Origin of the sequence: Amycolatopsis sp. SID8362 (assembly GCF_010550475.1) — a bacterium.
Lineage (GTDB): Bacteria > Actinomycetota > Actinomycetes > Mycobacteriales > Pseudonocardiaceae > Amycolatopsis > Amycolatopsis eburnea.
Window position 1 is genome coordinate 57,672 of sequence record NZ_JAAGNB010000735.1, and the last position, 57,671, is coordinate 115,342.

48 protein-coding genes and 1 pseudogene (2 of these 49 cut by a window edge) are annotated in these 57,671 nt (G+C 67.2%); 32 read left to right on the forward strand and 17 right to left on the reverse strand.

Annotated elements, in window-relative coordinates:
* From G3I65_RS22700 to G3I65_RS22755, 13 genes are all read left to right on the forward strand, one after another.
* Positions 1–996, forward strand: partial view of a phage tail sheath subtilisin-like domain-containing protein gene (locus G3I65_RS22700; RefSeq protein WP_160697888.1) — the 3' portion only. It extends 537 nt beyond the left edge of the window; 996 of the gene's 1,533 nt are visible here — the last part of the coding sequence; the start codon falls outside the window, past its left edge; its stop codon occupies positions 994–996.
* A 27-nt stretch (positions 997–1,023) separates the two neighbouring features.
* Positions 1,024–1,500, forward strand: coding sequence for a phage tail protein (locus G3I65_RS22705; RefSeq protein ID WP_160697889.1), 477 nt, complete (start codon positions 1,024–1,026; stop codon positions 1,498–1,500).
* Positions 1,501–1,514: 14 nt separating this feature from the next.
* Positions 1,515–1,931, forward strand: a complete 417-nt coding sequence (locus G3I65_RS22710) for a phage tail assembly protein (protein WP_160697890.1) — start codon at positions 1,515–1,517, stop codon at positions 1,929–1,931.
* Positions 1,932–1,963: 32 nt separating this feature from the next.
* Entirely contained in the window at positions 1,964–2,083 is a 120-nt protein-coding gene (locus G3I65_RS59065) for a hypothetical protein (RefSeq protein ID WP_375336707.1), read from the forward strand.
* 60 nt (positions 2,084–2,143) lie between these two features.
* Positions 2,144–5,071 carry a DUF4157 domain-containing protein gene (locus G3I65_RS57460; protein WP_239071381.1) on the forward strand — a complete coding sequence of 976 codons (2,928 nt, stop codon included), beginning with the start codon at positions 2,144–2,146 and terminating at the stop codon, positions 5,069–5,071.
* Between the two features lie 9 nt (positions 5,072–5,080).
* On the forward strand, positions 5,081–5,572 hold the full coding sequence (locus G3I65_RS22720; RefSeq protein WP_160697892.1) for a phage tail protein: 492 nt from the start codon (positions 5,081–5,083) through the stop codon (positions 5,570–5,572).
* A 43-nt stretch (positions 5,573–5,615) separates the two neighbouring features.
* The gene (locus G3I65_RS22725) at positions 5,616–6,077 is read left to right on the forward strand and encodes a phage tail protein (protein ID WP_160697893.1); all 462 of its coding nucleotides are present in this window, start codon (positions 5,616–5,618) and stop codon (positions 6,075–6,077) included.
* 10 nt (positions 6,078–6,087) lie between these two features.
* Entirely contained in the window at positions 6,088–6,771 is a 684-nt protein-coding gene (locus G3I65_RS22730) for a LysM peptidoglycan-binding domain-containing protein (protein ID WP_160697894.1), read from the forward strand.
* Positions 6,768–8,663, forward strand: a complete 1,896-nt coding sequence (locus G3I65_RS22735) for a VgrG-related protein (RefSeq protein ID WP_160697895.1) — start codon at positions 6,768–6,770, stop codon at positions 8,661–8,663. The genes G3I65_RS22730 and G3I65_RS22735 overlap by 4 nt, the downstream gene beginning before the upstream one ends.
* 9 nt (positions 8,664–8,672) lie before the next feature.
* Positions 8,673–9,065: a GPW/gp25 family protein gene (locus tag G3I65_RS22740; RefSeq protein WP_160697896.1), complete on the forward strand. Its 393-nt coding sequence runs from the start codon at positions 8,673–8,675 to the stop codon at positions 9,063–9,065.
* Positions 9,066–9,079: 14 nt separating this feature from the next.
* Positions 9,080–11,032: a putative baseplate assembly protein gene (locus G3I65_RS22745; RefSeq protein WP_160697897.1), complete on the forward strand. Its 1,953-nt coding sequence runs from the start codon at positions 9,080–9,082 to the stop codon at positions 11,030–11,032.
* Position 11,033: 1 nt separating this feature from the next.
* Positions 11,034–11,573, forward strand: a complete 540-nt coding sequence (locus G3I65_RS22750; protein WP_160697898.1) for a phage tail protein I — start codon at positions 11,034–11,036, stop codon at positions 11,571–11,573.
* An 869-nt stretch (positions 11,574–12,442) separates the two neighbouring features.
* Positions 12,443–13,432, forward strand: a complete 990-nt coding sequence (locus tag G3I65_RS22755) for a discoidin domain-containing protein (protein ID WP_160697899.1) — start codon at positions 12,443–12,445, stop codon at positions 13,430–13,432.
* Positions 13,433–13,455: 23 nt separating this feature from the next.
* Here G3I65_RS22755 and G3I65_RS22760 read toward each other — a convergent pair whose 3' ends face one another.
* The gene (locus G3I65_RS22760) at positions 13,456–16,176 is read right to left on the reverse strand and encodes an AAA family ATPase (RefSeq protein ID WP_160697900.1); all 2,721 of its coding nucleotides are present in this window, start codon (positions 16,174–16,176) and stop codon (positions 13,456–13,458) included.
* Positions 16,177–16,639: 463 nt separating this feature from the next.
* On the opposite strand from G3I65_RS22760, the gene G3I65_RS22765 reads away from it, so the two are divergent.
* The 5 genes from G3I65_RS22765 to G3I65_RS22785 all read left to right on the forward strand — a co-directional run bounded on the left by G3I65_RS22765 (position 16,640) and on the right by G3I65_RS22785 (position 20,889).
* Complete coding sequence (locus G3I65_RS22765) at positions 16,640–17,914, forward strand: hypothetical protein (RefSeq protein ID WP_160697901.1); 1,275 nt, start codon at positions 16,640–16,642, stop codon at positions 17,912–17,914.
* 18 nt (positions 17,915–17,932) lie between these two features.
* Positions 17,933–18,325 carry a PAAR domain-containing protein gene (locus tag G3I65_RS22770; RefSeq protein WP_160697902.1) on the forward strand — a complete coding sequence of 131 codons (393 nt, stop codon included), beginning with the start codon at positions 17,933–17,935 and terminating at the stop codon, positions 18,323–18,325.
* A gap of 236 nt (positions 18,326–18,561) precedes the next feature.
* The gene (locus G3I65_RS22775; protein WP_160697903.1) at positions 18,562–19,188 is read left to right on the forward strand and encodes a response regulator transcription factor; all 627 of its coding nucleotides are present in this window, start codon (positions 18,562–18,564) and stop codon (positions 19,186–19,188) included.
* Positions 19,189–19,529: 341 nt separating this feature from the next.
* On the forward strand, positions 19,530–20,339 hold the full coding sequence (locus G3I65_RS22780; RefSeq protein WP_160697904.1) for a hypothetical protein: 810 nt from the start codon (positions 19,530–19,532) through the stop codon (positions 20,337–20,339).
* A 196-nt stretch (positions 20,340–20,535) separates the two neighbouring features.
* On the forward strand, positions 20,536–20,889 hold the full coding sequence (locus G3I65_RS22785) for a hypothetical protein (protein ID WP_160697905.1): 354 nt from the start codon (positions 20,536–20,538) through the stop codon (positions 20,887–20,889).
* A 124-nt stretch (positions 20,890–21,013) separates the two neighbouring features.
* Here the strand turns inward: G3I65_RS22785 and G3I65_RS22790 are convergent, their stop codons facing one another.
* From G3I65_RS22790 to G3I65_RS22810, 5 genes are all read right to left on the reverse strand, one after another.
* Positions 21,014–21,964 carry an SDR family NAD(P)-dependent oxidoreductase gene (locus tag G3I65_RS22790; protein WP_160697906.1) on the reverse strand — a complete coding sequence of 317 codons (951 nt, stop codon included), beginning with the start codon at positions 21,962–21,964 and terminating at the stop codon, positions 21,014–21,016.
* A gap of 221 nt (positions 21,965–22,185) precedes the next feature.
* A complete protein-coding gene (locus G3I65_RS22795; RefSeq protein ID WP_160697907.1) occupies positions 22,186–23,433 on the reverse strand; it encodes a phenylacetate--CoA ligase family protein in 1,248 nt (415 codons plus the stop codon).
* Positions 23,430–25,928: an acyl-CoA reductase gene (locus G3I65_RS22800; protein ID WP_160697908.1), complete on the reverse strand. Its 2,499-nt coding sequence runs from the start codon at positions 25,926–25,928 to the stop codon at positions 23,430–23,432. Before G3I65_RS22800 ends, G3I65_RS22795 begins: the two co-directional genes overlap by 4 nt.
* Positions 25,925–26,959, reverse strand: coding sequence for a hypothetical protein (locus G3I65_RS22805; RefSeq protein WP_255481933.1), 1,035 nt, complete (start codon positions 26,957–26,959; stop codon positions 25,925–25,927). The genes G3I65_RS22800 and G3I65_RS22805 overlap by 4 nt, the downstream gene beginning before the upstream one ends.
* Positions 26,960–27,084: 125 nt before the next feature.
* On the reverse strand, positions 27,085–28,212 hold the full coding sequence (locus tag G3I65_RS22810; protein ID WP_160697910.1) for a GNAT family N-acetyltransferase: 1,128 nt from the start codon (positions 28,210–28,212) through the stop codon (positions 27,085–27,087).
* Positions 28,213–28,525: 313 nt separating this feature from the next.
* On the opposite strand from G3I65_RS22810, the gene G3I65_RS22815 reads away from it, so the two are divergent.
* From G3I65_RS22815 to G3I65_RS22835, 5 genes are read left to right on the forward strand one after another with little or no spacing between them, the layout of a single operon-like run.
* Complete coding sequence (locus G3I65_RS22815; RefSeq protein WP_203612468.1) at positions 28,526–29,596, forward strand: 3-oxoacyl-ACP synthase III family protein; 1,071 nt, start codon at positions 28,526–28,528, stop codon at positions 29,594–29,596.
* A gap of 1 nt (position 29,597) precedes the next feature.
* Positions 29,598–30,479 carry a hypothetical protein gene (locus tag G3I65_RS22820; RefSeq protein ID WP_160697911.1) on the forward strand — a complete coding sequence of 294 codons (882 nt, stop codon included), beginning with the start codon at positions 29,598–29,600 and terminating at the stop codon, positions 30,477–30,479.
* Positions 30,476–32,368 carry a fatty acid CoA ligase family protein gene (locus tag G3I65_RS22825; protein ID WP_203612469.1) on the forward strand — a complete coding sequence of 631 codons (1,893 nt, stop codon included), beginning with the start codon at positions 30,476–30,478 and terminating at the stop codon, positions 32,366–32,368. The genes G3I65_RS22820 and G3I65_RS22825 overlap by 4 nt, the downstream gene beginning before the upstream one ends.
* Positions 32,365–33,402 carry an NAD(P)-dependent oxidoreductase gene (locus tag G3I65_RS22830; RefSeq protein ID WP_160697912.1) on the forward strand — a complete coding sequence of 346 codons (1,038 nt, stop codon included), beginning with the start codon at positions 32,365–32,367 and terminating at the stop codon, positions 33,400–33,402. Before G3I65_RS22825 ends, G3I65_RS22830 begins: the two co-directional genes overlap by 4 nt.
* Entirely contained in the window at positions 33,399–34,523 is a 1,125-nt protein-coding gene (locus tag G3I65_RS22835) for a peptide synthetase (protein WP_160697913.1), read from the forward strand. Before G3I65_RS22830 ends, G3I65_RS22835 begins: the two co-directional genes overlap by 4 nt.
* A 340-nt stretch (positions 34,524–34,863) precedes the next feature.
* On the opposite strand, the gene G3I65_RS56510 is transcribed toward G3I65_RS22835, so the two are convergent.
* Together G3I65_RS56510 and G3I65_RS22845 are read right to left on the reverse strand one after the other, a co-directional pair.
* Complete coding sequence (locus G3I65_RS56510) at positions 34,864–35,124, reverse strand: hypothetical protein (RefSeq protein WP_203612470.1); 261 nt, start codon at positions 35,122–35,124, stop codon at positions 34,864–34,866.
* A 646-nt stretch (positions 35,125–35,770) separates the two neighbouring features.
* Complete coding sequence (locus tag G3I65_RS22845; RefSeq protein ID WP_239071388.1) at positions 35,771–38,005, reverse strand: RING-H2 finger protein; 2,235 nt, start codon at positions 38,003–38,005, stop codon at positions 35,771–35,773.
* Between the two features lie 628 nt (positions 38,006–38,633).
* On the opposite strand from G3I65_RS22845, the gene G3I65_RS22850 reads away from it, so the two are divergent.
* The 9 genes and pseudogenes from G3I65_RS22850 (at position 38,634) to G3I65_RS59070 (ending at position 47,514) form a co-directional block, all read left to right on the forward strand.
* Positions 38,634–38,915: a hypothetical protein gene (locus G3I65_RS22850; protein ID WP_160697915.1), complete on the forward strand. Its 282-nt coding sequence runs from the start codon at positions 38,634–38,636 to the stop codon at positions 38,913–38,915.
* A gap of 26 nt (positions 38,916–38,941) precedes the next feature.
* Positions 38,942–39,214 (forward strand): hypothetical protein, encoded by a 273-nt coding sequence (locus G3I65_RS22855; protein ID WP_160697916.1) that lies wholly within the window; start codon positions 38,942–38,944, stop codon positions 39,212–39,214.
* A gap of 1,364 nt (positions 39,215–40,578) precedes the next feature.
* Entirely contained in the window at positions 40,579–41,760 is a 1,182-nt protein-coding gene (locus G3I65_RS22860; protein WP_203612471.1) for a hypothetical protein, read from the forward strand.
* On the forward strand, positions 41,757–43,148 hold the full coding sequence (locus tag G3I65_RS22865) for an acyl-CoA reductase (RefSeq protein ID WP_160697917.1): 1,392 nt from the start codon (positions 41,757–41,759) through the stop codon (positions 43,146–43,148). Before G3I65_RS22860 ends, G3I65_RS22865 begins: the two co-directional genes overlap by 4 nt.
* Positions 43,149–43,752: 604 nt before the next feature.
* Complete coding sequence (locus G3I65_RS22870; RefSeq protein ID WP_160697918.1) at positions 43,753–44,607, forward strand: lytic transglycosylase domain-containing protein; 855 nt, start codon at positions 43,753–43,755, stop codon at positions 44,605–44,607.
* 43 nt (positions 44,608–44,650) lie between these two features.
* A complete protein-coding gene (locus G3I65_RS22875) occupies positions 44,651–45,841 on the forward strand; it encodes a sensor histidine kinase (RefSeq protein ID WP_160697919.1) in 1,191 nt (396 codons plus the stop codon).
* Between the two features lie 126 nt (positions 45,842–45,967).
* The gene (locus G3I65_RS22880; RefSeq protein WP_309235637.1) at positions 45,968–46,588 is read left to right on the forward strand and encodes a response regulator transcription factor; all 621 of its coding nucleotides are present in this window, start codon (positions 45,968–45,970) and stop codon (positions 46,586–46,588) included.
* A gap of 107 nt (positions 46,589–46,695) precedes the next feature.
* Positions 46,696–47,109: pseudogene (locus tag G3I65_RS22885) on the forward strand (DDE-type integrase/transposase/recombinase); the annotation flags it as partial.
* A 15-nt stretch (positions 47,110–47,124) separates the two neighbouring features.
* Entirely contained in the window at positions 47,125–47,514 is a 390-nt protein-coding gene (locus G3I65_RS59070) for a transposase (RefSeq protein ID WP_203612472.1), read from the forward strand.
* Here G3I65_RS59070 and G3I65_RS22895 read toward each other — a convergent pair.
* The 9 genes from G3I65_RS22895 to G3I65_RS22935 form a co-directional block, all read right to left on the reverse strand.
* Positions 47,496–47,963 carry a nuclear transport factor 2 family protein gene (locus tag G3I65_RS22895; protein WP_160697922.1) on the reverse strand — a complete coding sequence of 156 codons (468 nt, stop codon included), beginning with the start codon at positions 47,961–47,963 and terminating at the stop codon, positions 47,496–47,498. The genes G3I65_RS59070 and G3I65_RS22895 overlap by 19 nt on opposite strands.
* Positions 47,964–48,645: 682 nt before the next feature.
* Positions 48,646–49,470, reverse strand: a complete 825-nt coding sequence (locus G3I65_RS22900) for a carbon-nitrogen hydrolase family protein (protein ID WP_375336708.1) — start codon at positions 49,468–49,470, stop codon at positions 48,646–48,648.
* 33 nt (positions 49,471–49,503) lie between these two features.
* Complete coding sequence (locus tag G3I65_RS22905) at positions 49,504–49,863, reverse strand: hypothetical protein (protein WP_160697924.1); 360 nt, start codon at positions 49,861–49,863, stop codon at positions 49,504–49,506.
* Between the two features lie 381 nt (positions 49,864–50,244).
* Positions 50,245–50,553, reverse strand: a complete 309-nt coding sequence (locus G3I65_RS22910; protein WP_166640447.1) for an MSMEG_0570 family nitrogen starvation response protein — start codon at positions 50,551–50,553, stop codon at positions 50,245–50,247.
* Entirely contained in the window at positions 50,550–51,287 is a 738-nt protein-coding gene (locus G3I65_RS57480; RefSeq protein WP_239071382.1) for a hypothetical protein, read from the reverse strand. The genes G3I65_RS22910 and G3I65_RS57480 overlap by 4 nt, the downstream gene beginning before the upstream one ends.
* Positions 51,288–51,358: 71 nt before the next feature.
* Positions 51,359–51,871: an AmiS/UreI family transporter gene (locus G3I65_RS22920; RefSeq protein WP_160697926.1), complete on the reverse strand. Its 513-nt coding sequence runs from the start codon at positions 51,869–51,871 to the stop codon at positions 51,359–51,361.
* A gap of 619 nt (positions 51,872–52,490) precedes the next feature.
* Positions 52,491–53,120, reverse strand: coding sequence for an alpha/beta fold hydrolase (locus G3I65_RS22925; protein WP_160697927.1), 630 nt, complete (start codon positions 53,118–53,120; stop codon positions 52,491–52,493).
* A 379-nt stretch (positions 53,121–53,499) separates the two neighbouring features.
* Positions 53,500–53,736: a hypothetical protein gene (locus G3I65_RS22930; RefSeq protein ID WP_160697928.1), complete on the reverse strand. Its 237-nt coding sequence runs from the start codon at positions 53,734–53,736 to the stop codon at positions 53,500–53,502.
* A gap of 1,452 nt (positions 53,737–55,188) precedes the next feature.
* Positions 55,189–57,671 carry the 3' portion of a hypothetical protein gene (locus G3I65_RS22935; protein WP_160697929.1) on the reverse strand. 1,654 nt of this gene lie beyond the right edge of the window, so only the last 2,483 of its 4,137 coding nucleotides appear in the window; its start codon lies off the right edge, out of view; the stop codon is at positions 55,189–55,191.

Genomic DNA, 57,671 nt, shown 5'->3' on the forward strand with positions numbered 1-57,671 from the left:
CTGGTCGAGACCAAAGGCGAGCGGCTGTCGGCGCCCAAACCCGGGAGCCAGATCCAGCTGGCCGGGGGGAACCTGCCCGCACGGCGGTCACTGGGCAGCAAGGCCTACATCGGGGACACCGCCGATCGCACGGGCTTCAGCGGGCTCGAGATGATCGAGGACATCACGATGCTGTGCGTGCCCGACCTCATGTCCGCCTACCAGCGCGGGCTGGTGGACGAAGACGGGGTCAAAGCTGTCCAGCTCGCCATGATCGCTCACTGCGAGCTGATGGCTGACCGGGTAGCGGTACTCGATCCTCCGCCGAGCCTGGGGGCGCAGCAAGTCGCCGAGTGGCGCACGGAGCTGGCCGGGTACGACTCGAAATACGCGGCTCTGTACTGGCCGTGGCTACGGGTCATGGACCCGGAGAGTGGCGCACCGCTCAGTGTGCCGCCCAGTGGGCACGTCGCCGGCGTGTGGGCGCGCAGCGATGACAGCAGGGGAGTGCACAAGGCGCCGGCGAACGAGGTGACCCGTGGTGTGATCGCGCCCGAAACGAAGATCACCAAGGGGGAACAGGACCTGCTCAACCCGATCGGGGTGAACTGCATCAGGTCGTTCCCGGGGCAGGGGATCCGGGTGTGGGGCGCGCGCACCCTGGCCAGTGACCCGTTGTGGCGGTACGTGAACGTGCGCCGCCTGTTCAACTTTGTCGAGAAGTCGATCCTCATGGGCACCAACTGGGTGGTCTTCGAACCCAATGACGAGTACCTGTGGGAATCCGTCACGCGAACGATCACGATGTTCCTGCGGCAGGTCTGGCGGAGTGGGGCCTTGATCGGGCGTACGCCGGAAGAAGCTTTCTTTGTCAAATGTGACGGGGAGAACAACCCGCCGGAGAGTCGTGATACCGGAATGCTGTACGTCGAAATCGGCATCGCCCCGGTGAAGCCGGCGGAGTTCGTCGTGTTCAGGATTTCACAGTTCGCCCAGGGTGCGGCGCTCGAAGAATAAATAGGTAATCGTTGAAAAGGTGATGGCATGACGAGTATGAACGGTAACAGCGCGCACGCGGCGATCAGCGCCGCCCGGTTCGTGATCAGTGTGACGGGCCTTGCTGGTGACAGCACCAATATCGCGTTCTCCGAGCTCAGTGGGATCAAAATGGAGGTGGAGGAGGCTGAATACGTATCTGCGACAAAGTCGGGGATATCGCTGGCCAAGCTTTATGGAAAGACGAAGCCTTGCGAGGTCAGCCTGAAGCGAGGTCTTGACCAGGATTCCAGTCTGTGGATGTGGCACCAGCTCGTGCAGGAGAAAAGCCCGTCGGCGCGGAAGTCGTGCTCCCTCTTGTTGCAGGACTCGGCAGGAAACACCAAGGCCACGTATCACCTGGAGAACGCTTGGCCGTCCAAGCTCGATGTGGATGGGCTGAAGGCCGGATCGAGTGAGACGGTGAAGATGTCGGTCGTCCTGAAGTGCGACAGCATCCACTTCTCGCCCGGCGTCCGCGTGTGACCGCGGAGCGCGTGATGACGACTGCGGCGGCCTTGCCGGGTACGGGTGGTTCGGATGCCGTTATCCGCACGGAGTATCCGTTCGTGCTGCCGCGCGGATACGTCGACGAGCAGGGCGCGTTGCACCGTACCGGTGCGATGCGGCTGGCCACCGCCAAGGATGAACTTTCCGCGCAGCAGCAGCCGAAGGTGCAGCAGAATTCCGCGTACCTGTCGGTCTACTTGCTCGCCTCGACGGTGACGTCGCTCGGTTCGGTTTCGCCGGTGGATCCGTTCGTCATCGAGAACCTGTTCGCGTCCGACATGGCGTTTCTGCAGGATCTGTACCGGCGGATCAACCAGGCGGGAAACACGGAAGTGGATGTGCGGTGCCCGTCGTGCAGTCACGAGTTCGTGATCGACGTGGCGGGTGATGCGCCGGGGGAATCCTGACCTGTCGCGCGGAACGTCTGTGGGAGGAGATCGTGTATCTCGGCTACTACTTGCATTGGTCATTCGCCGAGATCGCCGGGCTCGACCACCGTTCGCGACGGCAGGTCATCGACGAAGTCGGAAAGATCAACACGGAGCTCGGCGGCGAATGACGGAGACACCGGCCAGACGTCGACCGGCAAGTCCCGTCCTGAACTGTCGGAGGTAGTTCGATGCGGTGGCCTTTTCGTCGCAGGGGAAGCGCCACGGCCGAGGCGGTTCGTCAGGAGGCACCTGGGGGGTCGCCTGGCGAACGGGTCCGGAGCCGGGCCTGGACGCGGGTGCCCCCGCTCCCGCAGACGTTGCTGGCCCCGCCGACAACTGTTGACGACTCGTGGGACGCGCTGGCCGCGGGGCCGGAAGCCGGTCTTCTCCGACATGTCCCTGCGCGCTTCGACGCCGCCGAGCGGCCACGCGGGCAAGTCACAGGCTTGACCTCGACGGTGCGGGGGATCGCCCCCGACGTCGAAGACGAGGTGAGCGCGGGCGCGGTGAACGAGCTGCCGCACGTGGAACGGCGGCGTGTTGCGGTGGTCCGCGAACCGGACCGGGGCCGGGCCGCCGGCTTCAATCGGGCGGTCGAGCCGTTCGTGTTCGCGGCGCGCGTAGCGGCGAGGCCGTACCGGCCGGACCCGTGGCTGCGCCAGTTGACTTTGAGGCGGGACGAGGAACTGGGCGTCGATTGGTCTGCCCGGCCGCATTGGCAGACCCCTGAGCGTGAGCCCGAGGTGCCTGCCTCGCCGCCCCCGGCAGCTCCGGTCGCGGCCCCCCTGACCGTGGAGGCTGAGCCGCAGCTTCGACGGCGGGCGAACCTGGCGGAGAGCCGGCGGCTCGGATATGGGTTGCGGGGTCGTCGCATCGGCGACGAAGGAGCTGCGTCAGCTGACGCAGGGACCGTACCTGAGCAGCCGGCGGAAGGCGCCGGAGAGCCAGAGGGCGCGCAGGCCCACCTCGCGGTGGAGCGGGCTTCTCGTGATGTGGTGGTGGCTCCGGAGGGTGATCCGCTCACCCAAGTGCAAGAGGTTGCCGACAGTGGGCCACCGGATGTCACGACGGAACCCTCAACCGTGCGCCACCCGGTGCCGGCTCGCAGCAGAATAGACGAAAGTGTCGGCCAGGTTTCCCGCCCGGACGCTGTGAGCATCCCAGTGGAGCCGTCACTGCCGGCCGAAATCCCGAGGCCGCCGGCGCCTGCACCCGGGACCGCCGTGGCGCGGGCCGAGGGATTGCCGTCGGGGCGTTCGCCATCAGACGGCGTGCTCGACCGTGAGCCGCACCATTCCGGTTCCGTCCCTGGTGAGGCAGGGCACTCTCCGCGGCCTGAGGTGCCATCCACGGTGGACCTGGGAACGGCTCCCTTGATTCGGCGAGCTTCCCGGGCGTCGGTGGCGAGCTCGCACGAGTCGGAGGAGCAGGCGGACGTCGAGTCAAGCCGGCCGGAGACTGGCACGCTGCCCATTGTCGCGGCGGAGCGGGCTTCTCGTGATGTGGTGGTGGCTGCGGAGGGTGATCCGCTCACCCAAGTGCAAGAGGTTGCCGACGCTGGGCCAGCGGGTGTCACGACGGAGCCTCCAGCTGGGCACGGCCCGGTGCCGGCTCGCAGCGGAAAAGACGACAGTGGCGGCCGGGTTTCGCGCCCGGCCGCCGTGAGCGTCCCGCCGGAGCCGGCGGTGCCGGCCGAAATCGCTAGGCCGCAGGCGCCTGCACCCGAGACCGGCGTGGTGCGGGCCGAGGGGTTGCCGTCGGGGCGTTCGCCATCAGGCGGCGTGCTCGATCGTGACTTCGCCATTGGCGAACCGAGTCGGCGGCAGGAGGAGACGCCCCTCCTCCTGCCGCCGCACCATTCCGGTTCCGTCCCCAGTGAGGCAGGGCACTCTCCGCGGCCTGAGGTGCCATCCACGGTGGACCCGGGAACGGCTCCCCTGATTCGGCGAGCGTCCCGGGCGTCGGTGGCGAACTCGCACGAGCCGGAGCAGGCGGACGTCGTGGAGGATCTCGGTGCGACCGAGCCAAGTCGGCCGGAGACCGGCAGGGTGCCCGTCGACTTCGCTGAGCAGGGGAGCAGCCACCGCCTGGCGGCATCCTTGCGGGAGACCGCCTCGACAGCGCGGCCTGGCGACGGCCCGCTGCGCTGGCATGGCCGGTCGTCGGAGGATCCGGGTGCTGTTGTGGGACAACTGGCCGAGGATCGCGGTGCGCGATCGGGGGAAAGTCGGGTTGTTCCACAAACGGCTGGTGGGCCAGGAAGCGCGAAGGGCCGAGTCGAACCGGTGGGCAGGTATCACCAACCGGCGCCGCGTCCAGTGCTCGACCGGTTCCGTCAGCTGAGCCGGGTGGACGTCGGCGACATCCGGGTGTGGCGTGGTCCCGAGGTCACCGCACAGGCTCGCCGGCTCGGTGCCCGCGGGTACACCGAAAAAGGCGAGGTGTACATCCCGGACGAGGCAGGCGCGCTGGAGGGATCTGCGGCGCCGCTCCTGGCGCACGAACTCGCCCACGTGGTGCATCAACGTACCTATGGGGCGGCGTTGCCCGCCGAGGGCACCACGGCGGGAAGGCTGATCGAGGACGAAGCGATCGCCGTCGAGCAATCGTTCGGCGGTTCGGCGCCCTTGGTACACCGTCACCGGCAGCTTGCCGAGGTGCCGGAGCTGGTCGCGGCCGGAGGGGTGGCGGCCGGGCTGCAACGGGCCGTGGAATTCGGAGATGTGGCGGATACCGCGGTGCGACTCTCGACCACGCCGGAACCGATCAGCGCCGACTTTTCTTCGACGTTCGTCGCACAGCCCGGGGTTTCTCAAAATTCAGAGCGGCTGGCCGAAGCACTGCGCTCCCTCACGCTGAGGGAAACCGCCGTTCCGGAAGCTGGCGGTGCGTCGTCGCCGGCGGTCGGACCGATACCGGCAGCCGAGGAGCCGGTGCACTGGGAGGCGCTTGTCGGAAGGCTGGCTGAAAAGCCTCCGCGGCGATGGGTCGACCTGGATTCCTACGACGACCTCGAGGAGATCGCCGACCGGCTTTACGAGCGGCTCCACCGCCGCTTTCGGCTGGGGCTCCTGATAGACCGGGAACGGTCAGGCACCTTGACGGACTTTCGGTGAGGAGAGCACATGTCCAGTACGACGGCGGCGACTCCGCACGCATCCAGCCTCGCCCACCACTTCGTCGTGAAAATCGAACACGGCAATTACGACCTGGGCAGCTGGGCGTCGGCCAGTGGCCTGTCGGTGACGTGGTCGCCATGCGAATACCGAGCCGGCGACACCGGGAACGCGGTGTGGATCCATCCGGGGAACACCAAGTACGAACACATCAAACTCAGCCGTGCGGCATGCGCGGATTCTTCGACTGTGCAAAAATGGCTGGTCAGCACGTCGCGGGGCGAGCAGCCGCTCAGCGGCGCCGTCCAGTTGGTCGACTGGCAGAACAAGCCGGTCGTGACGTGGACGCTCAAGCAGTTCTTTCCCATCGGATGGTCGATCACGGAGCTCAACGCCGGCGGGCAGTCCCGGGTCGCGATGGAGACGCTGCAACTGGCTCACTCCGGGTTCCTGGACGACGAAACCAGCGCGGGTGGAGGCGCGGGCAGCAGTGGGGCCTGATCGCGGAATTCGCTCCTCGGATCACTCAAGGAGGTGGCACTGAATGACGACAGCGCTGACCAACAAGCGCCTCGGGCTCGCCATGCGCTTCGTCGTCGAGATCGACGGCCTCAACCTGGGGCAGTGGGCTTCATGCAAGGGGCTGGCCGTCAAGTGCAAACCGTTCATGCTGCGTGAGCGGGGTAATGCCTTCTACGACGAAGTGTTGCCTGGTGAGATCTCCTTCACGCCGATCACGCTGGAACGAGCGATGGACGCCACAAGTTCCAAAACCGTGCAGGAGTGGCTGCGGTCGACCTTCGAGAACTGGCTCGACAACACCTCGGCTGAGCCGTATCGAGGCGGAACAGCGAGGATCACGTTGCTGGACGGCGCCGGCCAGACAGTGATGACGTGGTCGCTGATCGGCGTGTACCCGACGGCCTGGACCGGTCCCACACTGTCGGCGAAGGACAACAACGTGGCGATCGAGACGCTTGAGTTGACCCACGAGGGATTCTTCTGAGGAGGTGGCCATGGCCATTCAGTCGTCGGCGCCGGTCATGCGCGCCAAACTGAAGCAGCTCGTGGGCGGTAGCGAGACAGTTCAGTTCCAGTTCAATCCCGAAACCGTGCGGATCACTCAGGCGAACTTCAACTCTACCGGAGGGGTTCAGGGGGCAAGCTTTCAGGAGGCATTGACGCGAGCTTCGCAACTCGACATCACTCTCGACAAGGTGATTTTTGCCGGTAGTGATGCAAAAAAAATGACCGACCAGTTACTTGTCTGGCTCAGGCCGCTGGATGACAAGTCGAGTGGTTCCACTGTCAGGACCTTTATGTTGCCGGTGTTGGAGCTTTCCTGGGGTAGTTCCAAGGGCTTGCATTACAAAGTTCTTCTGTCTTCGCTCACGTTGAATTATGAACGATTTCTGGCTGGTGGGCAGCCGGTGCAAATTTCCGCGAACATGACGTTGAAGGAATACCTGGACGAGCTTCCGCCGATGAACCCGACTTCCGGCGGCCTTCCCGGCCGGGCGCAGCACACCGTGGTCGCCGAGGACAACCTGCCGCGCATCGCGCAAACCACCTACGGCAGTCCGCGGAACTGGCGCGCCATCGCCGAAGCCAACGGGGTCGACGATCCGCTGCGGCTGAGCTCGGGCCGACGGCTGTTGCTGCCCGGCCCGGACGAACTGCGAGAGAAGAGCGCGCCATGACCGAAACGCAGACGCCGCTGGGTATGACCCCACCCACCGTCCGGGCGAAGATCGTGGTCGGGGCCGGCGGTTCGGCGCTGCCCGCGCGGGTCAGTTCGCGGGTCGTGCGGACCGTCGTCGACCTCGACGCGCAGCTTCCGGGCATGTTCGAGATCACCCTCGACGACCGCGACGGCGAAACGCTGTCGCGAGCCGGGATCTCCATGGGCACCACCATCGAGGTTTGGGGCAGCTCGGTGGCGGAGTCCGAGCCGCGGATGCTGATCACCGGTGAGGTCACCTCGATCGAGGGCCTGCTGTACGGCTTGTCGATCACCACCGTCGTCCGCGGCTACACGAAGACGCACCGGCTGCAACGGGCTCGCCGTACCCGGACGTTCGTCAACATGACCGATGCCGACGTGGCCCGTGAGATCGCCGTGGAAGCGGGCCTCGAGCCCGGCCTGATCCCTCCGACCACCACGACGTTCGAGTACCTCGCTCAGGTCAACCAGACCGACTGGGATTTCCTGACCGACCGCGCGAACGAGATCGGGTACGAATTCGGCATCGCGACAACTGGAACCTTCTACTTCCGGCCGGCTTCGACGGTGAAGGAGCCGGCTCATCCGGAGCCGGTCGAGGCGACGTTCCCCCATGACCTGCTGGCGTTCCGGCCCCGGATGACCGCCGGGAACCTGCCTGCCGGCGTCGAGGTCCGGGCCTGGGACCCGCTGGCCGCGCGGGCCGTCGCCGTTCCGGGAAAGTTCCCGGAACCGGAGTCGTCGCTGGGCGCGCCTACCGCGTCATCCACCGGAAGCAAGTTCACGCCCACCGAGTTGGACGTCTCGGTGGAGACGGACATGGCCCCGGGACAGTATCTCGGGCCCAAGCCCAGCACGACCGCGTTCGTCGTGTCCGATCGCCCGCTGGCGAATGGCACAGCCATCCAGTCCGCTGTGGACGCTGCCGCCCAAGGGCTCGCGAAACAGGTGGGCAGTACTTTCACCGAAGCCGAAGGGGATGCCATCGGCAACCCCGCGATTCAACCCGGGGTGGCGCTGGAAGTGACCGGCGTGCAGCGGGAGTTCGCGTGCCGATGGCTGATCACCCACGCCCGGCACGTGTTCGACGACAGCGAGCACGGGTATCGGACGGCGTTCGCCGCGAACGGCCTGCAGGACCGGTCTCTGCTCGGGCTGACGAGCCGGGCCACCACCCGCACGCGGTCGCGGATCGACGGCGTCGTGTGCGGAATCGTCAGCAACTGCACCGATACCCTCGGCAAGGGACGGGTGAAGGCCGTGTTGCCGTGGCTCTCCCCGACGTTCGAGACGGACTGGGCCCCGGTCGTCCAGTTCGGTGCGGGCCAGCGGACGGGTTCCTGCTTCCTCCCGGAGGTCGGGGACGAGGTGCTGCTCGCGTTCGAACAAGGCGATCCGTGCCGTCCCTACGTGTTCGGCGGGTTGCTGAACAACCACAGCCGTTGGGACCTGGGCGGTCCGCCGGTCGAGGGAGCCGGGCCGGTCGGCGACGTGGTCCGGCGAGGCTTCGTCTCCAGTTCGGGCAACGGGCTGATCTTCCACGACGAACTGCCGCCACCGCCGGACAGCGAGCCAGTCGCGGCTTCCGGAGTCCATCTGGGGTCGAAGGGCGGTGAACTCGCTCTCGCCTTCGACCAGGTGGAGTGCACGGCGAAGCTGACGTGCGACCCGGTGCCCGGTACCAGCGCGTCGCCGGCCGGGCGCCTGTCGATCGGCGCGACCGATGGGGTGGTGTCCGTTTCGGCCGGCCCGGAGGGCGAGGTGACAGTGGACGGCGGGGCCCGCCTCACTTTGAAAGCCACGACTTCGATCTCCATCGAAAGCATGGGGGTCGTGACCATCAAGGGCACCGAGATCAGGTTGAACTAGGGAGGTGGCATGGAAGGCGACTTCGTCGGCTCGGGCTGGTCCTTCCCTGTCGGGGTGAGCGCGAGCGGAGGCATCGCTGTCGCGCGGGGCGAGGCGAAAGTCGAGCAGGCGATGACGATCGTCCTGTCGACCTACCCCGGGGAACGCCCGTTCCGCCCGGAGTTCGGCTGCCGGCTGCGTGACTACGTCTTCGCCGGCGCGAGCCCGGACGTCCTCGGTGCGATCGCGCGCGAGGTCCGGCTGGCGTTGCGCCGGTGGGAACCGCGCGCCACCGTCAGCGAGGTCGTGGTCGAGCCGAGCCCGGACGACGAATCGCTGCTGCTGATCGACATCGGGTATTCCCTGCGCGGGGACAACGATCCCCGTAACCTGGTGTTCCCGTTCTATTCCATTCCGGAGTGAGAGGAGCGACTGCCATGCCGTTGCCCGCGCCGTCGCTCGACGACAGGATGTTCCAGGAGCTGGTGGACGAGGCCAAGAGGTTCGTCATGCGCCGGTGTCCGGAGTGGACTGACCACAACATTTCCGACCCGGGTGTCACCTTGATCGAGACGTTCGCGTTCATGGTCGAGCAACTGTCCTACCGGCTCAACCGGGTTCCCGATCGGCTCTATGTCAAGTTCCTGGAACTGCTCGGACTGAAACTGCTTCCGCCGACACCGGCGCGTGCCCAGGTGACCTTCTGGCTGACCACCCGCGCGAATGGCCCGATGGTCGTCCGGGCGGGCACCAAGGCCTCGACGGTGCGGACCGACCGGGAAGGAAGCGTGGTTTTCTCCACGCTGCGCGACCTGACCGTCGTCCCGACGGCGCTGGTCGCGGCGGTGAGCCGGTACGCTGTGGACGAGAAGGCGGCCGATCACACCGAGAAGGTCGAGCTCGGCTTGGAATTCCCGGTCTTCGGGGACCGGCCCGCGGTGGGCGACAAATTTCTGATCGGCCTGCGCGATCCCGCACCGAGCTGCGTGGTGCGGATCGACTACGTCGGGGAGACCCGCGGGATCGGGGTGAACCCGAAGCACCCGCCGCTGGCCTGGGAGGCGTGGGACGGCTCGGAGTGGGTTGCCTGCCCGGTGACGACCGATGAGACCGGGGGGTTGAACAAGCCCGGCCAGCTTGTCGTGCACCTCCCCGAAGGTCACGAGGCGAGTGTTGTCGAGGGACGGCGCGCGGGGTGGCTGCGGGTCCGGGTGACCGACCCGCTACCAGGGCAAACCGGGTACAGCGAGTCTCCGGTTGTCCGCAAGCTGAGCGTGTCGACCGTGGGCGGGACGGCCTTGGCCATCAACGCCGAAATCATCGAATCCGAGGTGCTCGGGGAAGCTGAGGGGGTGCCGGGACAACGGCTGAGCGTGCGCCGCAAGCCGGTGCTGGGGGGCGTCGAGCCCGTGAAGCTCGACGTGAGCACAGCGGACGGCTGGCAGGAATGGACCCAGGTCGAGCACTTCGCCGCGAGCGGTCCGGATGATCGGCACTTCATCCTCGATGCCGTCGGGGGTGAGGTCGAGCTGGGGCCGGTCATCCGGCTTCCGGACGGCGGCGTTCGCCAATGCGGTGCGGTGCCGCCGCGAGGCGCGACGATCCGGGTCCGGCGTTACCTGTGCGGCGGTGGTGCCGCGGGGAACGTGGCCGCCGGAATGATCGCGACCATGAAGTCGTCGATCCCGTTCGTGGCGGCGGTGGAGAACCTCCATCCCGCGCAGGGGGGAACGGATGGCGAGACCCTCGACGAAGCGAAGGCTCGCGGACCGATCATGCTGCGGACCCGGAGCCGTGCGGTGACCGCCGAGGACTACGAGGCGATCGCGACGGAGGCCGCTCCCGAGGTGAAACGCATCCACTGCCTCACGGCCGGTGAGGGCGATGTCGAACAGGGAGCGGTGAAGGTCCTGGTGGTTCCGGCGGTGACGGCCGATCACGGGCGTATCAATTTCGAAGATCTGGTGCCGGCGCCGGAAACCCTGGAGCGGATTTCCGCCGCGCTGGAAGAGGTTCGCCTGGTCGGTACCAAGGTGATCGTGGAACCGCCGAAATACCGGGGCGTCACCGTGGTGGCTCGTCTGGTGGCCCGCCCGCGGGTCAATGTGGAAGCCGTCACCGAACAGGCGGAGAACGCGCTCTACGAGTTCCTGAACCCGATCACCGGTGGGGAAGACGGACGCGGCTGGCCCTTCGGCCGGAAGATCCTGCGCGCCGAGATTTTCGGCGTTCTGCAGCGGGTCCGGGGCGTCGACGTGGTCGAGGACGTGCGGATGTTCGGGGCCAATCCGGTGACCCGGCGCCGGGGTGAAGAGACCGGCAAGCTCCTGGTGGGCAAGGGCGGGCTGGTGTTCTCCTTCGAACATCAGGTCCGGGTGGAGGAGTCCTGAGATGCGTGCTGCCATCCCGGGGGTCCAGTCCCCGTACCCGCTGATGACGCTTCTCCCCGCGGTGCTGCGTGAGGACCAGTTCCTGGAACGCTGGACCGCCGGCCTCGACGAGGTGCTGGTGCCCATCATCAGCACCATCGACTGCCTGCCGGCATATTTCGATCCGCGCTTGGCCCCCGACGACTTCGTCCGGTGGCTTGCCGGCTGGTTCGGCGTGGTGTTGGACGAGAGCTGGCCGGTCTCGAGCCAGCGTTCGGTGATCGCCGAAGCCGTGGAACTGTATCGGATGCGTGGCACCGTGACCGGACTGCGCCGGCATCTGGACGTGGTCGTGGACGGGCGGATCGAAATCGAGGAGAGCGGTGGCACGGCCTGGTCTCAGCGCCCGACGCCCCCGGCCGCCGATGACCTCCGGCGATGGGTGACGGTGCGAGTTACGCCGAACGACCCGGCCACGTTTTCCCGGGACGCCGTCGAAGCCGTCGTCCGTGCGGCCAAGCCGGTTGATGTCGTGCACAGGTTGGTGGTGATGGCGAAGTGATCGTCTGCCGGAGTTGCGGGTACAACAACGGTGATGCCGACGCGTTCTGCGGCGACTGCGGGAAGTTCCTCGAGTGGGCGGGCGAGAGGGTCGCTACCGAGGTGCCGCCGGAGGTCATCCAGGAAATCCAGGAGGCGGAGCCCGAAGAACAGTCTCGGGGCTGGTGGCAACGGACCCAGGACGCGGCGCGGATGTACCTTCCGGGGCACGCCGGCGGAGCGAGTGTCGACGTCTCGGCGAAGCCAGGGGGCGCGGGTCCCGGCGGTGCCATGGCCGCGCCAGGATCGAAGCCGCCGGGACCGCCTGGACTGCCCAGGCCGCCTGGGGCACCGAAGCCACCTGCCCCACCGGGTCCGCCGCCACCGCCGCCGCCGTCTGCCGGAATGAAGATGCCGCTGCCACCTCCGCCTCCTCCGCCTGGCGGAGCGCTGAAGCCGCCTCCGCCGGCGGGGGTGAAGGTGCCGCCACCGCCTCCGCCTGGCGGCGCGGTGAAGCCGCCATCGCCGGCGGGGGTGAAGGTGCCGCCACCGCCTCCTCCGCTTGGGGGAGCGGTGAAGCCGCCTCCGCTGGCGGGGGTGAAGGTGCCGCCGCCTCCTCCGCCTGGCGGCGCGGTGAAGCCGCCACCGCTGGCTGGGGTGACGATGCCGCCGCCTCCTACGTCAGAGGAAGCAGTGAAGCCGCCGCCTCCTCCGCCTCCGCCGGCGGGGGTGAAGGTGCCGCCGCCACCCCTGCCAGGGGAAGGGGTGGCGGCAGTGTCAACGCCGCCGCCGCCGGCCGCGGGCGTGGGGAAGCTGCCTCCGCCGCCGGGGCAAGCGGTGAAGCCACCGCCGCCTCCGCCGATTCGGCCTGGCGATCTTCAGCCACCGTCCGTGTCGCCGGCGGCCGTGCCGTCGGCTGATGCGGTGCCGGTGCCGCACGCCGGTCGACCGGAAGCCGACGAGCGCCGGGACCTCGCGGCCACCCTGATCGAACCGGTCGAGGGGCATGCGACGTCGAGCGCGGAGGAGCTGCCGGAGGTCGCCCCTCAGCCGGTCCAGCGCCAGGTACGGACGATTCACAAGACCAAGCCCACCAGGCGACTGGCCCCTGGCGACTTGATCTGCGGCATCTGCGGTGAGGGGAACGTCCCGACGCGGAAGTTCTGCAGCCGGTGTGGCGAGTCGCTGGACCATGCCGAAGAGGTCGACCCGACGTGGTTGCAGCGAGTTGTGCGGTTCTTCCGGAACCGGCGGAAGCACCCAGCTGGAACGCGACCGGGGCAAAAGGGGACCGCGAGGCACCGGAAATGGCGGATGTCGGTCGGGGTTCGCCGGCTTCGCACGGCGATGGGAATCATCGTGATTTTGCTGACTTTGGTGTACCTGGCGTTTCCGCCGGTGCGGAGGTCGGTGAATTCCGCCGTTCAGGAGATATTCCAGGAAGTGCGTCCTTCGCTGAAGCCGGTGCGGCCGACCAGCATTACGGCCAACGACCCTTCGTTCACGACACCGCAGCACCCGATCGAGAACATCACCGACCAGTTCTCGAACACCTATTGGGTGTCGCCCACGACGCAGAGCAAGCTCCCGTCGTTCACGGTCACCTTCGGCGGCGACTACATCATCAGTGATCTCATCCTGCACTCGGGTGCCAGTGACGACTACGTCAATCACGGACGCCCGCAGATTCTGAAACTGACGTTCTCGGACAGTCAAACGGTGTTGCTCAACCCGACGGACACTCCCGACGGTCAAACGCTGAAGACGAACAAGGCGGACTTGGTGCGTTCGGTTGTGATAGAAGTGGAAGACATCTATTTGCCGCAGAACCATACGCAGGACGTGGCGATATCCGAGATCGAGTTCTTCGCGCTGGAGTGAGCCTGCCGAGGCAGGAGCCCCGGTCAGGTCGAGATGAGGTCCATGTACTGCTGGCGGGCGCGAAGCGCGGCAGCTTCGTTGCCAGTGCGTGTGTGTGCCTCGGCCAGCAGACGCCACAAGCCGTAGTGGTATTGGTCGATGCGCAGGCCGAGCAGGCAGGTTTCGATGGCCAGGTTCGGGTTGATGGTCTGTTGCAGTCGGGCGAGTGCGGCGGCGGCATTCGCCGCCTCGGTGCGCAATCGCTCACGCTCGGGCAGGACCCATTCCGCCTGACCGGACTCGACCAGCAACTCTCCGCGGTACGCCGTCAAAGCCTGGTCCAGCAAGGTGCTTTGTTCCGCGACGGCCATCGTGTTTTGTCGGGAGCGCCACGAGCGCAGGCAGGTTTCGAACGTCAGGAGATCGACCTTGCTGCTCGGCGGGAGCTTGAGAAGGTAGGAACGGCCATCTCGGACCAGAATGCTGGGGGTGTGCTCCAGATAGGGGTCGATCGCACGCCGGATGCTGGAGACCGCGACGTGGAGGCGGTGCTTCGCCTCGCGGAAGGTCACATTCGGCCAGAGGACGTTGGTGATCTCCTCTTGGTGGAGGGGTTTGCCGACGTGGATCGACAGCAGCCACAGCAGCGTTCGCGGCTGTTGCCGGAGTTTGCCGAGGTCGCGGACCTGACCGGCGACGAGGAGTTCGTACTTGCCGAAGCAACGGAGTTCGACGACATCCACGGGCGCCACACTCGGTGAGTGCTGGGCAGTGGTTGTGCCGCGCGAGTCGGAGCTCTCGTCGTCGATGTGCATCACCGTGATGAGTTCACCGGTCAGCACCGGTGCCTTCGACGTCTGGACATCGGCGATGTGTTGCTGGATGTGGACGAGTTCGGAGAGCGCGCCGGGGTCGTTGTGGGCCGTGAGCTGCGCGGTGAGAAGCAGACGCAGCCAGGTTTCCAGGGTGACCGTGCTGAGCCGGTGGGCCTGATCGATGGTTTCCCGCAGGATGCGGTCGACGTCGGCACCCGTGCGGTAGGCGGCCATGCAGATCGCGACGCCGGCGAGCAAGCTGCCCCACTCGTCACCGAGTTGCTGGCACTCGGCGCGGATGGCGATCGCGTCATCGAGGTAGCGGATGTCCGCGAGGGCCGTCGCGGCGTGCGCGAGACGGGCGAGCCAGAGCCACCCCGCGGCCTCCGCCTCGACGGCCAACCTGGCGAGGTCGGCTGTGGACGCGGCAGGCTCGACGCTGGTTGAGTCGATGACCGCGACGGTGATCCGGCTGGCGATGGAGACGAAGGGGTCCTGGTTGGCGCAGAGGGGACGGAGCAGGCTGTGCGCGTGGGCGACCCGGCCGTCGAGGGCGGCCGCGATCCCTTGGACGAGTGGCCAGTACGGGTCGCCGACGGCCGTCGTGTCCGCGTGCGCCTGAGCTGGGCGTTTTCCAATGGCGAGGCGGAGGTAACGAGACTGGTTGTCGGCCTTGTGATCGGCCGACTCCAGGCCCTCCGTATCGGCCGGCGCGACCCAGCGGGTCAGCGAGACGCGCTCGACAGTCGTCCGCCACCGCGCCGGTGAATCCGTGAACCGGGCTTCAGCCTCGCGGTAGGCGTCGCACGCGTCGCGGAATTGGCCGTTGCCGCGCAGCCGCCGCGCGTCGGCGAGGTGGACCCATGGGTCTTCGGTGAACCACGCCACCGGTAGGAGGGCGGAGTCGTGGAGAGCAGGCCAGGTTCGCCTCGAGGCGTACAGAGTTTCGGCCGCCGAGACCCAAGCCTCGGCGTGAGCGAATGCCCGGAATGCCTCAGCCCAGTGGCCTCGCGTGACGAGTTCGGTTCCGGCTCGCCGATGAAGGTGCCTGACATCGTCGGGCAGGAACTGTGCTGTGAGGAGCTGCTCACAGTAGTGCTGTAACAGCGAATGGTAGCGAAACCGTGTTCCGGACCCGTCGCACGGGAAAATCAGCCGGTGGTTGTCGCGGAACTGCCGCAGAGTCGCCGCTCCGTGATCGGTGCCGAGCACCGCGTCGCACAGCTGCCCATCCAGCAAACCTGTGCAACTGGAGCGGATGAGGAATTTCTGCTGGGGTGGCGAGAGGTCGTCGATGAATTTCTCGTGAACATACTGCTGGAGACGGGGGGAGCCATTCCACGTGGTGTGCGCCGCCGCTTCGCGTGCGATCTCGTCCAGCTGCTGGGTGTCCGCGTCGAACATGCGCAAGGCGACGGCCCAGCCCTCGGTGCGTTCGCAGAGGCGCTCGGCGGCCTCCGGAGTCAGCCTGCGCCCCGAAGGCCGGGCGAGCAGCTCGGCGGTTTCGGCAGGGGTGAACCGTAGTTCGTCGTAGCCGAGCCGTGTGACCGCGATGTTACGGCTGGCAACCAGTTCCTGGATTTTTTCGGTGCGGGACGCCAGCACGACGACCAGGTTCGGTGTTGCTGAGGTGACGAGGCTCAGGAGGTCGTCCTCCGACGCGAGCTGGTCGGCGTCGTCGATGAACAGCGCGAACCGCTTTGATGCCGCTGAGGCGACCGTGGCCAGTACGGCATCCACCGACGGCGGGGTTGGTTCGCCCTGGTGCGTTTGCCACTGCTCGGCCATCGCCGCAGGCAAGGCGCATGGCGGATCGGCTGTGGAGGCGGAAAACCGTGCCGGCACCACGCCGACGTCCAGGGTTCCGGCCAGTTGCCCCAGCAGCGTCGTCTTCCCGCTGCCCGGGGGTGCGATGATGGCGCCGATCCGGGTGGTGCCGGCCAGATCCATACTGCGAAGCAGACGCTCACGGGGCAGGGCGGGGGCCTGTTGTGGGGGTATGAAGCCGATCGGGGCGTTGGCCGGCTTCTCGTGACTGCCCTTCTGTGCACCACTGTGTGGCGATATCGTGACCATGTCGACGTCTCCGCTCTAATCGGGTGCTGGTCGTCGAGTGACGATCAGGCAGCCCGCCCCCTATGAATAGGTTGACCAGTCGCGAGAGTTGCCGGCACCGACGCACGGACCGTCAGTCAGGCGGGGACAACTTGGGCCACAAGGTTAGCCCGTTTGTGCTAGTAACGCCATTTGCGGGCGATGTTGCGGCGAGATCAGGTGGGGAATTACAAGCGTGTTTCGTCCGCTGAACGTAGCTCGGCGCGCACAGCGAGTGCCCGTCTGGGCATCCGATCGTGTCCGGGACACGGACTGACTGAGCATGGAGGCATGAGTTCCCACTCGGCAGACTGGGGCCATGGCCGTGAGCGTGGTGGTGTCCGCGACGGCGACGTCGGCAAGCCCGGGTCGCGACACCCACTGTCGCGTTCGCGTGCGGAACACCGGTCCGGTGGTCGACCAGTTCGGGATCGTGGTGATCGGTGAGCCGGCCGGGTGGACGCGGGTGGAGCCATCGTCGGTCAACCTGCTGCCGGACACCGAACAGCTGGTCGATCTCGTTTTCACCCCGCCGCGTTCACCCGAGGTGCCGGCTGGAGAGGTCCCTTTCGCGGTCCAGGTGATTTCCCGGGAAGACCCGGAGGGGTCGGTCGTCGAAGAGGGCACGGTGACGGTCGAGCCGTTCACGTCGCTCGTCACCGAACTGGTGCCGCGGTCGTCACGTGGGCGGCGGGCCGGGGAACACACCGCTGTCGTCGACAACCTGGGCAACCAACCGCTCTGGCTGAACGTCCTCGCCGCTGATCCCGACGACAAACTCGACATCCGGATCACCCCGGACGCAGTCATCGCGGAACCGGGGACCGCGACCTTCGTCAAACTGAAGGTCCGGCCCAAGAAAACATTCTTGAAGGGTAATGACCAAACGCTGGCCTTTCAGGCGACAGTTTTACCGGAGGGCGAGGACCCCATCCCGCTCAACGGCATCATGGTCCAGCGCCAGTTGCTGCCCCGCGGTTTGCTGCTGGCTCTCGCGATGCTGGTCGGCCTCCTGCTCGCCGCGGTCGTCATGCTCAACACGGTGCTGGCCAGCACGCCGATCTCGACCGCGCGCTCAGCCCTGCCGAGTACCCCGTCGTCGGCGCCGCCCGTGAGCTTGCTGACGAGTAGCTCCGCGCCGTCCAGCGTGCCGTCGTCCGGAGTGCCCGGAAGCGATGGGCAGAGCGTGCCGAATTCCAGCGGTGGGGTTCCGGGCTCATCCGGAGCGCAACCGACCAGCGGAGGGCAAGGCGGCACGACGGTGACGCGCACGATCCGGGTCCTGACCAGCGCCAGGCCGACCTCGGGTGGAGACCCGCAGTTGTTCTCGTACCCGGTCCCGTCCGGGACCACGCTGACCGCGGCCACCGTGCGCCTGCAGAATCCGGCACGGGACACCGGGACGATCGTGATCCGGCGAAATGGTGAACTGCTGCTTTCGCTCGCCTTGGAGAGCTTCAGCGATCGAACCGTCCAGCCGAACTGGGTCTTCTCCGGGGGGCAGGACCTGGTGGTCGCTGTCACCTGCCGCAATACCCAGGTGGCCTGCACACCGTCGGTGACCGTCGTCGGCCCGGTCACCAGCTCGGGCTGACCCCATGAGGAGCGTGTGATGACATTTCCCGCCGCCAAGCTAGGCGACCGGGTCGTGGCCGTGGACACCCACATCATCCTGGTCCCGAGCCCGGCCGGGCCGACGCCTGTTCCCACCCCGTTGCCGTTCGACGGCGCGATCAGCGTGGACTGCAGTCCTGACGTTCTCGTCAACGGGCGACCGGCGGCGGTGGTCGGGAGCGTGGCGATCAACGAGCCGCCCCACCTGCCACCGGATGGAACCTTCTCCGAGCCACCCACCAACGAAGCGTCGATCGTCACGGGAAGTCCCACGGTCTTCATCAACGGCGTGCCCGCGGCGCGGGCGGGTGACGTCGCGGAAACCTGCAACGACCCGGTCCCGCTGCCCATCGGCAAGGTGATCGCGGTCGGAACCGTCTTGTTCGGCTGACCCACCGCGACCCGACCTCCGGCAACGGCCATTCCATCACCCGGGTGAGGGAATTAGGCCAATCGGCCCCTAGTCAATGACGGTGCGTACTTGCCCAGCTGGACGGGGTCGAGTTCACCTGCCGAGCACTCTTTGCTTACCTGCCAACCGCTCAACGCGGTGTCTCGTGTTGAGCGGTTGCTGAGCGGCCCTCTGATACTCCGAGTAAATGATCACTCAGAGTTGCGGAGGGTGGTATGCGGGAACGAATCTCAGCTCAAGTCGTAGGTTTGGATCCGATTTCTGAACTCGGGGTGAAGGCCCAGCTCAGGTCCCGGCCCGAGTTGCGACTGGTCGAGCCGGCCGAGCAGAACGTGTCGCCGGTCGTGCTGCTCGTGGCGGACACGGCCGGGGAAGCCGCACTGCAGCTGATCCGGGAGCTGCGCGCGCAGCGGTCTCGCCAGGTCGTGCTCGTGGTTACCGTCATCGACGACACGGCCCTGCTCAACGCGATCGAGGTCGGCGTCTCCGGTGTCGTGCTGAGGCAGGACGCCACGCCCGAACGGCTCGTCGGCGCGGTCACGCAGGCGGCGGAGAACAACGGTGTGTTGTCTCCGCAACTGCTTGGCCGGCTGCTCGACCAGGTGTCCAGGTTGCAGCGGCAAGTGCTGGAGCCGCGCGGACTGCAGTTGTCCGGAATGTCCGATCGGGAGATTGATGTCTTGCGGCTCATCTCGGAGGGGCTGGAGATCAAGGAAATCGCGGACAAGCTCGCTTACTCCGAGCGAACGATCAAGAACGCCCTGCACGCGGTGATCGCCCGGTTCCAGCTCCGTAACCGCGCGCACGCCGTGGCGTTCGCGATGCGGGAAGGGCTGATCTGACGCGCCGGCATGCCGGCAAGGCGGCCCGAGTGTCGTGGCCCGAACGGGCACGTCGCCGGGTGGGCAGAACTGCCCGTCGGCGAGCTGCGCCGGGTAAGCGAGTCGCGAAATCGGCACTACCAGCTGGCTTGGTCCTCATGGGAGTGAGTAGCTGATGGAAGGCGTTCTCGTGATGATTTCCGAGAGCGTGGGCGGAAGCGGGCGAGGTGGCCCGCGGTGAAGAATCTTCGGTCAGTGCTCACGGCAGTGGTGCTCGATCGGTGGTTGGCGGGTTGGCAGGTGGCTGCGTTCGACACTCTGGTCGCGAGCCGGCGGCCCCTCGACGCTGTCAGGAGATCGAAATGGTCGAGGTCGGCCTTTGGGGCGCTGCGGACGAACTACTCGGAAGCTGCCCAAAATTTGCTGCGATCCCAGAGGATCGTCGCCAAAAACTTGTGGATGAAGTTCTCTGGGAAATTTCCTGGCCGGACCAGGTCGGGAGCGGTGGAGATGTGGCGTCCTGGGTCCAGGACCGGCGGAGCTTCATCATGGACGCACCACTGTGTGCTGGACTCGGGTCCCACCTCGGCTACGACGTCTTCATCAAGCGATTCGTCGCCAACCTCAAGGGACTGGGCTTCCGGTATACGCAGAGAAGCGTCGGTCCGGAGAGGCTGCTCAACGGCGAGTACAGCGGTGACTGCAGCGCCGTTTCGCGTGCCGCCGCGATGGTGTGCAATGTGTTCTACGAGCAAAAGCCGGCGAGTGTCCAGAGCAGGCCGACGGGCATCTTCGTCGTGGGTGGCGGGGAAGCGGTCGACGGGCAGTTCGGCAATGTCGACGGGGCGCATTGGGTCTTCGAGAACCGCCACTGGGTCAAGCTCGGCAGCCGGCTGGTCGATGTGCTGTTGTGTGGAACGGATCTCGACACGGGCAGCTGGATCGAGCGGGACACGGCATTCGACCCGGACAGCGATGGCCGGTTCAAAGAGTACGAACAGTGTCAAAAATTCGGCGAGTTGTACGTTTACCGGCGAAGTTATCAGGGTGACAGCAGCGGGCGATACACCCTCGACCGCAGGGCGGCGCTGGTCAAGGACCTGGCGCGACTCCAACTCGACCTCGAGCAGGATTTCAAGGAGCGCCTTCGCGAACGCTGCCGGCTCCTGTAGTCCTGGTCTGTCCTGTTGTGCCGTGCTGGGAGGGGGAATGAGTGGACGATGTCGACACCGTACTCTGCGTGCGGATACTCTGCCCTGGTTGGCGAAGCCCGCCAAAACCTTGGCTGCGGAATTGCTGTTGCTGCTCGTGTCGGTCCTGGCGGCCATGTGATCAGTCGAAAGACGCCGCAGAGGTGCTGGAGGAATCATGAACAACCCTCAGTCGAGCTTGTTCGGGGATGCCTTGGGGCGCGTATTCGGAGACCTGTCGAGCGGGGATCTTCGCGCGACGCAGCAAAACGCAGGCGGGTTCTATAATCAGAATGTGACACCCATCTCTCTACCGTCTCTGCGGGAGATTCAAGCACAGGGGCAATCGGGCACGCAGGCGATGCGCTTTCCTGAAAGGCGTGATATGACCATTTTCAGGATGTACGTGCTCTCGCCGGCTTACTGGAGAAGGAGTTGGGTGGACTTTCGGCTGATCATGGCAAGAGAATTCGCGAAGCTATTCTTCAGGACCGGCGCAGATGCGGCGCTCGTCGATCAGGCGGAGAGCTGATCGCCGCAGGACGACCTGGAAGCCGCTTCCGTGAAAGGTCGGTGAGCGGCAGGCGCCCCGGCTGTCCTGGTTCCCCGGGGCGCCGCCGCTGATCAGCTACAACATCGCTGTAGACAATGAACGCTCACCGAGACGTCAGTCCGACTTCGGTCAGCTGTGCGGACAGGGCCCACAGCCGCCCGGCTTCTTCGGGGTCGACCGCATACGGCCGCACACCGGGCGCGTCGTCCTCGACGATCGGAGCGATGTCGCAGTCCTGCAGGTAGACGCCGCCGGCATCGGCCAGTTTCGGGGAAGTGGCTGCCCAGACCTGGGTAGCGGCACCCTGTGCGGGGGTCTTGAAGCTCGAGGCGGTGTTGCCTTGGTCGTCGACCCAGCCGACGGCCCTCATCTCTTCCTGCGACATGTGTCGCTGGAGCGAGGTCATGATGCCGCCGGGGTGGACGGCGAACGCGCGCACATTGTGCTCACGGCCGAGAGTGTCGAGATGGACCGCGAACAACGCGTTCGCCGTCTTGGCTTGCCCGTAGGCGAGGATCTTGTCGTATCCGGCCTTGAACATGACGTCGTCCCAGCGCATCGCGGAGTAGCGATGCCCGAATGAGCTGAGCGAGACCACGCGAGCGCCTCGGCCGCTGGTAAGCGCCGGCCAGAGCCGGTTCGTGAGCGTGTAGTGGCCCAGGTGGTTGGTGGCGAACTGCGCTTCCCAGCCGGGGCCGACGCGGGTTTCGGGCAGGAGCATCACGCCGGCATTGTTGATGAGCATGTCGAGTTCCCGGCCGCTCGCCAGGAACTCGTCCGCGAAGGCATGCACGCTCGCCTGGTCAGCCAGGTCCAGCGGGCGAATTTCGACCCGATCGGCTTGCGCGAAGGCCTGGGCGGCCGTTTCCGGCCGGCGGACCGCGGCGATGACGGTCGCGCCGGCGTCGCCGAGCGCGTGGGCTGTTGCCAAGCCCAACCCGGAGCTCGCGCCGGTGACGACGGCGAGCTTTCCGGTGAGGTCGACATCGGCCAGGACGTCGGTCGTGGTGGTGTCGGCTCCGTAGCCGGAGCCGATGGGCTGCTGCGCGGTCATGCCTGCCTGCCTTGTGTCGTTGATGAGGTCGGTCTGCGGTGGTGGTGTCACTCTTCGTCACGCGGTGTGAGCATGGGTGCGGGGGTCAGAGGGGTGTTTCGGGGCCGCGCTACGCGGCAGGACCGCTCGCCGGTGTCCTGCAAGGTTGCGGGAACCGTCACGGGTCATTCAAAGGGGTTCTCTTTCGGGTGGCGCCAGGGAAACTGGCAATGTGATCGAACTCAGATGGGGCGCTCGTCGATCAGGCGGAGCGCCTTGCCCGTGCGCGGGTTCGTGACGATCGACGTCGGGGCGACCCATTCGACCGCCATTGGCGCGATGGCGCCTTTGGCCACCTGGTCGGCGAACCGCGGGAACATCGAGCTGATCTTGGCCCGTACGGTCCTGGTCGCGCGGTCGCGGTCCGGGACGTCGGCGGCGATGCGAAGGATGAGCTGGTCGCCGGTGGCTGACCGCCGCACGACGACCTGGAATCCGTCGATCGGGGCGTCGGTCGCCTCGGCGGCGGCTGTGCGCAGTGGGGCGAGGTTCAGGCTGACCAGGCCGATCCGGGCGCTTTCATCGGCGCGGCCGAGCAGGCGGTAGGTGCCTTCGCCGTAGTCGACCCACTCGCCGAGATCACCGAGCGGATACCGGATCATCGGCATCAGCCTCCGTGAAAGGTCGGTGAGCAGCAAGCGCCCCGGCTGTCCTGGTTCCTCGATCGGCCGGCCCGTTTCGACGTCGACGACCTCGATGATCCGAGTGGGCCGGAAGGCGCGGAACACCCGCACGTCGTCGCTCTCGGCGACCGGCGCGCCCAGTGCGCCACCGTCCACACTGCCATAACCGATCGACTTGATCGTCGCGTGCGGGAAAGCCTCGGCGAGGGTACCGCGCTGGTCGTCGTAGAACGGCTCCCCGCTGAACAGGAGCAGCCGGACAGCCGGCAAGGTGCCGATTGTTTCGCGAACCCGCTGTGCCAGTTCCACAAGGGAAGTCGGGAAACCGGCGACGACCGTGGCGGCGAAATCCTGGAGCGCGGGGACGGTGAACGACAGCGGCGAATTGCCCGCTATCGGCAGTTGAAGCACGTCGAACGGGGCTTCCTGAAGGACATTGTGGGTGAAGATGAAACTTGCGTACAGCTCGCCGACGTAGTAGAGATTCGCCACCCGGTCGCCCGGTCGGACCCCGGCCGGCGCCAGCCCCGTGGCGAACGTCCGGCACATGTCCTTCCACTCGTCCGCAGTGTACCAGGACATGCGCGGTTTCCCGGTCGTGCCGCCCGTTTTGAAGATCACCCCGTCGCCGGGGGTGCCCGTCAGCAACCGGTTGTCGTGCAGGGTGTTCGCGGCCCAGAACTCAGCCTGGTCGATTATCGGCAAGTCGGCGAGGCGAACCGGGCTGGTGGCGGCGGCATACAGGTGGCGGTAGAAGGGGGAGTTCGCTTGGGTGAATTCGACGAGTTCGGTGAGACTATCGGTCATTTCGCGCTCCGGAAGCGGTTGTCGACGACGGCGATGACCTTGCCGCTGGTCGGGGTGCGGCTGAAGGTACTGGGTTCGGTGATCTCGGCCGCCAGGTGCAGGCCACCGACGATCACGGCTTCGGCCAGCTGGCCGGATCGGGCGATGAACTCGCGGACGATCTCGTCCGGCTCGCCGGAAGCCATCCTGAGGGTCATGCGGTCGCCGTTGTCCAGCACGATCTGGAAGGCACCCGAGTAGCCGAACGCTTCCTCCGCGATCCGTTGGAGCTTCCGGTAGTTTAACGTCTGGAACCCGATGCGGAACACGTCACCCATCCGGCCCGCCAATTCGACCCGCGGGGTCCGCCGTCCGCACGGGCACGGCTCACCGACCAGGCGACCGAGATCGCCGATCTCGTAGCGCTCGATCCGCTGCCCCCGCCGGGTGTGCGCGGTGATGACCAGCCTGCCGATCGAGCCGGCCGGCGCGGGTTTGTCCAGCTGCTGGTCGAGCACCTCGACGGTGTACAGGTTGCTGAAGAGGTGATGCACCCCGGCAGGCGAGTCCTGGCACTGGAAGCCGAGCGGTCCGGCGTCGACCGTGCCGTACGCCGCGGAGTGGATCGTTTCGATCCCGAACTGCTCGCGTAGCCAGGCGATCTGGTGTTCGCTGAACAGCTCGCCGGCGTAGAAGATCTTCCGCACCCCACGGTAGCGGCGCAGCAGCTCGGCTTGCTCGGTGAACAGCAGCACGGCGAAGCTCGGCAAAGTGACCAGAGTGTCCACATTGTTGTCGACGATCGACGCCGCGATCTCCTCGAGCCGGGCGGGGTCGGCGCTCATCGGGAACTGGACCGCGCCCATTCGCTCGAGGCTGGAGAAGAAGCTGATGAACCCGGCGTACATGCGCCCACCGAAGAACAGGTTCATCACCCGGTCCGTGCGGGGGTCCAGGCCGCCGGCGAGCATGGCTTCCGCGCCGATCCGCATGTGCTCGGCGTAATCGGCCCAGGTGAACGACGAGAGCTGGGGTGCGCCGGAGCTGCCGCCGGACAGGAAGAACACTTCGCCGTCGCCGGACTGCAGCGTCCAGAACTTGGACTTGGGGGTGACCCGGACCGCCGGCACCGGCAACTCGCCGGCCTCGACAAGATCGTCCAGTGCGGTGTCGGTGTCGAACCGATCGTCGAGCTGGACGTCGACCCGCCGGCTGTACCGCTGGAGGGCATAGACGCCGTCGTGTGGTTCACCCGCGTATCCGGCGAGCATCTTCCCCGGTGTACTCACCCGCTGGACGCCGGTGCTCAGAAAAGCGCGCGCGAGCACAGCGGTGTCGTGACGGGACGCGGCGAGGCCGACAGTCTGCAGGTAGCGGCGCATCGGCCGGAGGGTGGCAGCGATCTTGGTACGCGGGAGCGGCTTCACCCACACCGAGCGGTAGAGCGGTGATGCGCGTAGCGCGGGACGACGGTCGGCCAGGACCCGCCACGATCCGTCACCGGCCGTGAGCACCTTCGTGAGACCGAGGTGCTGTTCCAGCTCGGCGACCACGGTCGTGTTGTTGATCTCCGCCCACTCCTGGTCGTCAGGCGTCCGTGGTTGCCCGCCCTGGACGACGGCCGCCAGCACACGGGCGAATCGCTGCGCGAACGCGACCACCTCGAAGTCGTCTTCGGCATCGAGGTAGATCACCTGCGGGCTGGAGCAGGCCTGCTGGTCGAGGCGGCAGATGTCGGCTGCGATGCCGTGGAGGACGTCGTTGGCCGACCAGGTGTCGCGGGTCAGGTAGGCGAAGGAGAGCTTCGGTCCCCAGTCGATCATGCGGGTGCCGGGTCGCACCAGCTCGGCGATGCCGGCCAAGGCTTCCTCGCCACCCCAGACCGCGACCGCGTCCGCTGGCTTGATCACGCGCTCGAGCCAGTCCTTGCGCGTGGAGGGGAAGCGCAGCACGATCAGCCGTCCGGCGATCAGGCCGGTGGGATCCTGCTCGGCCAGCGCCGCGAGGAGCTCCGCGGTGAACGACGAGTCGGTGCCGCTGATCTTGATGACGTTCAGATTGCCCGTCAGCAGCCCCTCGACGGCGCTGAGTACGCCGACTGTGGGGGCGTTGCTCGCGGCGATGTGTGTCAGGAGGCCGACCGGGACCCACGCCTCGAAGACCGGGACCCGGAAATCGAACCGGGTCAGCCTCGCCGACTCCAGGCCGCCCAGTTCACGGTTGACCTTGCGTTCCAGTTCGTTCCGGCTCAGTGCCGTCGCCAGCGCCGCGAAGGTGCTGTCGATCTCGTCGGACGGCAGTCCGTGGTCGGCCAGCATGCCGGCGAGGGACACGCGCAGGTGATCGTCGGATCGGGACAGCTTCGCGGCCAGCGTTTCGGCGGCGCGCATGACGGTGAGGGGAGTCAGCCGGTCGCCGCACAGCACGTGCTGCGCGCTCTCTTCCAGCGATTCGAGCAGATCAGCGGCCTTCTCGTCACAGACCCAGCGCCCCTGCCAGTAATGGTCGTTGCTCACGCTTTGTCCTTCAAGAGTTCAGCGGCGGCGATGGCGCAGCTGCGGTTGCGGGAGATCCCGGCGCGGCCGTGGACCTCGAACCACGGCGTCGCTGTTCCGCACCCGCATTCCTCCGGTGTGTGCAAGGAAGCGAGGTCGCCCATCAGCACGCTCTGCGCTGGAACCGAGGTGATGTACGGGGAGACGAACTGCAGGTATCCGCGTTCGCCGAACGGCAGGGGCGCCAAAGTGCGAACCGACCGGGTCAGGACCCGCGCCCAGGTCGGTACGTGCAGATGATGGCGGGCGCACTCGATGTAGGGGATGCTGTGCTCGACGGAGCCGAACCCGTCACGAATCCGTTCGTCGGGAATGCCGAGCTGCTTGCTGATCCGCGGGTAAAGCTCGCGCTTCGCGAGCTGTTTGTCCGCGTTTCCCTTCCAGCCACCACCGAACAGGACCAGCGAGCGTTCGTTGAGCCGGAGCGGCGGAATGCCCATGGCCGCCATCCGGTCGAGGGTGAAGCTCAGGAAGGCGGGGAAGCCGAAGATCCGCACCGGCCCGCCGTCTTCGGCGAAGCGTTGCAGCGCGCGGATGGCGCCGAACGCGTCGAACTCGTGGCCGCTTCCGGTGTGCGCGAGACCGTAGCTGAGCGAGGCGATCGGCGCGAAGTCGGTCAGGAACTGGCCGGTCCGGCTGCTGCCGAGACGCAGGCCCGGTTGCGGTTCGTTCGTGTAGAGCAGGTAGTGCACGGGCTCTCGCTTGTCGATCCAGCTGTAGTGATCGAAGATCCGCGCTACCATCTGCTGGCCGGACCGCACTGTCCAATCGTCCCAGAACATCTGCGATTTTTGCCCGGTGGTCCCGGACGAAGTGGCGTGCGCGGCGATGTCTTCGCGAGGTACCGACAGCACTTCGTGCATCTTGAAGAAGTTGGCGTGCACGTACGGCTGGCGGTGGATGTCCGCGATTGACGCCCACGGCTCGAGTCCGGCGGAGAGACTCCGGTAGAAGGGCGACCGGCCCGCGTGCCAGTCGTTCGATTCGTTCATCGCCGTGACGAACAGGTCATCGGTCAGCGCGTCGTGGCGGTACGGGTCGATGACGTCGCACAAGCGCTGGACACCGGCCAGGCTGACGGGGTCCGGCACGGTCGCCGGGTCGGTCAGGTGACGGTTCACCGGAATACTCCACTGGTGTCGAGGTGGCGCTGCGTCCACAGGTCGATGTACTGCTCGACGTAGGGGCGGAAGGCTTTGTCGATCGCGAGGCCGCGGAAGTCGAGTGGCTCCATGGTGCGGGTCATCACGACGTAGTCGTGGAAAACCCGGTCTTCCCGGCGCATGGCGGGGTACATCGCGGCGGGCAGGAAACCATGGGCCAGCAGCGCGCTCAGTTCTTCGAACGCGTGCAGCGGGACGATCGTCTCCAAGTAGAGTGCCCCGGACGCGTTCAGCAGTGTGATCAACGGTTCCAGGTGGGGCGCGAGCGCGAGGCCGCTCGGGGTGGCTCCCACGATCGTGCAATAGCCGTCGCGACGGGACATGTGCGCGTAGAGATCGAACGCGCCACTTTCTTCGGTGAGCAGGACGTTCGGCTGGTGGAACGGGTAGAACCTGCGGTAGGGGTCACGGACCTGCAGGTCGAAGGTGCGCCGGACGAAGCTCGGTGCGTCGACGAGTTCGATCTTCGCGTCGGACGCGAATTCGGCGTACTCGTTGGCGGGCACGAACTCCGGGAGTTTCGGCAACCCGATGGTCCGTTCGACCGCCAGCACGATCCGGCGCAGCGCGGCCGGCACTCGGTCCACGGGTGATCGCAGCTCGAGTACGCCTTCCCGGTGCCGGAGCAGCAGGGCCATCGTCTCGTGCCGTCCTGCCTTGCGGATGTTGGGGAGAATGCCCAGTCCGTGAAAACCGTTGGCCAGCATGATCCGTTGCGGAGCCGTGCCGATGGTGCGCGCGGTGCCGTACGCCGAATCGATGCCGTCGTCGGCAAGGAGGTCCTCGCTCAGGGCGCCGACCGCACTGCGGGCAAGGCTGTTCCCACGCGCCTCGGGGTGGACGACCAGGCCCTGCATTTTCGCCATGCGGTCCTGGGGTGCCACCTGCGCCAGGACGGTAGCGACGATCCGGCCGCGCGCACGGTGCACCAGCCAGGTGGTCGTGTCAGCGGCGATTTCCGCCGCCATCACGTCCTTGTCGGTGCCGTACGGCATCGCGTAGTTGCCGCCGTACACCGTGTGGAACAGGGAGTGCAGTTCTTCCACGTCGTCCGTGCGAGCAGGCTCGAACTCGGCCGTCACCAATTCTCCTCACGGAATGGTATTGCGATCGCAAGTGATGTACACGCGAGGATACTCGGTTCGCGCCGGAAAAAGCGAGGTCGGTGACTGCTCTCACGAGGGGCGTTGCCCCAATGTCGTCGAAGTGAAAATAGGGGAAGGTCTGGACTGATCGGCATCGTCTGATCGGATGAGACGGCGGATGAATCACCAGGGTGGATCGAGTCTTCTCATTTGCCGCCGCCCTACTTTCTGTGTGATGAGTGTCGCATGGTGTGGTTTGTTTGCCGTTTGCGCTTGAACTATCCGAATTGTTCTGTTTGTCTCGCTGCTTATGGACTTCAAAGCGCCGCTCGCCGACGCGGCACACAGCCGGTTCGAGGCCCTCGGCAGATACCTGCCGGCCACCGTCATGTCGACCGATGAAGTCATCGAGGGGATGGCCACCGAGCCACAGTTCGATCTGCACCGGATCACCGGCGTGCGTGAGCGCCGGGTCCACGACCGGCGGCCGGGTCACTTCGAGGACTCGTTCACCGTCGCAGCCATGGCCGCCAGGGACTGTCTGAGCCGGTCACGCTACCGCGCCGCGGATCTGGACATCGTGATCTCGGCGTCGATCACCCGCTTCGCCGAGGGGGACAAGCTCTACTTCGAGCCCTCATTCGCACTGTTGCTCGCCAAGGAACTGGGTGCGACGCCAGCGATCCACTTCGACGTCTCCAACGCTTGTGCCGGCATGATGACCGGAGTCCAGATCCTGGACCGGATGATCAAGGCCGGCATCGTCCGCAACGGCATGGTGGTCAGCGGCGAGCGCATCACCACGATCTCCGAGACCGCGATGCGGGAGATCAGAGAGCCCTACGACCTGCAGTTCGCCTCACTGTCGGTGGGCGACTCGGCCGCTGCCGTGATCATGGACCGTGCGGTGGACGACGCCGACCGGATCCACTACGTCGAGTTGATGACCTGCGCGGAGTACTCGGAGCTCTGCCTGGGCATGCCCAGCGACCGGAGCCAGGGCGTCGCCCTGTACACGGACAACCGGCGGATGCACAACGAGGACCGGTTCCGGCTTCCACCCGCGTTCCTCGGTGACTTCCTGGCCAAGCGAGGCACCACCTTCGCCGACGAGAAGTTCGACTACATCGTCCAGCACCAGATCGGTGCGAAGGCGGTGGAGTTGTTCAACCACGTCAACGAGGTCGTGCTCGGCGTGCCGATGCCGGAGACGCTCAACGTGCTCGAACGGCTGGGCAACACCGCGAGCACCTCTCATTTTCTCGTGCTGGCCGAGCACCTGAACTCCTTGCCCGGAACCAAGAAGTTCCTGTTGGTCCCGGCTGCTTCCGGGGTCGTGACCGGCTTCCTGTCCGCCACCATCACATCACTGGAGGTGTGAGTTGAGCGCCGTGATCAAGGCGACCGCCGTCAGCGCCGACCCCGTCGTGCGCAGCTCCGTCGAGCACGCCGCCATCGCTGCCGCCGAATGCCTTCACCGGGTCGGCGTCAACCACGACCAGGTCGACATCCTGATCAACACCGGGGTGTACCGGGACGCCAACATGGTCGAGCCCGCCATGGCGGCGATCATCCAGAAGGAAGTCGGGATGAGCCTCGACTACGCGTCCGGCCCGACGGCCCGGCCCGGGTTCTCCTTCGACCTGATGAACGGCGCTTGCGGCCTGCTCAACGCCGTCCAGATCGCGCAGGCGTCGTTCGCCACCGGCACCGCGGAACACGTCCTCGTGGTTTCCGGTGACGTTCATCCGTCCACCAAGGACGTCGAGGGATTCCCGTACGCCACGCTCGGTGCCGCCATGTTGCTGGCGCGTGCGGTGGACCGGGAAAGCGGCTTCGGTCCAGTGCGGACCGCTTCCGCGCCGGGGGCGGCCGGTGTCCGAGGCTACCTGGACACCGCGGTGATGGGCACCAGCGGCCGCGAACAGATCACCGTCGAGCAGGACGAGGACTACGTTCCACGCCTTGTCGAGCTGGCCGCCGGACTTGTCGCGGACTGTGCTCGGGAGGAGGACGTGGACCTGGCCGAGGCCACGCTGGTCTGCTCTCGGCCCAGCCACGACTTCGGCACGCTGCTCGCCGACCGGGTCGGTGTGGCCAAAGCAGCTGTGGTCACCGCCGACGGGGTGGCGGGTGACCCGCATTCCTCCGCGCTGACCCTCGCCTACCAGCAGCTGGACCACGCGGACTGTGCCCCCCTGCTGTTCCTCGCCGCCGGCGCCGGGCTGTCCGCGGCGTGCTCGGTTTACCGGAGCCTGAAATGAGCACGCCGTCCGCTGCGGACATGAAGTCGGGCGGTGTGGCGCGGCTGCTTCGGGCCAACGCCGCGGCCTTTCGGGACAAGGACGCGGTGGTCTTCCCGGTACGAGCGGGTTTCGAGCGGTTGAGCTACCGCGAGCTCGACGCGCGGTCCGACCGCTACGCCGCCGGGCTGCGCCGGATCGGCATCGATCGCGGAGTCAAGACCGTGCTCATGGTCAAGCCGGGGCCGGAGCTGTTCGTGCTGGCCTTCGCGCTGTTCAAAGTCGGCGCTGTGCCGGTGATCGTCGATCCCGGCATGGGGCTCAGGCGCATGATGCACTGCTACCGCGAGGTCGGGGCGGAGGCGTTCATCGGTGTTCCGGCCGCGCACGCCATGCGGGTGCTCAACCCCGGTGTGTTCGGCGCGCTGAAGGCGCGCGTCACCGTGGGCCGGCGCTGGTTCTGGGGCGGGCACACGCTGGCCGATCTCGACACCGGTGAACCCGGCCAGGTCACGACCGAGATCGGCGAGGACGACCTGCTGGTCATCAACTTCACCACCGGAAGCACTGGACCGGCGAAGGGCGTGGAGTACACCCACCGCACGCTGGTGGCCATGGCACAGGAGGTCGAGCGGACGCAGGGGCACTGCGCGGAGGACGTCTCGCTGGCCACGGTACCGCTGTTCGGGCTGCTCGACCTGCTGATCGGCGCCACCACGGTGCTGGCTCCGCTCGATCCGGCCCGGGTGGCGGACGCCGACCCGGCCACTCTGGCGGACGTCATGGCACGGTTCGAAGTGACCACCATGTTCGCCTCGCCTGCCCTGCTGCGCCCGCTCACCGAGCACCTGGCCCAGACCGGTCGGACATTGCCGGCGCTACGCCGTGTCATCGCCGGTGGCGCGCCGGTCACCGATTCCGTCGTGGACGGCGCGCGCACCGCGCTCGGTCCGGACGTGCTGCTGATGACCACCTACGGCGCCACCGAAGCGCTGCCGATCTCCTCGATCAGCGCCGCGGAGATCCTTGACGGGACCAGGAAGCTCACCCAAGCCGGGTACGGTACGTGCGTGGGACGACCGGTGCCGGGCATCGAGGTGCGCACCGTGCGAATCACCGACAAGCCGTTGACACAGTGGTCGGATGACCTGCTCACGGCGCCTGGCGAAGTCGGCGAGCTGGTGGTCGCCGGTGACCACGTGAGCAACCGCTATCACGGGTCTCCCGTGAACGACATCCGCGCGAAGATCCATGACGGCGCCCGGCGCTGGCACCGCACCGGTGACCTCGCCCGCATCGACGCAGCGGGGCGGATCTGGTTCTGCGGCAGGAAAACCCACCGCGTGGACAGTGCGGACGGCACGTTGTTCTCGGTGTGCTGTGAAGGGGTCTTCAACGCCCACCCCGATGTGCTCAGGACCGCGCTGGTCGAAGTGGGCGGGCGACCGGTGATGTGCTTCGAGCCCGTAGCGGGAACACCCCGGCGCGAGCTCCCCAGGATCACAGCCGAACTTCGCGAGCTGGGTGGCAGGCAGCAAGTCACCGAGCACATCAGGGACTTCCGGCCCCATCCCGGGTTCCCGGTGGACATCCGGCACAACGCCAAGATCGGCCGCGAGCTGCTCGCCGAGTGGGCCGCGGCACCACGAGTGCGGCCGAACGCACTCTGGCTGGTGCCGCTGGCCGGCTGGGCGTATCTGCTGTACGGGCTGGTCTGGCCGCTGGAAAATCCGGCGCTCCAGGCGCTGTTCTGGATAGACGTCCTGCTCAGTGTGGTGGTGCACGGGCTGCAGATTCCCGTCGCTCTCTCCCGGGCCCGCCCGGCGGGCCGCCGGCCGCGCACGACCGTCTTCCTGACGATGTTGCTCGGCGCGACCTGGTGGAAACGGCTTCCCGGAGGAAGGCGATGAAGGCATTGGTAACCGGCGCGTCCGGTTTCCTCGGCGGTCACCTCGTCGAGGGGTGCCTGGCCGCCGGTGACAAGGTGACCGCCCTGGTAAGGCAGAGCAGCGACCTGCGGCATCTGCGCACGCTGCCCGAGGTCGAGCTGGCCACGGCCGAACTGTGCGATGTGGACGGTCTGCTCGAGGCGACCCGGGGGGTGGACGTCATCTACCATTCCGCCGCGCGTGTCGCCGGCCACGGCAGCCGCGCCCAGTTCTGGGCGGAGAACGTGCTGGGCACACAGCGGCTGTTGGCTGCCGCCCGGCGCAATGGAGTGTCGCGGTTCGTCTTCGTGAGCAGTCCGAGCGCACTGATGGACACGCGGGCAGGCGATCTAGTCGACATCGATGAGAGCCAGCCCTACCCGCGGCGGTACTACAACCGCTATTCCGAGACCAAGGCCGCCGCCGAGCAGCGGGTGCTGGCCGCGAACTCCAGCACGCTGGTCACCTGCGCGCTGCGTCCGCGCGCGATCTGGGGCCCGCGGGACCGTCGGGGCTTCATGCCGAAGCTGGTCGGCAAGATGCGAGCCGGGCGGCTGCCGGACCTGTCCGGCGGCCGGACCACGTTCGCCTCGATGTGCCACTGCGACAACGCGGTGCACGCGTGTTTGCTGGCGGCCAGGTCCGACCGGGTCGGCGGCAAGGCATACTTCGTCACCGACGCCGAGCGCACCGACGTGTGGGGTCTGCTCCGACGCTTGGCGGAGATGTTCGGCGGGCGGCCACCGAGCCGGTCCATCCCACCTCGAGCAGTCGACGTCCTGGCGGGCGCCGTTGAGCTGGTGTGGCGGATTCCGTTACTGGGCAACAAGTATCCGCCGCCGCTGACCAGGTACGAGCTGACGTTGCTGACCAGGTCGTCGACCTATGCCATCGACGCGGCCGAACGTGATTTCGGCTATCGACCCCGGGTGGACCAGGAAACCGGCCTGATCCGGCTCGCCGAGTGGATCCAGCGGGCCGGCGGCGTCGAAGCGTATGCCGGAGGGACGTGGTGAACCGATTCACCCGGCCCATCTCGCCGACCGAGTGGTTCTACCTGGCAGCGGGGTCTCTGGTGATCCAGCTCGTGGTGCGGGGAGAGGGAACGATCGACGGCGCCGCGCTGCGCCGCGCCGTCGCCGCGGCCGGGGACGCCTGTCCCGGGTCCCGTCTGGTCCGGCGCGACCGCCGTTGGGTGGACAGTGGACTGGCGCCGCCGGTACGTGAGATCCGATCGATTGACGAGGACCGGTTCGAGTCGGCGGCGCTGCGGCGGCCGCTGTCCGCCGACGGACCGACCTGCGAGGTGCTGGCTCTGCCGGACGGTGTGGTGTTCCGGACGAACCACGCTGCCATGGATGGGCGAGGTGCGCTCCGCTGGGCGCATGAGGTGTTCCGCGCGTTGCGTGCCGAACCACCGGTTCCCGCGCTGTCCGAGGCCACCGACTTCGAACTCGTGGACCGCTTCGGTGGCGGAACTTCGGACCGTCCGCTGCGCAGCCGATCTCCGTTCAGCGGGCGGGGCCGGGGTTTCCTGGTTCGGCGACGCACCATTGCCGGAATCCACCCCGGACTGGTCGCCAAGCTCGCCGCCGCGACAACCGGCTTCTCCGGCCACGGGCACGCCAGCTACCTGGTGCCGGTCGACCTGCGGCGGCACGATGCCACGATCGACTCGACCGCAAACCTGGCACTGCCGATCTTCCTGGATGCCCGGCCTGGGCAGGACTGGCGCGAACTTGACAAGCAGCTGCTCGGCGCATTGTTTCGACGGCTGGACTTGACGAGTGGTACCGAACGGCTGGCTACGCGGCTGCCGATCGGGCTACTGGGCCGGACACTCCGCGTGCTGGGTCCGGTCAGCGCCCGGCTGGACCGCAACCTGGCGACCGCGATCATCTCCCACCTCGGCAAGATCGACCTGGCGGCGCTGTCCACCGAGGGATTCACCGCGTCGACCGCCTATGCGCTACCTGTTGACGCGCCGTTTACGCCGCTGTCCTTGGTCGTCACCGAATGCGACGGCCGCACCGAGATGACACTGGGCTGCGCCGGCGGCGCGGGTCTCGCGAGCCAGGCTGAAGCTCTGCTGGACCAGATCGAGGAGCTGTTGTCACCCAGCGCTATCCGCGGGTGACCGGGCAGAACGCTGGACCCCACGGCGGAGTTGTGGGTGTTCGTCATGGGAGAGTCCCCGGACTTCGCACCGTTCCGGTTCCGGCTGTCCCACTACGGGATGGGGATGGACGACAGCGTGGCCGATGCGGCAACGCAAGCGCTGGCCGACCTACTGTTCGAAATGGAGCTGCGCGGATATCGAGGAGCTGGCAGACAGGATCACCACAGCGTGCGTCGCGCTATCCCGGAGGTGTTCGGCCTGCAGAGCAGAGAACCCCTTCGCCCTATGGGGCGGAGGGGTTCTCTGTCGTGGGAGGGCTGGTGGGTGCACGACATGGCGCACCGCCGGTAGCCGACGATCACGTGCCCTGTCCCTGCTGCTGTGCCAGCGTCAGGACGCCGATGTGCGGACCGGGGTTGGCGTGCGGTGTGTCGTCGGTCAGCCCGCTGAAATCCAGCTGGCACGCGTCGACCGACAGCGTGCCGTTGGACGTCGTGGCCTGCCCGGGGAGGGACAGGCTGTTCACGTAGTCGCCCCGTGCGGTGACCTCGCCTGCCATCACGCGGAGCGCCGCTGGGCAGTCCGGCACGTGCCAGGCGTCGGCGAATTGCCGTTGCACATCGGGGGGGCGAACACCGAACACGCCTGCCGGTCATCCGGGTTGAACCGGGCAATGTGCTCAGCGAGGAAGTTGACCATGCTCGCCGGGGTGTGGGGGAGGGTTCGTGCGATCGCTTCATCCGTGGGCTTGATCGAGTTCCTGCTGTGCCTGGCGTTCCTGCCGGGCCGCGTCCACCGTCAGCATCACCGACCCCGCAGCGACCAGTACCACCCCCAAGTGCGAGCGCCCCCGCCGTCTGCCAGCGCCGCACCCGCGGCCGCACCAGCGCAGCCACCCCGGCGCCCGTGACCGCGACGCCCGTCAGCAGCACCCACTACCAGGGGGCCACACAGGTCAGCAGCCACACCCCGACCATCACCGGCGGCACGCGACGCGCCACCACCAGCACCGCCACGAGACCGCCGGCTCCGCCGAACAAGCACGGCCACATCTCCCAACCTGACAGCCACCAGCGCCAGGATCGCCGAACCGATCAGCGCGGGAACGCGTACGGCACGCTCAATCGCCGCTCGTCGCCGATTCCGGTCCTGATCTCAGGCCGCTTTCCGTTCCCCTGCTGCCCCCTGGACCAGCGGCGACGACGCCGTCACCTGCTGCAAGAAGCTTGCCGGGTGAGACATTCTCTGAGCGTGCCGGGCCGTGGTTATGGGAGTGTTCCGGGGTCGAATTCGATCCAGGCGATGGCTGTGGTGGGGTCTGTGCACAGTCGAGCCGGGACGGTGGCGGTTCGGTTCTCGACTGTTAGGCCGCGGATCTCCAGTTGCCAGATCCACTCGCCGGAGCGGCCGGTGGGGTCGCCGTGGGTCTGGAGAGTTTGGTTGTCGAGCCAGCCGTCGTCGTCGGCCGCCAGGGTGATGGTCACCCCACTGATGGGGCCTGGGTCGCCGGACCAGCGGAACAGGTTGCGGCGCTCGTCGGAGTCCTCGACGGTGTCGTGGTAGGTGTGTGTCACGTAGTGGAGGGCCGCGTCGGCGCTGACCGGCGCCGCCTGCTGCTCGGGCGTGTCACCCGCGGTGATGTCCGTGGGGTGCTGCTGCGGTTCGGGGGGCTGGGGGATCGGCTGCCATTGGGTGCCGTCCCACCAGTAGTTGCCGTCCTCGGACCGCAGGCCGATCTGCGTGGTGGCGTCTTCAGGGGTGGCGGCGGTCTCGGGTGTGGTGGTTTGGGTGATGGCGGTGATCTTCAGCGGTGTCCGCTCGGGGGTTTCGCCGGGGCGGCTGCGCAGGAGCTGCCTGCAGGTGGGGCAGGTGGGCACGATGTTCGGGTTGTCTTGTAGGAGTGCTGTTTGCGGGTAGGCCCAGGCTGCGAGGCAGGCCCAGTGGAAGTAGTGCGGGCAGCCTCCTGCCGGCTGCGCGATCTCGGAGTTCTCGGTGAAGTTGTCTTGGCAGATGATGCACGTGTCGACCAGGGCTTGATCGGCGGTCTTGACCGCGCCGCCGGAGGTGAGGGTCACCGTGTCCCCGGCAGGCAACGCGTCGTAGTCGGGTGCCTGGCCCAGCGGGTACTCCCGAGAACCCCGCGCCCGCGCCGCTGCTCGATCGCGCTCCAGGATGGCGCGGTAGGCGGTGGCGGTGATCCAGGTCAGGCCCGTGGCATTGGGATTTTCGGGTCGATCGACACTGTGGAGGTACCAGTCCTGGTCCGTGTTCCCGTTGATCGCGCGCCACCAGCCCGGGGCTTCGCGCTGCACGCGGGAGAAGCAGCCCCTGATGGCGATGTACTCGGTCCTGGTGATCCAGTTCAGGCCTTCGGCGTTGGGGTCAGCGGGCTCGACATCACTCTGGAGATACCAGTCCCGGGAGATATTGTCATCGGTCGCGCGCCACCATCCCGGGCCCAGGCCCTCGAGGTTGCCGAAGCGCCCTCGGGCGTCGATTGCCCACTCACGCTCTAGGCTGGCGCTCCAGGCATAACGGGTGATCCAGTTCAGGCCTTCGGCATTGGGGTTTTCGGGCCGATCGTCACTGTGGAGGTACCAGTCCTGGTCCGTGTTCCTATCGATCGTGCGCCACCAGCCATCGCCCGCGCGCTTCACGCGGGAGAAGCGGCCCCTGGTGGCGATGTACTCGGTCCTGGTGATCCAGTTCAGGCCTTCGGCGTTGGGGTCAGCCGGCTCGACATCACTGTGGATATACCAGTAGTCGAAGATATTGTCATCGGCCGCCCGCCACCATCCCGAACCCAGGTCCGTGAGGTGGCCGAAGCGGCCCCGGATGGCGATGCACTCGGTCCTGGTGATCCAGTTCAGGCCTTCGGCATTGGGATTCGCGGGCTTGACATCACTGTGGAGATACCACTTCTCCTTGGTGTTCTCATCGGTCGCAGACCACCAGCCCCGGCCCGCGCTCTCCACGTCTCGGGAGAAGTGGCCTCGGATGGCGCGGTAGGCGGTGGCGATGATCCAGTTCAGGCCTTCGGCATTAGGATTCGCGGGCGTAACATCACTGTGGAGATACCACGGCTCGTCGGTGTTCTCATCGATCGCACGCCACCAGCCCTCGCCCACGTTTTTGGGGCTGCCGAAGCGGCCCCGGATGGCGCGGTAGGCGGCGGCGGTGATCCAGTTCAGGCCTTCGGCATTGGGATTCGCGGGCTCAACATCACTCTGGAGATACCACGACTCGCCGGTGTTCTCATCGAGCACACACCACCAGCCCTGGCCCACCTCATCCGGGCTGTCGAAGCGGCCTCGGATGGCGAGGTACTCGGTCTTGGTGATCCAGTTCAGGCCTGCGACATTGGGGTCAGCGGGCTCAACATCACTCTGGAGAAAGCAGCGCTCGTAGCTGTTGTCATCTACCGCGCTCCACCAGCCGAGGCCCTCGTCAAAGGGGCTGTCGAAGTGCCTTGTTGTTGGCATGCTGTCCGAACCTTCCATCACCTGGGCCGCGCTGGATGCTGACCCTGCCCATGACGCCACCGGCCAGGCTGCAAGACAGCCAAATCGGTCAGCACCGAGCCTAATGAGATCGGACAACATGCTCGACCGGCGCTGGGCAATCACGAGTGCACGAAACGACGGCCAACCGGGCAACTCAGCGCACGGTCCGACGGTCCCGGCGAACACAGCGCCAATCCCGGCCGCCTCCCCACATCCGTATCAACGGACCCGGGATGCTTGGCGCAGAGAGGTGCCGCGTTCACGAGATGCCCAGCTTCGTTATCGCCTGGTCAGGGGCGTGTCCTTCGTGTCAGGCGTCGTCCGCAACCATCGCCGGGATCCCGGCCAGCAGCAGCGGGATTGGCCAGCCGAGCAATGTCAGGGTGTCCGCGCCCGTGCTGGCGAGTGAGTCGGTGTCGTCGGACACGGTGGGGCCTCCGGTGCCGCCGTTGGTCTGGCTTGGTGGGGCCCGGCGATCCCGTTGCCGGTTTCCTTCAGTGGGTTGTTCGTGATCGGAACGCAGCCGTTCTTGTTAAACACGGTCTTCGCTAGAATGTGCCGGATTTGACGACGAAACGCATTGTTGTGACGGTGACCCAAAATTGATGGGAGCAGGCATTGGTAGTTGCGGATCGGCCACCTGTTGCTGTTGCGGCTGGGCAGGCTGTGGTCCTCCGTACAGTTCTTGGATGTACGCGATGGCATCCAATATGGTGGTGTCGTCGTAGGCGTGCTGGCAGTGGTTGAGTATCTTGACGAAGTCGTCGCTGGCCTCAGTGACCGCGTAGTGGCGCGGCCGGCGTTTGAGGATCTCGATGTTGTTCTCGTTGAAGGCGGTTTTCTTCCTGGGTCGTTGTGCAAGACGACTCGGATTGTCGTGGATCTGCTGGAACTGTTTCTGAGGTAAGCTGGATAACGCCTGCTGGAAAAAGTTTGCTTTCCCGGCTCGGTCATGTGGTCATCATCGATGATTTCGTTGAGGACGGCCGGGTCGGTCGACGCGGCATCGATTCCGTCAGCAGGAAGCGCTTGGGCGAGCTCGGCGGCCGCTTCCTGCCCTATCGGCGCGGCCGGAGCACCTCCGCCGGGACAGCCTCCACCGTCAGCATCTCGGACGAAGCCGGAATGGCCGCGTCCGCAGCGGCACCGACGAAATCGGCTCGGTACGTCGGCCAGCCCGCCGCAGTACCGTCCCAGCCGACCTGATTACCGCGAAGAACCGCTTGTCGAGGTTCAAGCTCTTCCGGGCCGGCCTCAGCGGCAGCATTGCCCGCCACCGCATCTGAGCCAGCGCCAGTCTGCCGCGGAAACAAGAGACCGGACCAAGGTCGCCGACGGTCCTCATGGTCTCGGCGGGCATGGCGAACACCCTCGACCAAGCCGGCCGGATCGCCCTCGCCCTCCTTGACTTGCGCCCGGTAAGCTTCACGCAGGAACCCTCCTCCATCACTCCTCCTCGCAGTACTCAACAGGTTAGGCGTCACCCATACCCGCCTGGTGTCCGAGAAGGCGTGCCGGGCGGGAACCGTTTCCTGCACGTCCGCACCCGGGGGAACCTCGACGCCGACCGCAGCAGCTGTCCCCGGACAGGGCCGGGCGGCCCCTCCATTCGGGCAGCGACGGTGCGTGTGGGCGGAATGCCTGGTCGCAAGGTGGTCAACACGTAAGGTGTCGCCGGTGCACCGGCCGGCGCCGACGCCCACGACGGCCGGTCCAATCGGGACACCTACCGGTCGATGACGTAGAACCTGCGCAGCTCAGCCACCGGGGCAGACGACAATTCAGGCGGATGGCGCGGTATTGCACTTCGCGGCCGCTGCGATGGACCGGTCCGCGGGATCGGCGCCAGATCGCCGTCTGCGGGGAGTCCAGAGCGAGATCGATCCAGAGGCTGGAAGCGACCTGCCGGTCGACGATCAGGCAGGCGAACACGTCGAGGATGAACGCGACGTAGACCCAGCCGCCGGCAGTGCGGACGTAGGTCAGGTCCGAGACCGACGACTGGTTCGGGCGAGTGGTGGTGAAGTCGCGTTCGACCGGATCGCCAGGCCGCCCGGTCTCGGCGGCCGGCCTGGTGGTGCGCGGGAACTTGTCGCGCCCGGGGCGGGACAGAGACCTGGGTGACCTTGCTCTTGTGCCGGGGCCCTGACCGGGCGGTGCGGGCCGGGCGCCAAGGACGCGTTCAGCTGATCTGCGGAGTCGTCCAAACAGTCGATGGGCCGGGTGATCCGCGCTGGACCGCCAGTCAGCAGTTCGGACGATGTCCTCTCCCGGCGGCGCGGTGCTTCGATCGGGCTTCCCAAGTGGATGACCCCGCTGGAACTCGAGAAAGGACGCTGATTCGTGTCGTATCGTCCGTCGTTTCCAGGCCCCGCTGCCGACCCGATCGATCGGGGGGCGACCGGTCGTCAGGCGGAGTGGTTCCCGGTCGGCGGGGCCTCACCGGCCGATGCGGCGTGTCCGGCGGGAGACGCTGACCCCCAAGCCGCCGCCCCGCTCGGCCCGTCGCTGTTGCCCCGTTCGGCTGGCTACCGGAAGACCCGGTCGTCAGTGAGCCTGGATCCGGCGACGTGTTGAGCGGGAAGGCGGGCAGCGACTACTTCGCGACCGGCGGGGTGCCCGACCGCCGGCTGGCGTCGGTGGAAAAGCTGTGTGAGCTTGCAGAACCTTATGCGCACAGCCCACAGCACGACGGACTGTTCCGAGACGCGATGGACGAGGTGAACCAGTGGCACGCGGAAAACTCGGCCTTCTTCAAAGGTCTGCTCCGGCGGAAAGGATCCCCCAGCCTCGCCGACGGCCTTGACCTTGCCGCGTTGCCGTTCGTCCACGCGGACGTCTTCAAGAGCTATCAACTGCTGTCGGTGTCGCGGCAATCGATCGTGCTGGAGCTGACTTCGTCCGGCACGACTGGGCGGAAGTCGCGGATGTTCTTCGACGACTGGTCGATCCGCTCGGCGCAGCGGATGGTCGCGAGGATCTTCGACCACCTCGGCTGGCTGAGCGCGTCGGACGAGGCCAACTACTTGCTCTACGGCTACGAGCCGAGCCAAGCGGCGTCGAGGGGTAGTTCGTTCACCGGCAACTACCTGTGTGATTTCGCACCGCGTCGCTCGGTCGAGTACGCGCTCCGGGACGACGGCACCGGGCACTCGTTCGACTTCTTCGGCTGCGTCCGCGCGCTCCAGCGGTTTGCCGAGGACGGCGTGCCGGCCCGGATCTTCGGGTTTCCCACGTTCCTCCACGCGACGATCCGTCGGATGCGGGCGCTCGGCCTGCCTGCTCTGCAGCTCCCGGCCGGCTCACTGGTGTTCCTCGGCGGTGGGTGGCCAGAGCGGGGCCCCGAACAGATTCGGAAGGCGGTGCTGTACCGGGAGATTTCCGAGTATCTGGGTATCCCGGCCGAACGTGTCCGGGACTGCTACGGCGCCGTCGAGCACTGGGTTCCCTATGTGGAATGCCGCAACCACCAGCTTCATGTCCCGGTGTGGGCTCGCGTGCTCATACGTTCGGTCGCGACGCTGGAGCCACTCCCGGCCAGGGAAGTCGGCTACCTGCAGCTGATTTCACCCTACGTCACCTCGGTCCCGGCGCAGAGCGTGCTGATGACCGACCTCGCTGCAGTGTTCCCGGCTGCCGACTGCGGATGTGAGTGGAACACGCCGTGGTTCGTCGTGTACGGCCGCGCGGGCGTCGGGCCCGGCCGTAGCTTCCCCGTGGTGACAACGGAATTTCCGGGAGACAAGGAATGACCAGAGGAGCACATTTCTGGCGTGGGAAATGGATCACCGAGAACGCGGCTGAGCGGCGCCTCCGTTCCCTGGCCGGCGAAGCCTCGGACGTCCTTGGTGAACCGTTCCCCGTCTCGCTCGTCGTCGACGCGTGCGCTCACCTGTCAGCTGACCTCGCGAACTCCTCCGGGCCGGTCAGAAAGCGGCTGTCGCCGTACCTGGGCACCATGACGACGGAAGCCGCAGGTGAAGCCCTTGCCGAGTTGTCCCGTGAACTGACGCGGGAAGCGTTGTACGAGAAGTTGGAACGGGAACTGGGTGGCCCGGCATCGGGACGCTTCGTGCGGGTCAGTGCCCGGGCCAACCCGTTCGAGAGCTGGGAGCCGGTCGGGCTGCTGGTGCACATCCTTCCGAACAACGCGCCGGCCATCGGGGTGCTGAGCGTCGTCGAAGGTCTGCTGACCGGAAATTTCAATGTCGCGAAGGCGGGTAGCCGGGACACCGCGTTCACTTTCGCCGTACTGGCCGAACTCGCGGCGAAAGACCCGACCGGGCGGCTTGCGCAGCGGATCGTGGGGCTGCGATTCCCGGCTGACCGGAGTGACTGGCTGGAACTGCTGTGTGCGGACGCGGACGCCGTCGCGGTCTGGGGCGGTGACCGTGCGCTCGCCGGAATCCGGGGGTTCGTGACGCCGGGGTGCCGTCTGATCGATTGGGGGGCGAAGATCTCGGTGGGCTATGCCACTGAGAGCCACTTGCACGACGAGGAAACACTCGACGCGTTCGCTCGGATGGCTTGTGCGCCGGTGCGGCACGCGTGCTCGAGCCCGCAGGTGATCTACGCCGGGACAACCGATCACCGGGAACTGATGGCGTTCGGCGAGCGGTTCACCAAGGTGCTGCAAACGGTTCCGCCGGCCGCGTCCGAAGACTGGTTGAGCCTTCAAGAGCAGGCGGAGATCAGCAACACCATCCTGGTTGCCGACCACGAGGAACTCCTCAGCCTGACGCAGGTGCAGGGCGAGGCGGGGGACCGCCGGCGGGTGATCGTCGACATCCGGCCGGACCTGCGCGCTTCGCCATTGCACCGGATAGTGTGGGTGAAGCCGCTGCCGCGGGACCAGATCACCGCAACGCTCCGGCCGTATCGCCGATACTTGCAGACTGCCGGGCTGGCGGCGACGCGGAGCGAGGCTCCCGCTCTGGTACGCCGGCTGATCTCGGCGGGCGTCGACCGGATAACGCGTCCCGGCGAAATGCTGTCGGGCTACCCGGGCGAGCCACGCGACGGCGTCTACGCGTTGCAGCGATACAGCAGGCGGGTGGGCGTGCGGCACGGCGGACCTTTCGGCGAGGGCCGTGACCTGCCCGACGTCGGCAACCGGGGCCGGCTGGCCGGGGACTTGTGATCGATCGGCTATTCGGTGCCGACGTGTGGCGGTGCTCGGAAAGGAAGAGCGACGTGCCCTTTGTGATGCACTGCCGGGCAAGGTGAGGGTGGATATCGGTCCGGCGGCAGGCAGTCACCGAAATTCCCTTTCCTCGACTGCTCGTGGAACGCGCCGACGATGCCCGTTGGCGCGCTCGGACAGGTAGTGGGACGTGCCCTTCGAGACATTGTCGAGTTCAGCCGGAATGACCGGCTCGCTGCGATGCTTTACTGGGAACCACAGGCAGCGGTAGCAAGCTACGACGCGCGTTCTTCGGTTGTCGTGCGGTGGAAAGGTGTCCATGATGCCGGCAAAGGTGGGCGGGTACCCGGTGGGGCCGCCGCCCGCGCGCGGCCCGGGCGAGCATCGGCAGACGGGCGGTCGGACACTCCGGGGAGCGGCCAGGCACCACCAGCCGTCCGGTCCGGGCCGACGGACAACCTACCGGATCACCGCCGTTGGCCTCGGGCTCCTGGTCGGCGCGGCCGTCCAGACCGGTCCGACGGTACAGCTCTTGGCTGACGCCGAAACGGATCAGTCGCCGGTGGTACGGACTCAGGGTGGCTACACGGCGGAGTCTCTCGTGGAACGGACGCCGATCCCCGACGGGGCATTGCCGACCAGTGTCGATCCGGCCACGTTGCCCGCCCCGGACCTGGACGGCGAGACAACTCGAGTGGTCCTGACGACGCGGGGCATTCCGGTTGTCGTGCTCGACGCCTACCACCAGGCGGTGCGCGCCCTCGCGGACTCACGGCCGGACTGCCACCTTCCGCTCCCGCTGCTCGCGGCGATCGGGAAGGTCGAGTCGAACCACGCCCGCGGCGGCCAGGTCGACACCGGTGGGACCACGCTGACGCCCATCCTCGGCCCGGTACTCGACGGGGCCGGGTCGTTCGCCGCGATCGAAGACACCGACCGGGGCAACCTGGACGGCGATCCACAGTGGGACCGCGCGGTCGGGCCGATGCAGTTCATCCCGGGAACGTGGGCGAGGTGGCGCAGCGACGCGAACCGTGACGGCAAGGCGGATCCGCACAACGTCTTCGACGCCGCTCAAACCGCCGGGAGCTACCTCTGTGCGACCGGCGGAGACCTCCGAACGGTTGATGGCGCGGCGGCGGCGATTCTCCGGTACAACCGGTCGGCGAAATATCTCGACCTGGTCCTGGCCTGGGAAGGGGTTTACAACGATGGTGCCATCACTGGTCTTCCGGCGTCGGCCGAGCCGCCCGCACCTACCGAGGCTCCGCCGCCGTCGATGGCTCCTACCACGATTGTGGTGGTGCCGGTGCCGACCTCGCCCGTGACAACCCCGTCGATTCCGCCCACTTCGTCCACGACGGACTCGTCGAGTCAGCCGGCGCCGACGGGGACCACGACGACCAGCGAACCATCGCCGTCCTCGACTCCGAGCCTCGGTGTTCCGACCAAGTGAGAGGCAGGCGGTCCGGAACGCTGTGCCGTCGACAGGAGCGCGCATGGGCCGCCACACCCTCATTCGAAACGCCTTGGTGAGCAACGATCTGGTCGCCCGTATTCCGGCGGTGCGTGCCGTGCTGCTCGGGCCCATGGCCTTGAGCGCTCTCGTCGCGGAACCGCCGTGGGTCGTCCCGTTCGTGGCCGCGTTCCTCGCCTACGCCTGCTGGGTCGGTCTGCAGATCGTCGGCCGGATGGCGCCGTCGGCCTGGACGACGGCGTTGGACATTCTCGCGATCACCGTGTTGTCGGAGCTCTCGGGCGGGCCGAACTCCGAGGTGAGCTACGCGTATTTTCTGCTCCCGATCGCGGGAATCGTGACATACCGGGCCAAGCACACAGCGATGGTCGGGGTGGCTTGCGCTCTCGCCTACGTCTTCCTGATCGCGCTGCCGTTGTCGCCTGCGGACGTCGAGGCGCTGGATCCCGGGCATCAGCACCTGGTGGGGTTGTTCCGGGGCGGGGTGAACGTCCTCTACCTGCTGTGGTTCACCGGTGTGTGCACGCTTGTCACAACTGCTCTGCGTACGCACGAACGAAACTTGCGCAGGTTGCGCATGGTCCGGGAGCGCCTGCTGGCGGATGTCCTGTCCGCGGAAGAGCGGGAGCGGGCCACGCTGGCCGACGGACTGCACGACAGTGCGATTCAACGGTTGCTGGCCACCCGCCTCGAATTGGAGGACCTCGCGGGCACCGAGCACGACGAGATGTGGCGTCGGGCCGATACCGCGTTGCTGGAGACCGTCGGGGAACTGCGTGACGCGGTCTTCGAGTTGCATCCTCAGGTGCTTGACGAGGCCGGTCTCGCCGAAGCCCTGTGCCAACTGGGCGCGCGAGCCGGGCGGGGCGGTGAACCGCACGTGAACGTCGCGGTCGAAACATCATGTCCGAAGGAATACGAAACCCTTTTCTATTCCGTGGCCCGTGAGCTGCTTTCCAACGTGGTGCGTCACGCACGCGCGAGCACCGTGGTGGTGAGCCTGCGTCGTCGCGGCGGTCTGGTCTGCCTGGCCGTGGCCGACGACGGGGTCGGTCTCGATCTTGCCGACTCGTCGCGAAATCTGGCGCAAGGGCACGTCGGACTGGCCCGGCAGAAGGTGCGGGTCGAAAGTGCGGGCGGGCAGATGAGTATCGCGGCGCGCCCCGGGGGCGGAACCATTGTCGAAGCGTGCTTGCCCGGCGGCGCGGAGTAGCCGAAGTTCCGCAGCCGGCGTGAACAAGGCGACACTGACAAAAGGCTGGTGACCCGGATAATCGGGAGGAGAGGCAGCCATAAGCTCAGGGGGACCAGCGTGCAGACGTCCGACGAACACGTCCGTGTGGTAGTCGCGGACGACCATCCGATGTTCCGTTCGGGCGTCACCCGGTGCCTGCAGGCGAGCGGCTACATCTCGGTGGTCGGGCAAGCCGGCGACGGCCGCGAGGCGCTCGAGATGATCCGGAACCTGTCCCCGGACGTGGCGGTGCTCGACCTGAAAATGCCGGAGCTCGACGGTGCCGAGGTCTGCCACGCCGTCGTCCGGGATGCCCTGCCGACCCGGGTCCTGTTCGTGTCGGCGTACACCGAGTCGTCGGTGCTCTACCGGATGCTGCAACTCGGCGCGGTCGGCTGCCTGCCGAAGGAGGCTCGCCGGGCGGAGATCGTCGACGCGGTTCGCGCGTGCGGCCGGGGCGAAGGCGCTCTCGCCCCGGCACTCACCGCCCGGCTGGCCGGGGAGATCCGCCTGCGCGCGCGTACCGAAGGACCGGCGTTGACCGATCGGGAAACCGAGGTCCTGCGTCTCATCGCCGAGGGGCGGACGGTTCCGCAGATGGCGCGCGACCTCTTCCTCGCCGAGGCCACGATCAAGACTCACATCCGGCGGCTGTACGACAAGCTGGAGGTCTCCGACCGGGGCGCGGTCGTGGCCAAGGCCATGCGACACAAGCTCATCGAGTGACCAAGGTCTCATCGAGCGGATTCATCCGTCCGGTCGCCTGATCGGACGATTGCGCGGGTTCTCGTTCCGTGTCGCCGATCAGCCGCTGGACGAACGAACCTCCGGGCTACTCCAACAAGATCGTCGGGTATTCGATCGCCTCGCACATGCGGGCCTCACTTGCCGTCAGCGCGCTGCGCAACGCGATCGCACTGCGCGACCCGCACGGTGTCGTGGTCCACTCCTACCGCGGCGCCCAATTCCGGTCGGCGGCCTACCAGCGCCTGTTGCACGCTCATGGGCTGACCGGGTCGATGGGCCGGGTCGGGGCGTGTGGTGACAACGCCGCAATGGAGTCATTCTTTTCTTTGCTGCAAAAGAATGTTCTCGACACCCGGCGGTGGCGAACCCGGGAGGAGCTCCGGCTGGCGATCGTGTCCTGGATCGAGACGAAGTATCACCGCAAACGCCGCCAACGCGCCCTGGGCAAGCTCACCCCAGTCGAGTTTGAGACCATCTACACGACCGCAGCAGCGGCCTGAAAACAGTCAACTCCGGTGTCAACCGAACTCAGGGCAGACCCGTCCCGCCACGTCGCCGGCTGGATCATGACCAAACCAGCCAACCTCGACCCGGCCGACCAGCATCTCGAGCAGTGGATGACCGCCGCCGAGGCCGACGACCTTCCAGCGCTGCGGTCGTTCGTCAAGGGGCTGCGCCGGGTCCAGGATGCGGTGGTCGCGAGGGTCACCCTGCCCTGGAGCAGCGGAGTCGTCGAAGGTCACGTCAACCGGATCAAGATACTGAAGCGGCAGATGTTCGCCGCGCCAAGCAATCACGGAAAGCGAGCCAGAACCACCCTCGCTCGTGTGTTCGCCGCGCGTGTCCTGACCCCGCTTTCTCGGGATAGATCTATTCTCCGCTCAATTCAGTGTAGTGGGATGTAGTGCTCGGGTCCCCGCTCGTCATCGGGACGCCGGCCGAAGATGCGGCGCTCGCTCTCGCTGATCGGGACGTCGTTGATGGACGCCTCGCGGCGTCGCATGAGACCGTTGTCGTCGAACTCCCAGTTTTCGTTGCCGTAGCTACGGAACCATTGCCCCGCTTCGTTGTGCGACTCGTACTGGAAGCGGACGGCGATACGGTTGCCGCCGAAGGTCCACAGGCTCTTGCGCAGCGCGTAGTCGATTTCGCGCTCCCATTTACCCGTGAGGAATTCGACGATCGCGTCGCGGCCCTTGACGAAGGTGGCGCGGTTGCGCCACTCGGAGTCGACGGTGTACGCGAGGGAAACTCGTATGGGGTCTTTGGTGTTCCAGGCGTCCTCGGCGGCTTGCACCTTTTGGCGGGCGGTCACCTCGTCGAAGGGCGGGAACGGTGGGCGGCTTTCGGTCATTTCCTTTGTCCTCTCAACAGATCCGGTCATAACGCCGGCATCAACCGTGACTGCGGCCAAACCGGCGGCAGTACGCTAAGTGGGCCCGCGGCGCGGTCCCAGGTGTAAGTGGCGGCCAGCGAGCGGCAGGCCACCCGATCGATCGGGTGGTCGAGTTGGCCTTGCAGCGCCGCGGCCAGGGCGGCGCCTCGGCGACCAGGGACAGGAGATCCTCCTCGTCGAGGACTGCGACGAGGTCGGGTTCGATCCCGAGTTCCACAGCCCGTTTGTCGAAGTCGGCGCAGTAGCCGCGGCAGTCGGACAGGGTTCTCCCCGCCGCCGAAGACCAGCCGGGTCTCGGAGTCCCTGGTCGACGAGCGCTAGCAGGTGCACGCTGCTACTAGACCGATGGAGGCTTTGCGCGGCTCGACCCCGTCGAGTGCGAGGACGTAGCGCGTTGACCGAGACGCAGTCTCGAGCGTGCACGATGTCGTGGCCGCTGCGCTCAGCGGCGAAGGCGGCGGCCAGCACGTCGATTGATCGGGCGATCGGCGCGACCGGCCGGAAGAACGCGGTGTTACCGCCGCGTCCCAGAGTGAACACGTCGACGCCTGGCGTCTCCGCCGGCGCGAGTGTGTGCAGCACGCCACCCTGGGGGCGGGTGGAATGGGTGAGCTGGGCGACGCTCATTCCGGTGCCCCTCTCAACGAAGCCCTTGGTAGGCCGCCGGTTTGAGCTCCTGCAGGTGGTGCAGGATCCGCCGGGACCGGGCGGTCTCGGCCTCGACGTCCAGCTCAGCGAGGGCCAGCCCGCCTTTGGACGAGGTGCGGGCGAGGACGTCGCCGCCGGGCCCGACGACCTTGGCTTGGCCGAGGAAGCGGAGTCCGCCCATGACGCCGGTCTGATTGGCGGAAGCCCAGACCACCTGGTTCTCCGCCGCGCGAGCGCAGTCGTAGAGGTCGAACAACCGCGACTGCCGGTCCTGCGGGAGTCGCGATGCGCGGTCGGTCACCGACGCCGGCCACGCCGAAAGGCAGGCGAGGATCGCGGCGCCGTCCAAAGCGAGCGCTCGTGCGGCCTCGGGGAAGGTCTTGTCGTAGTCGATGAGCATCCCCAGCCGGCCGATCGGGGTGTCGAAGGGCTCGAAGGTTTCGCCCGCGGCATACACCAGCGCCTCGCCCGCAGGCTGATGCACCTTGCGGTGCCGGCCGAGAACGCCGTCGCCGGAAACGCACAACGCCGAGTTGTAGAGCTGCTGCCCGACAGCTTCGGCGTAGCCGAAACAGACCACCATCGGCCCGGCGAGCGCGATGACCTGCTGGATCTCGGCGGAGTCCTCGGCCAAACCGGGCGGCAGCGAGTTCGGGTCGGGATGACGCAGATCGGACAAGTAGCCGCCCAACGTGGCGTCCGGCAGGACCAGCAGGTCCGCGCCGGCGTCCCGTGCGTCGCCGACGATGCCTGCGATCTTGCGCAGGGCCCGGTCGAGATCGCGCCCGAAGTGTGCGGCCACCGCTGCGATCCTCATTACCACCAAGCCTTCGCCAGTTCTGTGACGTGTTCACGGGAGTCCGCCGCGAGCCCGCGACCACGCTGTACTCGGCGTCGCGGGGTGTGCCGATCCATCGAACGCACCGACCTTGACCCAGCGACGGTCCGGGCGGTAGCCGATCGCCCAGATGATCGACGCGACGTTCTCGCCCGCGAGATCGTGCGAGAGCGGCTCGTCCGCCGGAGCCCAGAAGACCGGCGTGTAGCGCCGGCCGGGCGGCGCCTCGATTCCTTCCCGCTCGGCACAGCGGTCGATGTCGCGGCAGATCGAGTGGTAGACCGCGTCGGCCATGTCCAGCGAGCCGCTCAGCGTGGGCCGAAACGTCATCTCGGTGCCACGGCCGCCGTCGAGCAGATCGTACCGCCGCATCCCCTCCACCGCGAAGGCACGCAGGGCGATATCGCGGCCAGTGACGCAGTGGCTGTTCTCCTCGTGCGGTCACTCCACCGAGGTAGGAGTGCACCTGGGTGTCGTACAGCCCCAGCTCCGCGAGCCACGTCAGCACGTCCATGCCGCGGTAGGAGCGCGCCGCCCGCGGTGCGATCTGCGCGCGGGGCTGGCCGGAGCCGACGACCAGCAGGGCCCCGGGTGGAAGCTGACCCTCGTTGCAGTACCGCGCGGACTCCAGCTGCGTGATCGTCGGATCGATCGCGACCGCCCGGGGCGGCACGATCGACTCGTGATATCCGCCGGTAGCGACCACGACGTGGTCGGCCTGGCTGCCGCCGGCAGCGACTGTGCGGGCGACGGTCATCGGGGCTCCTTGGCGGCGGACCGATTAGCCGGCTCGGGCTGCATGGCGATCACCGTGACGGTGTCCTGCGGAGCACAGGACGACGCCAGCTGCACGATGCGCTCGGCGCTGGCCGCCGCGGCGGTGCACGCGAAGCCGAACTTCGCGCGGACCCGCTCACTCGCCTCGGCAAGAGCAGTCGTCGACCGATCGACGAAGTCGCTGACGGTGTAGCAACCGCCGACAGCGAGGTAGTCGCGCACGACCAGCGACGGCGAGTAGTGCTCCTGCACCGCGCCATCAGGCCAGCGGACGGTCATAGTCATCTCAGGCACGGCCCGCCACCTCCCCACGCCGGCCGCCGCATGAGCGTCGGTGGTTCTGTCGGCCTGATGTGACCGCGTTTGCGACCATTCCCGTGGTCCCCGCTAGGCCGGACATGGCCCGTCCTTGGCCGCCGTGGGCGTATGCGCGGGTAGGACGCGCGATTGGGCACGCAACTGCTCCGGCGTGCACCGGCTGGTGCTGTCGCACGGGCTGCCGATGTACCCGGCCCGCCATCCACCGCCAAGATCGGCGATAAGGCGCAATCGCCACCCGCCGGCACGCCGACCCCGTCCAGCAGGACGTCGCCGTCGCGGCTGGGCCCCGCGCCGGCACGGCGCGCGACGGGCGCGTCGAGCAGGCCGATGCCCTGGATCGCGACATCAACGCGGGTGGACGGGGTCGGCGGGTGGATGACCGCGTCCTGCACGTCGAGCGGGTGCGCAGGCACGACTCCGGCGATCAAGTCCTCCTCGCGCGGGCCGTAGATCGCGGACTCGAAACCGTTACGCAACGCCCTGGTCGCCTGCAGGACGGCGACGAACGAGACCGAGGGCTCGTACGGGATGCCGTGGATCAGGGTGAAGTACGCCTCGCCGTCCTCGGCCTGGAAATCGGGGAAGATCTTGGTCGAGCCGTAGAGGTTGGTGCCCGCGGCTTGCGAGGGATGCGGGATCTCGCCGAGCGGCTTCTCGATGTCGGCCTTGACCTCGGCGTCGACATCGACGGTGAACACGGTGACTCCTTCGGGTGCGGGGGCAGGATCGGACCGCAACGCCGCCTTCCGGCGCTCCCAGACCGGAGTGCTCACGGGATCGCGACGCCGGCGCCGAGCAGCGCCGCCGGAAGCAGGAAGGTGTACAGCGAGGTGAGGACCAGAATGCCACCGAGGACACGCGGTTTGAGCCGGTCGTAGATCAACGCCGCGACGGCGAGGAACGCGACAACCCAGACGACGAGGATCGACTTGAACATCCAGCCGCCGTCGAAAAAGCTCCACCACGCCAGCGGCACCAGCGCCACCCCGATGGCGAGGTTGCCGATCGGTTGCAGATCGAGACCCTTGACCAGCGCGATACCGAGGGCGACGAAGAACAGGCCGTAGAACGTGACCAGCCCGGCCAGCCGGACGCCGGTGTCGCCGGCCGCCCCGCCGAACAGCTTCTGCACGATCCAGACAGCGTTGGCAAGGTCGACGATGCCGGCGACCAGCGTCACCCAGCCGACCGTGACGAGCGGACTCGGGCCGTCGGGCTTCTCCTTCGCTCCGATACCGAGAAACGCCAGGCCGTTGAGCCAGACAGCGAGGCCGGTGATCACGAAAACCACCGAGATGGGAGGCATAAGTGACTCCTTTCGAGTAAGTCCGCCACCCACCAGTGCTACGGTGAAAGCGATCGGACGCCTGCCCTGCTGGTGATTTGCAGATCGGTCAGCAGGAATGTGGGTTCATCGGTCACCTGGTGGCGCCGTCCCAGCCCCAAGGGCTTGGTCGGCGCCACCGTCTTTCCCCGCCTAGTTGCGGGTTCTCAGTCTCGGACAGGGCCGAGAAGTTCCAGGCGAAGCAGGAGTCCGCCAACTCGCCATCCCCGGTGCTCGGACCGGCACGCTCACCCGCGGCGTCGGCATGCGTCGTGCATGCACGACGCCCTGCCGGAAAGCATCCGGGCTCTGTATTTCGCGATGGTTACCTCCAGAATGCATCAGCCGACCCGGTCGTAAAAGCCGGGTTACGCCACGCCGTCGGCATCAACGCGCAAGTGCCGAATAACCTGCGTGGCAGCGCAGCTGATCGACGGAGTCCCCGCAGCGAAGGAGATGGAGGCGATCCTGGCCAGCGGCCCCTGACATGGCCGGAGCGGATCGGTGATCTATCACTGTTGCCCGACACGCGGGCCGGCCGGGGCTGCCAACGTCCGGGCCGACCCGTGTGTCGATGTCAGCCGCGTGGTCCGACGATTCGCAGGTTGAAGGCTCCGTCGCGGGTATGCACGAGCGCTGGGAACATGCCGAACCAATGTTCTGCGGCGCGGGCGGTAGCGAGGGCTGCGGGGTTGGCGAGATCGAGGACGACCTTGCAGTTCCATAGCGCGGGGTCGAGGGCAGCGAGTGCGTGCGGCGACCCCGATCCGGGGTCACGTTCACCTCCACGGCGGCGGTGCGGACCGAGTCGTCGAGCGTGACGGTCCCGTCGCCGGGGGTTCGTGATCCGATCAGCACGGGGTGTCGGACACTGCTCCATGCCCCGGCGAGGGGTTGGCGCCCGACCGCTGCCGAGGATGCCGATTGTGGTCGCAGCGGCCGGCTTGCCGGTTGCGTGGGCGTCGGCGAAGTCCCAGACGATCGCGATCAGGTCGTCGGCGGTCTCGATCTGCGGTAGTTGTCCCGCGGTCTCGATGAGGCGCACCCGCGCGCCGGGGATCGAGGCCGCGTAGGCCTGGCCGACGGCCGGCGCCCCGATCCGGTCGGCCGCGCCCCGGACGACGAGCGTGGGGACGGCGACGCTACGGAGCCGGTCGGGAAGGGTCGGGTCGGCCATGGCGGTACCGCCGAAGAGCGCGAGCGGCACCCGGTTGGCGGCAGCGTCTCCCCACCTGCGGTGCCAGGGGGGTCGCCGGGTCGACACCGTAGGTGGCCAGGTCGTGGACGCCGGCGTCCTCATCGGACACTCGCACGGTGATCGCGGTGTAGCCGACCTGCTCGGCCGGCCCGTGCGCTGCGAACCCCAGAGAACCTGCAGTTCGCACTCGGACAGGTGCGGAGGTTTGACATCGAGCCGTGCAACGTCGCGGGAGCTGGCGGCGCTGCAGGTTCGGGGTCCGGGCCGTCGCACGTGCGGAGGAATCCGCCGATGCCAAGCACGATGACACCAGTTGCCGGGGCGACCGACAGCAACGCAGCCGCGGCGGCCGGACCGGGCGACTCGCCCGGCCGGACCGCGATGAGCGCTACGTCCGCACGCAAGCGGGCGTACCTGCGGACGAGTTTCCGGCATCGGCACCGTCGACAACGTCGGCAGCAGCGCCTCCATGGGGGGCGATGACCTGCAACGACAGCACGCTGGCCGCCGGTGAAAGCACCACCCGCACCGGGACGTTCACACCGACCGTAAGCGCCACTGCGGCACCGATCACGGTGACCGGCACCGCGGCGAACGGCGAGCAGGACGGCACCACCGGCACCACCTACATCGCCCCGCCGACTGCCCGGCACCTGTTCCGGCGCCCGGCACCAGCGGTACCACTGCTGGTGGGTCCGCGGGCGGCGCCCTGCCCGGCCTGCTGTACGGCGTCCTCCCGGGTCTGCGGGGTGGCGACCTCCGTCCAAATACGCCTACAAGAAACCCCGACAACCTCGCAGCTGCCTCACGGTCGTCATTGACGTGACCGTCACCAACGCCACGACAAGCCCCTTGACACGCACCACCCCGCCCTGACTGCCCGGCCTTGGGCGTTCGCCTGTTCGGCGGGGACGGGTTCGTCGGCCGTCACCGAAGTCGCAGCCGTCTCCTCGGCACGCTGTCCAGGATGAACAGCAGCTGCCCGATCTCGGCGTAGCTGTTGACCTCGGCGACGAGCGCGAGGATCTGGTGCTGGCATGTCGAAAGGCATCATGGATGTCCGGAACTCGCCCACGGCGGCCTGGGCGCACCGACCTCATGGCGCTCATCTGCGAGCTCCAGCGTGACTGCAACCGCAAGGACAGCCGGTGTGCCTGTGGAAGGACCTCATGTCCGCGTCGGCCCTAGTTCGACACGAAGGTCTGCCGCAGATCGCCGACGCCCGCGGGAGTGCCGGTGAAGAATGGCCGCCTGCGCGCTGGCCCACGCATACGGCGCCCCCGGCGCCGCTGCGATCGGCGTGCTGTTCCAACAGCACGCAGGACCGAGGTCATCGAGGACGAACTCGACGTGCTCGCCGGCCGGGTCGGCGCCACCTGCTGGTAGTCCACGACCCCAACCCCCGAGCTCGACCGCGCCGTCAACATCCGGGACGCGGCGATCAGCCACGCCAGCTGCCTGTTACATAGACGTCCACTTCGTCACAGCTCTTGAGGTCTGTCGCCGGTCAGGCTTGAGAACAGATTCGCTTGCAGGGTGGGTTGACGCCCGAGTCGGCCGAGGCCGTACCGCTGGCGTGTCGAAGTCTCATTGCTTCGCGGCGGAGCGGGCTTCGGCCGCGAGACGGGCCTGGCCCAGGCAGACAAGGTCCGCCTGGGCCAGACTCGTCAAGAGCGTTCGCGTACCGACGGCTGGTGCGTCTCCCGGCAGGACGGACACGGCTCCCTCGTCTGGACCACTACACCCGATGCCAGGTCGCCCTGGTTGCACGAGGCCACGCTCGTCGACGCTCGGGGGCCCGCCTTCAGCCACGGCCCGTACCGGTAGTAGGTGTTCGGCTCTTCGTTGTGACGGCAGTTCACCCTCGCGCGGAAGTCGCCGGTGCCGGCTGTGCACCACGCCCACCCGGCATAGCTGCCCGCGTAGCCCTTCGAACAACTCGTCGGAGTCGCCTGCGCGACACCTTGGCCGATGAGAGTCGCACTGGCGACCGCAGCCGCGACCAAAAACGTACCGATGAGATGTTTCATCGTCCTCCTTTGCGTTGCCGTACGGAATTCCTCGAGCGATGTGACGTTCACGCCTGCGAGCAGAACCGGCTGAAGGGCGGGTTGGCACCCGGGTCGGGCGGGACACTCGGGTTGATGTCCCACGGGTTCCCGGCCCGCTCGTGGAGGTTGATGCTGCGGCAGGGCCCGTACGCGGTGTCGGTCGCGAATTCAGGAATCTTGGTGAAGTTGAGCCAGTCCCCGCGCAGGACGGGCGCCGCGCTGCCGGTCCGGGTTCCGTTGCGGTCGATGGCCAGCCCGCGGTGGTAGAGGTAGTTGTCCGGCATCCAGCTGGCCCGCAGGATCGGCGTCCACGGGTCGACCGTGCGGACCTTTCCGTCCGCACAGGCCAGGAAGTTCAACTCCTGCCAGATGGGCGGCGCGTCGTTGAACGCGGACGCGTCCACCCCGGACGCGGCTCCCGCGTCGAAGAACAGGGTCCAGATGTCGTCCACCAGCTGCTTGAGGCCCGCGGGCAGCCGTTCGTCAAAGACGACGCGGTGCACCCACTCGTTCGCGGCGTTCACGGGACCGGACTGGCTGAGGATGGGCCGGTAGCCGGTCGAGCCACCGCCGGTCGTCTGCGCCTTGACGCAGGACGCTGCGGTCGGGGCGGCCGCGCCGGTGCTGTCGGTCAGCTCCGGTGCCCGGCGTCCGTCCGCGTAGGCCATACCGGGGAGTTTGCCGTCGCGGCTGGGATCGGCCGATCGCCAGGCTCCGTCGTGGACGTTCAGGTCGGTCATCCGGTAGCGCAGGTCGGGCCGGGTGATCCCGTAGTCCTGCTCGAGTGCTCCGAACAGGTCGACCACGAACGGTGGCAGGTGCGAGTTGCCGGTGCGGTGTTCGTACTGGACGTACTCGGTGCCGGGGATGATCGTGGCGTCGTCGCCGGTCACGAAGGAGACGGTCGCCTTGGCCCTGATCTTCATCCGGTCCGGGTCGTCGAACCAGCTCGGGCGCTGGTTGCTCGTCGGCCGGTCGGTGTAGGGCTGGGCGAAGCCGATCCACGTCGCGGCGCTGTTCCCGTCGGGGTGGTTGACCGGGTCCGCGCCGGCAGCTTCGACCTGCTGTTTCCACTGGCTGATCGTCTGTCTGGTCGCCGTACCGAGCCCGGTGGCCAACAGGATGCTGGTCGCCGAGTCCCGGCCCCACTGATAGAGGCTCGCACTGCTGGCGATGGGTCCGGCCAGCCACGACGCGGGCGCCGCGGTGTCGATCTTCTGGTCCTCGTCGTAGACCGCGGCGGCCTCCACGGCCTCCTCGTGGTACTGGCCGGTGACGGGGACGAACGCGACGGCGTCCCACGCGATCCGGACGGATCCGTCGCCGTCGGCGGTGCGGTTGCTGAGGCTGACGCGGGGTGTCGTACCGCTGAACATGAACGTGCCGATGTTCACCCACCGGTCGCCGCTGCCTTCTTGGCTGATCACCCGCCCGCGTTCGCCGCCGTCGGCGTTGACCCGGTACTCGGCGAGCTTGGCGCGGGCGCCCGGGTCGGGGAGGTGCACCATGATTTTCATCGGGCCGGTGCGGGTCTGGTTCAGCGTCCAGGTGCCGATGGCCTCGCGCTCGGCCGAACCATGGGTGTTGCTCATCCAGAAGTGCCCACCGTAGGCGGCACCGATCTGGTGCACGTCCACCTTGCCGGGGTAGGTGCCGTCGGCGGCCTGCTTGAAGGTGAACCCGAAGCTGCCGGAGCTGGGCGGCTTGGTGCAGTCGGGCCGGATGGACGGCACGTTCTGCGGCAGGTTGTCGACCACCAGGGCGCCCTCGGGCAGGCCGACGAGTGAGCAGACGGGCGGGTAGTTCGTGGCGTCCTCCTGGTAGGCGTAGCCGGGGTCGAACCGCAGCAGTTCCCGCCCGCAGCTGTCCGGGCAGTTGGCCTTCCAGGTGTTGGGCTGGTGGTACCAGCACTTCAGGTCGTACTGGCCGGCGCCGTTCTTGTGCGCGCAGGGGCCCGCGGGCTCGCCCAGCACCTCGTCGGCCTCCGGCGGGAACTCCTCACCCGGCACGCATTGGTTGCTGCTGTCGCAGAACTGGCTGACCGGTGGTTTGACGTTGTAGCGGTCCGCGTCGGAGAGCCACCACGCGGGACGGAAGTTGTGGACCAGGGTTCCGGGCGTTTCGATCAGCTCGATCGGATGTCCCGCGAAGCCGAGCACCTTTTCCGGGTAAGGCCAGTCCTGCGGGTGCGACGCGTCGTTGTAGGACTGCTCCATGAACGGGGCACGATCGCCCGGGTAGCGCGGGTTCACGGGGTTGTTGAGCCAGCCGAGTCCCCACGGTTGCCCGTCGCCCGGGTTGGCGTGGAAGCCGGAGTTGTACGCCCACACGGCGAAGAACCAGTTCTCCAGCCCGTCGGCGGTGCCGTTGTTGATCCGGAGTCCGGCGCGACGGGTCTCGTTCCACTTGTCCTGGAGGATTTGCAGGCCGCGGGCGATGTTGGCGGTGAAGTCGAGGGCGATGGCCCGTTGCTGGTCGTAGGGCAAGGCGATTTCGTTCGGCTTCTCCT

Bases quoted from the DNA above. Each gene is read 5' to 3' on its own strand.
- G3I65_RS22785 (WP_160697905.1), top strand. From the start codon at position 20,536: ATGAACAACCCTCAGTCGAGCTTGTTCGGGGATGCCTTGGGGCGCGTA.
- G3I65_RS22790 (WP_160697906.1), bottom strand. From the start codon at position 21,964: ATGACCGCGCAGCAGCCCATCGGCTCCGGCTACGGAGCCGACACCACC.
- G3I65_RS22735 (WP_160697895.1), top strand. From the start codon at position 6,768: ATGACCGAAACGCAGACGCCGCTGGGTATGACCCCACCCACCGTCCGG.
- G3I65_RS57460 (WP_239071381.1), top strand. From the start codon at position 2,144: ATGCGGTGGCCTTTTCGTCGCAGGGGAAGCGCCACGGCCGAGGCGGTT.
- G3I65_RS22900 (WP_375336708.1), bottom strand. From the start codon at position 49,470: ATGAGGATCGCAGCGGTGGCCGCACACTTCGGGCGCGATCTCGACCGG.
- G3I65_RS22750 (WP_160697898.1), top strand. From the start codon at position 11,034: ATGCGTGCTGCCATCCCGGGGGTCCAGTCCCCGTACCCGCTGATGACG.
- G3I65_RS22875 (WP_160697919.1), top strand. From the start codon at position 44,651: ATGGGCCGCCACACCCTCATTCGAAACGCCTTGGTGAGCAACGATCTG.
- G3I65_RS22845 (WP_239071388.1), bottom strand. From the start codon at position 38,005: ATGGAAGGTTCGGACAGCATGCCAACAACAAGGCACTTCGACAGCCCC.
- G3I65_RS22770 (WP_160697902.1), top strand. From the start codon at position 17,933: ATGACATTTCCCGCCGCCAAGCTAGGCGACCGGGTCGTGGCCGTGGAC.
- G3I65_RS22895 (WP_160697922.1), bottom strand. From the start codon at position 47,963: ATGACCGAAAGCCGCCCACCGTTCCCGCCCTTCGACGAGGTGACCGCC.
- G3I65_RS22760 (WP_160697900.1), bottom strand. From the start codon at position 16,176: ATGGATCTGGCCGGCACCACCCGGATCGGCGCCATCATCGCACCCCCG.
- G3I65_RS22745 (WP_160697897.1), top strand. From the start codon at position 9,080: ATGCCGTTGCCCGCGCCGTCGCTCGACGACAGGATGTTCCAGGAGCTG.
- G3I65_RS22725 (WP_160697893.1), top strand. From the start codon at position 5,616: ATGACGACAGCGCTGACCAACAAGCGCCTCGGGCTCGCCATGCGCTTC.
- G3I65_RS22815 (WP_203612468.1), top strand. From the start codon at position 28,526: ATGGACTTCAAAGCGCCGCTCGCCGACGCGGCACACAGCCGGTTCGAG.
- G3I65_RS22765 (WP_160697901.1), top strand. From the start codon at position 16,640: ATGGCCGTGAGCGTGGTGGTGTCCGCGACGGCGACGTCGGCAAGCCCG.
- G3I65_RS22775 (WP_160697903.1), top strand. From the start codon at position 18,562: ATGCGGGAACGAATCTCAGCTCAAGTCGTAGGTTTGGATCCGATTTCT.
- G3I65_RS22705 (WP_160697889.1), top strand. From the start codon at position 1,024: ATGACGAGTATGAACGGTAACAGCGCGCACGCGGCGATCAGCGCCGCC.
- G3I65_RS22910 (WP_166640447.1), bottom strand. From the start codon at position 50,553: ATGACTATGACCGTCCGCTGGCCTGATGGCGCGGTGCAGGAGCACTAC.
- G3I65_RS22710 (WP_160697890.1), top strand. From the start codon at position 1,515: ATGACGACTGCGGCGGCCTTGCCGGGTACGGGTGGTTCGGATGCCGTT.
- G3I65_RS22805 (WP_255481933.1), bottom strand. From the start codon at position 26,959: ATGAACGAATCGAACGACTGGCACGCGGGCCGGTCGCCCTTCTACCGG.
- G3I65_RS22865 (WP_160697917.1), top strand. From the start codon at position 41,757: ATGACCAGAGGAGCACATTTCTGGCGTGGGAAATGGATCACCGAGAAC.
- G3I65_RS22795 (WP_160697907.1), bottom strand. From the start codon at position 23,433: ATGACCGATAGTCTCACCGAACTCGTCGAATTCACCCAAGCGAACTCC.
- G3I65_RS22740 (WP_160697896.1), top strand. From the start codon at position 8,673: ATGGAAGGCGACTTCGTCGGCTCGGGCTGGTCCTTCCCTGTCGGGGTG.
- G3I65_RS22830 (WP_160697912.1), top strand. From the start codon at position 32,365: ATGAAGGCATTGGTAACCGGCGCGTCCGGTTTCCTCGGCGGTCACCTC.
- G3I65_RS22720 (WP_160697892.1), top strand. From the start codon at position 5,081: ATGTCCAGTACGACGGCGGCGACTCCGCACGCATCCAGCCTCGCCCAC.
- G3I65_RS22825 (WP_203612469.1), top strand. From the start codon at position 30,476: ATGAGCACGCCGTCCGCTGCGGACATGAAGTCGGGCGGTGTGGCGCGG.
- G3I65_RS22730 (WP_160697894.1), top strand. From the start codon at position 6,088: ATGGCCATTCAGTCGTCGGCGCCGGTCATGCGCGCCAAACTGAAGCAG.
- G3I65_RS22905 (WP_160697924.1), bottom strand. From the start codon at position 49,863: ATGCGGCGGTACGATCTGCTCGACGGCGGCCGTGGCACCGAGATGACG.
- G3I65_RS22780 (WP_160697904.1), top strand. From the start codon at position 19,530: ATGGTCGAGGTCGGCCTTTGGGGCGCTGCGGACGAACTACTCGGAAGC.